This window comes from Myxococcus sp. MISCRS1, from assembly GCF_026626605.1.
Lineage (GTDB): Bacteria > Myxococcota > Myxococcia > Myxococcales > Myxococcaceae > Myxococcus > Myxococcus fulvus.
On sequence record NZ_JAPNKB010000001.1, the window covers coordinates 5,485,463 to 5,543,133 of the forward strand.

Below are 57,671 nucleotides of genomic sequence, written 5' to 3' on the forward strand. Positions count from 1 at the left end.
GTGATGACGGTGCCGGGGCGCAGCTCCAGGGACGTGAAGCGCAGCCGCTCGCAGAACGAGCCGTTGTGCGATTCCAGGTCCGTGGCCACCACGTGCTCGTCATGCACCTCCAGCCTCAGGTGCTGTCGGGACACGGCCTTGTCCGCCAGGACGATGTCGCACGTGGGCGCCTTGCCCACCACGTGCGTGCCCTGTCGGAGCGGATGCACCTTGCCGGAGTCCGGACCCGAGAGGATCCGGAGCACCATCTTCACCTGACCCGCCCGTCCGCGCGTCAGCGTGGCCGTGGCATCCAGGTTCGCCTCTTCCTCGTCCGGCGGCAGCGACACGAGGGCGGACGCTAGCACGCCCCGGCGGGGGTGCCACCTTCCACGCGTGTCACCGCTTCCGGGGGCGCACCAGCGCGCGCACCGGCCGCGCGGCCTTCTTCTCCTCGGGCAGGGAGGCGAGGAAGCCGTCCACCTCCCCCGCGCGCTCGGGCAGCTCCGCCTGGGTGAACCACCCCTTGGCCCGCGCGGCCTCCTCGCGCGCCTGGGGCACCTGCCCCGTCCGGGCCAGCGCCTTCGCCAGCGCGAAGCCGGACTCCGCCAGCGCGTCCGGGGGCGCGTCCGGGAAGCCCACGGCCTCGCGCAGCGGCTTCACGGCCTCGTCCGCGCGGCCCAGCCCGAGCAGCGCCTGGCCCACGCCGTCCAGGGAGAACTGCAGCTTGTCGTCGCCCGGGGGCAGCACCTTCTGCTTCATCGCGAGCGCGCGCTCATACGTCTTCAGCGCGTCCTCGAAGCGGCGCAGGCCGAGCTGACACATGCCCAGCTCGTCGAGCGCCTCCGCCAGCTTCAGGTTGTCCGCGCCGTAGATGGCCTGGAGGATGTCCGCCGCCGCCTGCGCGTGGGGCAGGGCCTTGTCGTCCTGCCCCTGCTCGCGCAGCGTCATGGACAACAGGCCGTGGCGCCGGGCCACGTCGGGGTGCTGCGGGCCCATGGCGGCGGTGGTCTTCTGGAGCGCGTCCTCCATCAGCCTCAGCGCGAGCGCCGAGTCACCGAGCGAGTTCACCACGTGCGCGAGCAGGAACGTGGTGCGCGCGCGCTTGGGGTGCTCCTCCGGCAGCGCCCTCGCGTAGAGCGCGCGGGCCTCCTCCACGCGCGCCTTGGCCACGTCGTACTGCGCCTGCGTGATGGCCAGGTTGGCTTGATTGACGCGCACGTCGCCCAGCAGCACGGCGTCTCCGCCCATGCGCTCCAGGGTGGCCTCGGCCAGCTCGCCCCAGCGCGCCGCGGGCTCGAAGTGCTCGAGTCCATCCTCCACGAAGAGCAGCTTGTTGAGCGCCGTCACCTTCAGCCGGTCCGCGTGGCCGGCCTCCGCGTCGAACACCGCGCGCGACAGCAGCTTCGCGGCCTCGGCGGACTCGCCCGTCTGCTCCAGCAGCCAGCCGTTCAGGTACCGCGCCTCGGAGCGCAGCGGCAGGTAGCCGGTGGCCTCGACGGGGGCCATCAGCGGTTGGATGGCCTCCAGGGCCTGGGGGTGTCTGCCCGCGTCCATGAGCGCGCGCACGTGGGAGAGCTTCTCCTCCAACACCTCGATGTCCGCGCGGCGCAGCGGGTCCGAGGGCCGTCGCTGCGCCGAGGCCAGCGCCTCCGCGTCCTCGCACTCCCACAGCGAGGGCAGGGCGAGCGCCGCGTCCAGCGACTTCTCCACCATCGCCGCGTCCGCGCTCGACAGCAGCTCCACCGTGGCGCGGAAGTCCTTGCGCCGACGCTCCAGGCACACGAGCTGCCGGTCCAACTGCTCCTCGGGCTTCACGCCCTGCACCTGGGTGGCCTCGCACGCCTGCACGCGCTGCTGCTTCCACGCCTGGGCGTAGTCTTCCAGGGCGTGCGTCACGCGCTCGGCCATCGTCTTCGCGAAGGGGCGGCCCGTGGCCTCGAACGCGGTGGCCAGCTTGTCGCGCGTGGAGGACGACCACGCCTCGTCCATCTGCGCGCCCGCGTCCACGCACGTGCGTGACTGGTGCCACACCGCGCCCGCCGTCAGCGCGAGCGTGGTGCCCAGCGCGCCCGCCGCCGTCGCCCACCGACGGCGCTGCAGCCGGTGGTGCTCCTGGGACAGCGCCTCCAGCAGCGCGGACATCGAGGGGAAGCGCTGGTCGGCCTCCAGCGACAGGCCGCGCAGCACGGCGTCGCGCACCCAGCCGGGCACCTTCGAGTCGCGCGGCGGCTCGCGCACCGCGAGCGGAGGCGGCCGCGTGGAGGAGGTCGCCAGGGCGCCCTGGGGCGTGGCGAGCGACTCGGTGCGCCCGCCGGCCTCGACCATGCTGGAGATGACGTAGGCGCGCACGCTCCCCGGGTCGAAGGGGCGCGCGCCATAGAGCGCGCCGTACAGCGCGGCGCAGAAGCTGAACTGGTCCGTGCGCCCGTCCAGCGTCGCGCCCCGGAACTGCTCCGGGGACATGTAGTTGGGCGTGCCCACCAGCGCGCCATGTCCGGTGAGCGTGGTGTCCAGCATGCGCCGACCGGAGGCGAGCGTCTCGCGGGTCTCCTCGGGGAGCGGGTCCTCCTCGCGCAGCTCGCCGATGGGACGCGCCAGGCCGAAGTCCATCACGTACACGCGGCCCGCGCGGCTGATGAGTACGTTGGCCGGCTTGAAGTCGCGGTGCACCAGCCCCGCCGCGTGCGCGGCCTCCAGGCCCCGGCCCGCGTCCACGTAGCGCGTGAGGATTTCGCGCCACGAGCGCGGCGACTCCTTCAGCCACGACGCCAGCGTGCCGCCGTCCACCAGCTCCATCGCGACGAAGACCTGGTCGCCCCACATGCCCACGTCGAACACCGGGATGACGTGCGGGTGGGAGACGCGCGCCATGGCCTGCGCCTCGCGCAAGAGCCGCGCCCGCGCCTCCTCGGACTCGTCGTGGCGTCCGTCCGGATGCAGCAGCTTGAGCGCCACCTTCCGGTCCAGGTCCGGGTCATAGGCCGCGTACACCACGCCCATGCCGCCCTGGCCCAGTCGGCGCAACAGCACATACCGGCCCACCTGGGAGAACGGCGGCGCCCGGCGGCGCGCCTCGTCCGGCCCCGTGGCGGAATCGTCACCGTGGGAGCTCGAGCCCACATCCCGATCTCCAGTGCCATAGGAGCGCGAGCCCGCACCTCGGGCCCCCGTCCCGTGGGAGCCCGCGCCCGGGCCCTCCGCGCCCAGGGACGCCGTCCCCTCGAGCTTGTCGCCCGTGCCCAGGGACATCGTCCCTTCGGGCTCGCCGCCCGTGCCCAGGGACATCGTCCCTTCGAGCTTATCGCCCGTGCCCAGGGACATCGTCCCCTCGTCCGCGGGGGCCGGGACGAGCGACGCCGTCCCCTCGTCCTCGCCGCCCGTGCCGACGGAGCCCTCGCCCCTGTCGCCTGTGTCGTTCTTGGTCATTCCTGGCGCACCCTTCCCCCGAGTGTACCCAAGCTCCTTGGGACTCCCAGGTTCTCGCCGCCTCGCGTCAGTCGCCTGGCTGCTCCAGGACAGACGCGCCGACCGGGCGCGAGGTGTCCGCCGGGACCTCGTGCCCTCGGGTGAGGTCGGAGCACAGGCCGCGATGTGGGAAGGTCGCACCTGCGCGAAGGTCCCTCCAAGATCCCACGTCGACGGCGCCCAGGTCCTTGTGCCCACGCGAGGGAAGGCGCGAGCCTGGGTGGGCCATGTCCATCCGCAAGGACTACGTCGAGCGTCTCATCGAGCAGTTCGCCGCCGCGCTGGCGCGATTGCTCAAGGCCCGCCACGAGAAGCGCTTCGCCGACGCGGCGGCGCTCATCCGCTCGACGGCGCTCGACACGTTGGGGATGGAGTACGCGGCCCTGCTGATGGTGGACGCCGCGTCCACCGCGCGCCTGCTGGGCGACCCGCTGCGCGTGAAGGTGCTCGCGCGACTGGTGGCCGAGGACGGCGAGCTGCACCTGGAGCAGGGCGACTCCCAGAGGGCCACCGAGCGCTTCGAGTACGCGCTCGCGCTGTATGCCGAGGCGCGCCGCCTGGGCCTCCCCCATGATGCGGAGGACTCCGCCGTCCTCACCCGCCTGCGTGCGTGGTTGGGTCCCGGCGCGAGCGCTTGAAAGACAACACTGTCGCCTGAGTCCGCCCGCACCCGTCAATGAATGACGCGGCGCGGCCCATGACGCCATGCATTGAAGACCCCATGGGATGCCTTTGCGGGAGGCGGTCCTCTTCCCGACAGGTGGAGTGCTGGGGTGCAGGACAGTCGCCCGGCATTCTGGCGGGCGGCCCCGGGGGTGGGTTGCGGTGATGTCTGTGTTCGCGGCTACGATGAAGCGCACGTCCTCGTTGCCATGTCTGGGGTGTGCGCTTGTCGTTCGTCGAGCTTCCCGAGAGCGTCGTTCCGTGTCGAAACCTGGTGGGAGGTGAGTGGCTGCTGCCGCCGGGCGCGACGCTGCTGGATGTCCGCAGCCCCTACACCGGCACCGTCATCGGCCGGGTTCCCCTCACGCCCGCGGACGGTGTCGCGCAGGCGGTGGAGGCCGCGCGTCCCGCCGCCGCGCTGTGGAGGAGCCTCTCCCCGCGCGAGCGCACCCAGCCCCTGTTCCGCTTCCGGAGCCTGCTGGAGCGGGAGCTGGACCGGCTGTCGAACCTCGCCGCGAGCGAGGCGGGCAAGACGGTGGCGGAGGCGCGCGCCGGCGTGCTCAAGGGCCTGGAGGTGTGCGAGTTCGCGCTGTCCCTGCAGAACCTGGACAGCGGCGCGCACCTGGAGGTGAGCCGCGGCGTCACGTGTGAGCTGCGCCGCGAGCCGTTGGGCATCGTCGCGGGCATCACCCCGTTCAACTTCCCGGCGATGGTGCCCATGTGGCTGTTCCCCATCGCGGTGACGCTGGGCAACGCCTTCATCCTCAAGCCGTCGGAGAAGGTGCCCCTCACCGCGTGCGCGCTGGGCGAGCTGATGCGCGAGGCGGGCTATCCCCCCGGCGTCTTCTCCGTCGTGCACGGCGGGCGCGAGACGGTGGACGCGCTGGTGGAGCACCCGGACGTCAAGGCGCTGGCCTTCGTGGGCTCGTCGGCCGTGGCGCGGCAGCTCTACGCGCGCGGCGGTGAGCGCGGCAAGCGCGTGCTCGCGCTGGGCGGCGCGAAGAACCACCTCATCGTCGCGCCGGACGCGGACCCGGACCTCACCGCGCAGGCCGTGGTGGACTCGTTCACCGGCTGCGCGGGCCAGCGCTGCATGGCGGGCAGCGTGCTCCTGGCGGTGGGCGACATCGAGCCCTTGCTCCAGGACATCGCCCGGCGCGCGGCCCGGCTCGAGGTGGGCCCCGGCATGGGCGCCATCATCGACAAGGGCGCGGTGGAGCGGCTGGAGACGGCCATCGCCCGCGCGGCGTCCGAGGGCGCGCGCCTCACGCTGGACGGGCGCGGCAAGCGTCCGGCGGGCGAGCAGTGGGCCGGCGGCAACTGGCTGGGCCCGTCCATCCTGGACCACGTGCGCCCGGACATGGAGGCCGCCAGGCGCGAGCTGTTCGGCCCGGTGCTGTCCATCATCCGCGTGCCCACGCTGTCGGCGGCGCTCGCGGTGGAGAACGCGTCCACCTACGGCAACGCCGCGTCCATCTTCACCACCAGCGGCGCGGTGGCGCAGGCGGCGGTGGAGGGCGTGCGCGCGGGCATGGTGGGCGTCAACGTGGGCGTGCCCGTCCCGCGCGAGCCGTTCTCCTTCGGCGGCACCGGCGAGTCGCGCTTCGGCCACGGCGACATCACCGGCGTCTCCAGCCTCGACTTCTGGACGCAGCTCAAGAAGGTCACCCGCAAGTGGTCGGCTCGCACCGACGGCTCGTGGATGAGCTGAGCGTTCCTCCCGCACGAGCTCCAGTCGCGCCCGCAAGGAGGGCGCTCCCATGGCAGACAAGAAGCCCGTCAACTCCATCCGTCTCACCTCCCATCCGGATGGCGACACGCCCAGCGTGCCCATCCGCTGGGGCGAGGTGGATCCGCTGCGCCGGGGGCCCGTGGTGGCCACGCTCACCGAGCCCGGCCACCGCAACGTCATCGGCACGCACGCGGGCTCCTACGCCGTCTACCGCGCGCTCGCCGTGGCCGCGGGCATGCTGCCGCAGGACCACCGCGCGGACCTGAAGGACACCTCGCCCGCCGCGGAGATTGGGCCGCATCCGTCCTGGAGCAACCCCGACCGCATCGTCTCCCTGGACCCGTGGGGCGCGGTGGCGCCGCAGGCCTTCCGCCCCTTCTACGAGCAGGGCGTCGACTTCCGTCCCACCATCGCCGTCACCCGCGCGCACATCAACCTGCCGGAGCTGCGCGACGCGGTGGAGGCGGGCCGGCTGGTCCCGGACGGGGACCTGCTCACCGCCAACGGCGACATCAAGGTGGTGAAGGCCGCGGTGGACCCGGTGTGGCACCTGCCGGGAATCGCGCGGCGCTTCGGCCTGACGGAGAGCGCGCTGCGCCGCGGCCTCTTCGAGCAGACGGGCGGCATGTTCCCGGAGCTGATTACCCGCCCGGACCTGCACGTCTTCCTGCCGCCCATCGGCGGGCTCACGCTGTATGCCTTCGGTGACATCCGCTCGGTGGCGAACAAGGACATCCCGCTGGCGGTGCGCGTGCATGACGAGTGCAACGGCTCGGACGTGTTCGGCAGCGACATCTGCACCTGCCGGCCGTACCTGGCGCACGGCATCGAGGAGTGCGTGCGCACGTCGCAGGCGGGCGGCGCGGGCATCATCGTCTACCTGCGCAAGGAGGGCCGCGCGCTGGGCGAGGTCACCAAGTTCCTGGTCTACAACGCGCGCAAGCGCCAGGAGGGCGGCGACTCCGCGGCCACGTACTTCCACCGCACCGAGTGCGTGGCGGGCGTGCAGGACATGCGCTTCCAGGAGCTGATGCCGGACGTGCTCCACTGGCTGGGCATCACCCGCATCCACCGCTTCGTGTCGATGAGCGACATGAAGCACGACGCCATTGTCCGCTCGGGCATCGAAATCCTCGAGCGCGTGCCCATCCCCGAGGAGCTCATCCCCGCCGACGCGAAGGTGGAGATGGAGGCGAAGAAGGCGGCGGGCTACTTCACCAAGGGCCCCGTGGCGGACGCGGCGGGACTTGCGCAGGTGAAGGGACGGGGCCTCGATGTCTGAGCGGCCCCTGGCGAGGACGGACGTGTCCCCGGCCGTCGCGTGGCTGCGCACCCCCGCGGCCATCCGCGAGCGCTGCCATCAGCTGCTGGAGCTGGGGCTCGCCGGGAAGCTCACGCACTTCCGCGTGGAGCCCTCGCGGCTGTCGGCCGTGGTGGACACGGTGCTGGCCGTCACGCGCGAGGCATACCCCACGCTGGACATCCCGCTGCACAGCCGCTGGCGTCACTTCGACGCGGGCGGCGTCAAGCGCGTGGAGGAGCTGGAGGCGCGGCTGAAGGGCGTGTCCCCCGAGGAGCGCGCGCGGGCGAAGCTGGACCTGGCCGTGGTGAGCGTGCTGCTGGACGCGGGCAGCGGCCCGAAGTGGCGCTACCGCGAGCAGGGCGGCGGCACGTGGGCGCGCTCGGAAGGCCTGGCGGTGGCCAGCTTCCGCATGTTCATGGACGGCGTCTTCTCCTCGGACCCGGACCGGCCGCTGCGCGCGGACTCGGAGGCGCTGAGCCGGCTGTCGCTCGACGCGCTCGCGCAAGGGCTCCAGGTCACCGGGGCGAACCCGCTGGACGGGCTCGAGGGCCGGCTGCACCTGATGCACGGCCTGGGGCGCGTGCTGCCCAGGCCCGGGACGCTGTTCGACCTGGTGGTGGCGCAGGGGCGCAGCGTGCGCGCCTCGGAGCTGTTGGGGCACGTGCTGGAGCAGCTGGGCCCCATCTGGCCGGGGCGGGTGATGGTGGACGCGGTCAACCTGGGCGACGTGTGGCCGCACTCGGCGCTGGGCCCGGTGGAGGGCGTGGACGCGCTGGTGCCCTTCCACAAGCTGTCCCAGTGGCTGACGTACTCGCTGGTGGAGCCGCTGGAGGAGGCGGGGCTCCGCGTGTTGGAGCTGGACGGGCTCACCGGCCTGCCCGAGTACCGCAACGGCGGCCTCTTCGTGGACCTGGGCGTGCTGGTGCCCCGGGACGCGCGGCTGACCCGCGAGGCCCTGCATCCGAGCGAGGAGCCCATCGTCGAGTGGCGTGCGCTGACGGTGGCGCTGTTGGACCGGGTGGCGGCGCTGGTGCGCGGCCGGCTGGGGATGAGCGCGGAGGAGCTGCCCCTGGGCAAGGTGCTGCAGGGAGGCACGTGGACGGCGGGGCGCAAGGTGGCCGCCGAGGCGCGCCCCGGCGGGGTGCCGCCCATCCGCGTGGACAGCGACGGAACGGTGTTCTGACAACCCGCAGATTCGACGAGGGAGGGACGCAATGGAGTTCCCCAACTGCACCGTGGTGGACCATCCACTGGTGAAGCACAAGCTGACGATGATGCGGCGCACGGAGACGAGCACCGCGACCTTCCGCTCGCTGCTCCAGGAGATTTCGCTGCTCCTGGCGTACGAGGCGCTGCGCGACCTGAAGGTCCGCGACGAGGACATCCAGACGCCCATGGCGCCCATGCGCGCGCCGATGCTGGAGGGCAAGAAGCTGGTGCTCGTCGCCATCATGCGCGCGGGCCAGGGCATCCTCGACGGCATGCTCCAACTGGTGCCCTCCGCGCGCGTGGGCCACATCGGCCTGTACCGCGACCCGGAGACGCTGACGCCGGTGGAGTACTACTACCGCGTGCCCGGGCAGCTGGCGGACCGCGACGTGGTGGTGTGTGACCCGATGCTCGCCACGGGCAACTCCGCGGTGGCGGCGCTCCAGCGCGTCAAGCGCAGCAAGCCCGGCTCCCTGCGCTTCGTGTGCCTGTTGGCCTGTCCGGAGGGCCTGGCCAACCTGCGCGAGCACCACCCGGACGTGCACGTCTACACCGCCGCGGTGGACGAGAAGCTCAACGAGCACGGCTACATCCTCCCGGGCCTGGGCGACGCGGGCGACCGGCTCTTCGGCACCAAGACGTGACGTATGCCAATGCCTGTCATGGATGACCCCGGGTTCTTCTTGAACTCTGGGGCGTCCGTGTCTGGGATTGTCGCGCCCGCGACGTCCCGAATAGCCTCGCATCCCTCCTGGGGGCCGTGAGCCCATCCCGGGCTCCAGCCCGCCTCGGGGGGACGAGGGACACGATGATGCGCGGACGATGCGGCTGGGGCTGGGTGGCGCTGGCATGTCTGGTGGGCGCCTGTGACGTCGAGCAGCGGGTGGACGAAGCGCCGCGGGAGGAGGTCTCGCGAGCGGCCCTGGCCCCGCCGGAGCCGAACCACGCGGACGCGGTGGCCGTCTCGGGCACGTCGTCGTCGGTGCTGAACCCGGGCGCGGCGGTGGGCCCGCCGGACGGCATCGCCGCGACGCTGCCCATGGACACCACGGCGGGGCTGATGCTGGACCTGGGCGAGGGGCAGGAGGCGACGGGGATGCTGACCGTCTACTACCGGGGCCCTCGCGAGGTGTCGTCGCAGTCGACGGTGCTGTTCCTGGCGGTGGACGGCAGCTACCTGTACGGGAGCACGCTGTTCGTGGTGCCGCGGGGTGAGGGCACCTTCGAGTGGACCGTGTGGAACGGGCAGACCATCCCCTATCGCTATGTGCTGCTGCGCGGGGCGGCCGAGGCGCCCATCCTGGTGGACGCGGTGCGGGGCCTGCGCAACCCGGTGTGTGGCGACGGCGTCATCGACGGCTCCGAGGAGCGCTGTGACGACGGCAACCAGAGCTCCGGAGATGGCTGCAGCAGCGTCTGCTGGCCGGAGGCCGGCTATACCTGCTCGGGCGAGCCGAGCGTCTGCGCGGACGTGGACGAGTGCGCCCTGGGCACGGACACCTGCGCGCCGGAGCAGGTCTGCGTCAACACGCCGGGCGGCTTCCAGTGCCAGACGCCCGCGTGCCTGCCGCCGAACCTCCCGTGTGGCTCGGCCTGCGTGGACCCGAGCAGCTCGAGCGAGCACTGCGGCGGCTGCGGGAATGCCTGTGGTGGGGGCGCGGCCTGTCAGGCGGGCGCGTGCGTGGGCACGTCGCTCCTGCAGATTTCAGCGACCTGGAGCCGGCCCGGAGACGCGGACCTGTATGTCCGCACGCCGGGCGACAAGCTCATCCACTACAACAACCGCGGACCGGACGCGCAGACCGAGTACGGCGAGCTGGACCGGGACGAGGTGACGGGCACCGGCCCGGAGAGCGTCTTCTGGGCGAATGGCCGGATTCCGCCCGTGGGCGGCTACCGCGTCTGTCTGATGGCGGTGGGCTTCTCTCCCCAGCCGAGCCCCTCGAATCCCGTGGGCTACACCGTCCGCGTCCGACGCGCGGGCAGGCCGGAGGTCGTCTACACCGGCGCGCTCACGCAGCTGCCCTCCACCTGGGGCTGCGACTGGGGCGACCCCGCGGTGGCGTCCTTCGGCATCCCCTGAGGCTGTCGCCCCGCGGGGGCGCCGGGCCGGGCATGGTGAGTGTTGGCCATGTCCCAGCCCGGGCTTCGCTCGAGCAGGGCGCGCAGGCGTTGTCGGCGCACCCCTCCGCGAACGAGGTGGAGGATGGGACCACCGTCGTCGTGCGCAACCCGGACGCCGCCCTGGGCGCCCCCGCCGGCCTCGTCCGAGTGCACCGAGGACAGCGAGGCCCGCATCCGGGACCTTCACCTGGTCTGCCTCGCCGTGACGTGAGGTGCCTGGGCTCGCCCGAGGACCACCGGGCGGTCCCTCGCCGAGTCAGGGGACACGGTGTCTGGGTGGAGAAGGTTGCCCTGGGCAACGATGTCTGGCTCCGCTCCCTGTCAGGGGCCAGGATGCGTGCCCGCGCAGGGGCCGACATTCGAGGCGGAGGTATCGAGGATGCGAACGACGTTCATTCCCCGGGGCCTGTCCATGCGGCTGGGGTGGGTGTTGGCGACGGCGGTGGTGGTGGGTTCGGCGGGGCCGGCCCGGGCCGAGAGCGAGCCGTGTGACTGCGTCACCGAGCGACAGAGCGTGGTGTCGGAGAAGCCGTGCCTCATCATCTCCACCTACGCCACGTGCGGCACCAGCCGGGTCCGCAACGCGTGTGACGAGCCCGTGACGCTGGTGGGCTGGCCGCTGGCGGGCTGCGAGGGCGCGACGGTGTGCGACGAGGAGCTCCTGCCGAACGAGGAGGCCTCCTTCTACTTCGCCAACGACCAGCGCGCGGACCCGCTCCAGAAGGGGCAGGTCGAGGAGCGCTTCGAGGAGGAGCACTACGTCGTCTCCGTGGACGGCCAGGAGCACGACGTCGTGGTCTCCGCGAACGTGGCCTGTGTGTCGCGGGACACGCCGTCGGGCGGCTGTTCCTCCACGTCCACGGGCGGAGGGCTGCTGCTCGGAGGCGTGCTGGCCCTCCTGGGCGCGGTGCTCCGCCGGCGCCGCGTCGCGCGCTGAGCCGGTTTCGTGTCTGTCTTTGATTGAGGTGAGAGGTCCACCTGGGTGGGGTCTCCGGGTGGACCCGTGGGTCTGGCGCGAACCCCATCATCGTGTTTCGAGAAACATGTGTCTGCCGTGTTCTTGAAAAGAGAGACATGGCGGGTGTTCGTGTCTCGGAACGTGACGTGGGGGCGAGGGGTGTGTCGACTGTCTTTCGCCAGGGCGAAGTGTGGCGACTGGCATGTCCGCTCGCGCACGGCGCGGGGGGCTGCTCGCGGAAAATCGCCGCAAGAAAAAGCCGTCGTGCGTTTCTTGGAGTGAGACGGAAGTCCCCACCGTCATCTCCCTGCACGCGGGCTTTTCCGTCCAGCCAGACGAGCGGAATGGAGCAGAACATGAAGGTCAATCGTGGTGTCTCGGCGTCGCGCTGGTTGAGCGCGGTGTTCGCATTCGTCGTGGGTGGTTGTGGCGTCGCGCTCGAGGAGGACGCGTTCCCGACGGAGGATGTGGTGACGCGGGAGCAGGCCCTGGCCCCGAACTACGCGAACGCGGTGGTCCAGAGTGGCGTCACGCTGGTGGCCAATCCGCAGAACGCGGTGGGGGCGCCGGATGGGCAGACGGCGAACTTCCTGAGCCTGTTGGGCGGCGCGCTGACGCTGGACATGGGGCAGGGTGAGGAGGGCACGGGGCCCTTGCGCATCTACTACCGGGGGTTGTCGCTGGGGGTGGTGGTGCAGGTGGAGTTCCGGCGCGCGGACATGAGCCTCATCGCCACGGGGCAGGCGCAGCTGCTCGACGTGGGCGTGGGGACGCACTCCGCGCTGGTGCCGTACCTCCAGCCTGCTGCCTACCGTTACGTGACGCTGCGTGGCGCGTTGCTGTCGCTGTACCAGGTGGACGCGGTGGAGGCGACGGGGGGCGCGACGGGCGGGATGTGTGGGGACGGGATGGTGGGGACGGGCGAGCAGTGTGATGACGGAGGCCGGGTGGCGGGCGATGGCTGTGGCGCCACGTGCCAGGTGGAGCCGGGCTACACGTGTCAGGGCCAGCCGAGCGTGTGTCACGACGTGAACGAGTGCACCAACGGCACGGCGCAGTGCTCGCCGAACGCGTACTGCACGAACACGCCGGGCAGCTACACGTGTACGTGCCGGCCGGGCTACACGGGCAATGGCTTCACGTGTGTGGACATCGACGAGTGCGCGCTGGGGACGGACAACTGTGGGCCGGGTGAGCAGTGTGTGAACACGCCGGGGGGCTTCCAGTGCAATCCGCCGAGCTGTCCGTCGCCCAGGGTCCAGTGCGGCCAGGTGTGCACGGACTTGTCCTCGGACCCGAACAACTGCGGCTGCTGCGGCAACGTCTGTGGGGCGGGGAAGACGTGCTCGTCGGGGGTGTGCGTGGGGGGTGGCGGTGGAGGGGAGCCGCTGCGGTTCACGGCGACGTGGGGGCGGGACGGCGACGCGGACCTGGTGGTGAGGACGCCGACGGGGAAGATTGTCTCGTATGGGAACCCGGGGCCTGGGCCGAGCACGGACCAGGGGCGGTTCGAGGGGGACGTGGCGAGCGGGATGGGGCCGGAGAACGTGGCCTGGTACGAGGGGACGATGCCGCCGGCGGGGACGTACGACGTGTGCCTGAAGGCGGCGAACTTCCACCCGGCGGCGAGTGAGGCGACGCCGGTGCACTACTCGGTGACGGTGAAGCGGGCCGGGCAGGCGGACCAGGTCTTCACGGGGGCGCTGAAGCGCCAGGACGTCGGCGACGAGTGCCACCCGAAGCACCATGCCTACGTCGGGTCCATCGTGGTCGCGGGCTCGCACTGAGCGGGTGACACACTCCGGCGCGTGGGCACGGTGCCTGCGCGCTGGAGGGGCTCAGGGGGTGTACTCGAAGCCCTCGTAGTCGAAGGCGCGGGAGATGGCGTTCAGGTCGGCCTCCGTGCCTCCACACTCCGTCACCACGGCGCGCCACCGCGTGGACACGGTGGTCTTCATCTGGGTGATGAGTCGGCTCGCTTCGTCACGGGACAGATGGGGCGGGAAGGGATTCAGAAATCGTCGTCCAGCCGGCTGGATGCACGAGCCCGCGTGGGCTGGCGAGCGGCTTCGAGTGTCTTGCCTTCCTCGTCCCGGTCAGGGGATGCGAGATTCACGAACTCACGCTCGAGCCCCAGGGCCCACAACACCACGAAGTAGGCGCTGATAGCGGTGGTGGGGCTGCCCTCTTCGAGGCGCTTGAGAGTGCCGAGTGCGAGCCCCGTCTTCTTCGCGAGGTCTGCTTGCTTCATGCCTCGACGAAGCCGGGCGCGCCTGATGTTCGCTCCCAGGGCGATCACCGAACGGGCCACGGCGAAAGGCATCGTCTCCTGGGTCAGATTCTGGCGAGGCATGATTTTGGGCCGCTGATTTCAGTTCGGGTGGAACCAGTCTAGGAGCTTTCGGCGCGGGTTTTCATCAATCTATTGGGTATAAGCCGGGTTTGTGGCCAATAGATTGGCTTCGTCAGCGCGCCTGCCCGCTGAGCGGCACAAAGCCGAAACGCTGGGACGGACGAACTCTGTCTCTTGCGAGGCGAGGACTTCTGATGAGTCGCACCTTCCTCCAGGGGGGATGTTCAGCGTGAGACCCGTGGACGGCCCGCAGCGCGGCGAGATGAGGCCGCGCTGCCGGATTGATGGGATTGCCGTCCGAGGCGCGCCTAGGACCGCCAGGCCCGTTCTCTCCGGACGGGCCTGACGGGAGTCGATGCACATGCGCGCGAATCGTGGCCTGTGGATGTGTTTGTTGTCGGCGGTCCTCCTCTCGACGTCCGCGCGAGCGCAGCTCGTGCAGCTCACGTGTCCGGGAACGGAGGCGACGCACTACGAGCCGGGCGTCACGCAGACGCCCCGGACGGTGGCCTTCACGGGGCAATCCACGCTGGGCCCGTGCGTGGGACTCCCGCTGGGCGTCATCTCCGCGAGCATCCAGGTGGTGGGCTCGGGGGTGCTGAGCTGTTCGCTGGGGTCGTCGACCTTCTCGATGCGCATCGACTGGAATGATGGAACGTGGAGCACGGCCGAAGGCACGTCACTCATCAACGCCCGGCCCGCGGGAGAGATGGTCATCGTGCTCACCGGCAAGGTGACGGCAGGGCGCTTCCTGGATGCGACGGTGGTACGCACGCTGACGCTGCTCCAGACGGACCTGGCGGCCTGCTGGACCCCCGAGGGCGTCACGGATGTCGCGGGCGTGGTGACGCTCACTGTCTCCAAGCTGCTCTGACGAGGCGCGGGCGACACTCGCCGAGTCGGAACGGACTTCCTCTCATCCTCCAAGAGAGACACCGGATGAAACACCGCGTCGAGCCGGCGTGTGAGGGGGATTCCGTGGGCCTGGACTAAGCTGTCGGGCGTGCCTGCGCCTGTCTTGTTGTTGGTCCCCTTGCTGTTCGCCACCGCGCCCACCCACGTCGAGCTCGTGTTCGGCGGGGATGTGATTCCGCATGGGGAGGTGAAGACGGTGGCGCGGCTGCACGCGCGCAACGGCGCCGAGCCTCCCGAGGGTGGGCCCGCGCCGTCGCTGAACAACGACGGCTGGGACCACGTCTTCGGCCCCATCGCGGACGTGCTGCGCACCGCGGACATCGGCGTCTTGAACCTGGAGACGCCCGTCACGGACAACAAGAAGGCGGTGACGCGCGAGCTGCTCTTCAACGCGCCGTCCTCCATGGCCCGCGCCATGGCGCGCGCGGGCGTGAAGGTGGTGTCCACGGGGAACAACCACGCCAGGGACCAGCTCCCCACGGGCCTGGTGGAGACGCTGCGGCACCTGGATGCGGTGGGCCTGCGTCACACGGGGACGGGCGCGACGAGGGACGCCGCGTGGGAGCCTGTCTTCATGGACGTGCGAGGCATGAAGGTGGGCTTCCTGTCCTTCACGCGCTGGCTCAACGGCTTCAGCAACCCGAAGGAGGCCGAGGCGCCGCACGTGGCCTTCGTGCCCTACCCGCAGCACCGCTTCCACCGGGGCCTGACGACGGACGAGGTGACGCAGAAGGTGCGCGAGCTCTCGGCGCGCTGTGACGCGCTCATCGTCCTGGTGCATTGGGGCGTCGAGTACGCGGACAGCCCGCACCCGGACGACCGCAAGCTGGGGCAGGCGCTGCTGGACGCGGGGGCGCTGGCCGTCGTGGGGCATCATCCCCATGTGCTCCAGCCGCTGGAGGGCTACACCACCGCGGACGGACGGCGAGGGCTCATCGCGTTCTCGCTCGGCAACCTGGTGGCGAACCAGGACCGCTTCTATCTCCACGCGCCCAAGCCGAAGAAGGGCGTGGCGGGCGACAAGCGAGACTCCATGCTGCTGCGAGTCTCCCTGACGCGTCCGAGCCCCAAGGCGCCGGTGGTGCTGGGCGACGTCGCCGTGCTGCCGGTGTGGATTGAGAACAACGCCGTGGGCCGCAAGCGCAAGGAGACGCGCAACATCCAGCCGGTGCTCATCGACCGGGAGCTGGAGGCGGTGACCGAGCGCCTGGCGACGCTGGCCGCGCGGCCCGCACCGCAGGACCAGGAGACGAAGGAGGAGCGCGCGGAGCTGGAGCGTCGGCTGGACGGCTCCCGTCACCGCCGGGAGCGAATCCTCCGAATGCTGCCCGAGGGCTTCGCCGTCGCCTCCCCCGCGCTGCGCCAGCGCGCCACCGCGTACGTCCCACCGGCGTACGTGCCGCCCGTGTATGCGCCCACCGTGGTGGCGGAGCCCGCGGGCCCCTGAGTCGCGACGCGGTGCATCAGCGTTGCGTCAGTCACGGCATGGCGCCGACTGGCTTGAAGTCAGGGTGGGAGGTGTCGCTAAGTGGGGGTTTCCACCTGAAGGGAGTCCCCCATGTCCCGTCCGCGTCTGCTGCGATGGTGTACCACCTTGGTCATGGCATCCGCGTTGTCCTGCGTGCCCGTCGAGGAGGGCGAGAGCCCCCAGGCGCTCGCCGAGGTTGAAACAGAGAAGACGGCGAGGCTGGCAGGCGTGCCGGGCTTCGCGGAGCTGCACCACCACATGTTCGCCGAGGAGGCGTTTGGTGGCGGTTGGTTCCACGGCACGGTGACGGACGCGCTCACGCGGTGTGACGGAGGGTGGCCGGAGAGCGACCACGCGCGGGTGCGGATGGACTTGAGCCATCTGCTGAACCTGTGTCCGAACTCGAGCAACATCGACCTGCGCGGAGTGCCGGTGTTGTCGCAGCTGTTCGGCATCGCGGGCGCGGTGGGCTCGGAGTTCCTGGGGAAGATTGAGGGCACGCAGGGCGACACGGGCCTGCACGACGGGCGGCGCAATCCGAACAGCGAGTGGCCGCGCTGGGACACGATTGCGCACCAGCAGTCGTGGGAGGGGTGGCTGCGCCAGGCGCACCAGGGCGGCATGTCGCTGGTGGTGGTGTCGGCGGTGAGCAACGGCTTCCTGTGTGACGCGCTGCCGCCGCAGAACCGCACTCGGGCGTGTGACGAGATGACGGACGTGGAGGTGCAGCTGCAGAAGGCGCGCGACTTCGCGGCGACGCGGGACTGGGTGGACCTGGCGCTGACGCCGGCGGACGCTCGGCGCATCATCGGCGAGGGGAAGCTGGCGATGGTGCTGTCCATCGAGACGAGCAAGCTGTTCGGCGCGAAGGACTGGCGGGCGGAGCTGGAGCGCTTCCATGGGTTGGGGGTGCGCACGTTGCAGCCGGTGCACCAGCTGGACAACCGGTTCGGCGGGGCGGCGCCGCACAACGCCATCTTCCAGGCGGCGCAGTTTTTGGAGAACTGTCACATCGACTCGGACTGTGGGCTGACGGTGGGCGGGAAGACGTTGGGGTTCGACGTGGATGGGAACTGCAAGAACACGAAGGGCCTGACGGGGGAGGGGCGGGCGCTGGTGCAGGCGATGATGGACAAGGGGATGCTCATCGACCTGGCGCACCTGTCGGAGAAGGGCATCCAGGATGCGTACTCGGTGGCGGAGACGAACAAGTACTACCCGCTGTACGTGAGCCACGGACACTTCCGCGAGGTGATGAACGGGAAGCTGGCGGAGAACGAGAAGACGACGCCGGCGTGGGTGGTGCAGATGTTGCGGCGCACGGGCGGCATGTTCGGCTTGCGCACGGCGCATGACGAGACGCGGACGTATACGAAGTCCGGCGTGGAGAACAACTGCCAGGGGTCGACGCGCTCGTTCGCGCAGGCGTACGAGTTCGGCCGGCAGGGGTTGAAGGTTCCGATGGCCTTCGGCGCGGACTTCAACGGGTTCATCCAGCAGACGCGGCCGCGGTTTGGAGAGAACGGGGCGTGCTCGGCGGGGTTCGAGGCGGAGGCGGACGCGCAGGCGCGTCAGCAGGAGCTGCAGGGGCCTGGGCGGCTGGGGACGGCGTTCGACGAGGCGGGGCTGGCGCACGTGGGGTTGTTGCCGGACATGGTGAAGGACCTGAGGAACCTGGGGGTGAACACGGCGGGGCTGACGGGCTCGTCGGAGACGTTCATCCGGATGTGGGAGCGGGCGTCGTTGCCGCGGGTGGGGATGGCGGACCCGGCGAACGACATCGACACGTCGGGGGTGGCGGCGTGGGTGAAGCCGGAGGACCGGGAGGCGGCGTATCCGACGGTGTGTGGGAAGCACTACGCGCCGGACAGCAAGGACATGAACGAGCAGTGCCGGTTCGACGACGAGTGCCTGACGGAGCAGTGCTCGTCGGTGGTGTGCAGCCTCATCAAGGGCCGGTGCGTGTGCAACGGGGATGAGGATTGTGGCGGGGTGGGGTACTGCCAGAAGGACACGCCGGGGAATCCGGCGGACAACGACTGTGTGCCGAAGAAGGCGGACTGGGCGTCGTGCAGTCGGGATGGACAGTGCCAGTCGGGGGCGTGTGGCGGGTGTGCGAACGCGGTGGGGTGGTGCTTCACGCCGGACTCGAAGGGGTACGGGGAGACGTGCAAGTCGGATAGGGAGTGCAGGACGGACCGTTGCAGCGCGGACTGTTACCTGAATCCGACGGGCAGTTGCCTGTGCGACAGCGACTCGCACTGTGGTGCGACCCAGTACTGTGGCTGGGGGTTGAACTCGGGCAAGTGCCAGAACAAGAAGGGCCGAGGGGCGGCCTGCGGGTCCGGCCGCGAGTGCCTGTCGGGCACGTGTCGGTGGTCCTTCACGTGTAAGTAGGCGAGAGCCTTGGGGATGCTGGGGGCCGAGGGGCCCCTGGTGTCCCTGGGTGCGGGGATGTGGCGCTCGGAACCTTGGAATGCTGGGTGGAGGGGGAGCCAGGACGGCAGGGTGGGACTTTTGCCGGGAGGCTGACGGCAAGGGGGCGTGGAGTACGAGGAGAGCGCCAGGGGGCGGAGGGGTGCGGTAGAGTGCGGCCCCATGCGTCGCATAGCCCTATTCCTGTTCCCGTTGCTGCTCCTCGCGTGCTCCAAAGACAAGGAGCAGGCGAACGTCGCCATCGACATCAATTACGACTCGAACTTCAAGACGGGCTGCATCGTCATGGAAGCCGTCGATGCCGCGAACGCGGACAATGTTCTGACGAACTCCTTTGACGGAGAGAAGCTCGCGAACCAGTCGCCTCCGCTGAAGTTGGCGGTGCTCCTACGGGAGGGATGGGGGACGGATGTTCGGGTCACTGTCCGCGCGCACGAGCAGTCCTGCGGCGGCAAGCAGGTGGATGAGCAGAGCCTGATGGTTGACCTCTCGGGGACGGGGGCGAAGCCGAAGAGGACGGTGGAGCTCGAAACCCCGGACGCGGATGGCGATGGGTTTGTCGCTGTCTCGAGCGAGGCGGGGAAGGGCGGCACGGACTGCGATGATGGGGATGCGATGCGCAACCCGTCGAAGCAGGAGGTCTGTGACGACAAGGACAACAACTGCGCTGGCGGAGTCGACGAGGGGCTGGCCCTGGTTGCGATGTTCCGTGACTTGGACGGAGATGGGGTGGGTGGGGAGGCGATTCAGCACTGTGTCCCAGTAGCCGGCGTCCGTGGATACGCGACGGTTGGCGGGGATTGCAAGGACGACAACGCGAACATCGCTCCTGGCAAGACTGAGGTCTGCGACAACGAAGACAACAACTGTGACGGGGTCACGGACGAGGGTTTCGACAAGAACTGGTATCTGGACGACGACGGGGACGGCGTGCCGCGAGCAGGTGCTACCGTTCAATGTGGCTCGCCTGGTGCGAAGTACAAGCAATATCCTTCGGGACCTCCGTTCGACTGCAAAGACGATGACATCAGCATCGCACCGGGTAAGCCGGAGCTTTGTGATAACAAGGATAACAACTGCGATGGCGATACGGACGAGATCTTCACTACGAAGGACGATGCCTGCAACAACCTGAGTTGCACGGGGATTTTCGTCTGCAATGCCGCCCAGAATGGCGTCGAGTGCAATGCGCAGGCTCCGCGGATGTTCTATCCGGACAAGGATAGTGATCTGGATGGAGATCAAGGCGCAATGGTAGATGAGGTCTGTGTGGGAGAGACGCCCCAGCCGGGCTGGGTGGAGAACCTTCACACCGACTGTGATGATGTGGACCCTGCGACGCGCTCAGGGCGCGCAGAGGTGTGCGATGGCATCGACAATAACTGCAACGGGCAGATAGATGAGGGTTTGTCGTGCGGGGGCACACTGAAGCATGTGGAGAACTATCACGTTCGCTTCGGGTCTGATGACCACGACTGGCGCACGGTAGCGGCGCATCCGAGTGGCTATCCCGTGTGGATCGCAGGCCGGGGTGGCAAGCTGGCGTTGAAGAAGAACGCCACTTCGAAGTTCGAGAGCTTCAGCTTTGGTGACGCGACGACACAGCCAGGGGATGGTAGCCCGCCCGCCAATCCAAACAATTGTGGTAACCACGATTGGGCAGCTTCTTGGGTGGATGCCTCAGGGAATGTCTGGGTGGGCGGAGAAGGAGGGTGGCTCGCTGTTCATTCGGGGACCAGTGGATTCACGTGCGCTCCCGGGACCACTCCAGGCGGAGCGAACATCACTGGATTGGTGGGCTTCCCGACGTCGAATGGAGGCTCAGTGCTCTACATCACGGATACCACGGGCCGGCTGTATCGGTATTCACCCGGGGCTACCACGCCGTTCGTGGAGTTGGATGACAATGTCAACTACTACGGATTGCACGGACTGCAGGAGGAGTTTCTGCTCGCGGTGGGTGGCAGCACGGGAAGTGGCAGTGGGCAGAGGTTCCGTGGCTATGCGGTGACGCCTGGGGGGACTGCGACCGCCACCAGTCATTCGTACCTGCCGGGCAACACAACGGGCAATGCGAGAGCTGTGTGGATGGGGGCTACGAACAAGGCCTGCGCGGTGGGAGACAACGGGGCTGCATGGCGGTGGGATGGAAACGTGACCTGGAGCCGTGTCGATGCACCTGGGGGCGCGAATCCCCCCTTCACCAGCGTGGTGATGCGCAATGACGCGCAGAGTTCATCGCAGTACCTGTTGGCAGACCAGTGCTACACGGTCGATGGGAGCGCGAACGGCAGGCTGCGTCGGTTGACTCCGTTCGGCTGGGCCAAGGGCCCGGACTTGCCTTCTGTCGAAGCGACCGTCCCCCTGAACGACATCGCCATCACCGCGACTGGCGAGATTTGGATCGCCGGCGAGAACGGCCGAGTCTTCCACTATCCGGAACCGCCGTCGCCGTAAGCCCACGAACTCGGCCACGCTCTGGAATGTCGCCCTGAGCGTGGCTTCTTGCATGGGTTCCCTGGCCAGGATTTGGGGATATTAGGGTCTAGGATAAGGTCCAGGCATGACCAAGTCATGCCTGTGGGGGGAATGCCTGGCGGTCGTTCTGTGTGTGTCCGTGGTTCTTCCAGGGGGCACCGCCAGCGCATCTGCCGAAGTCCAACGCCATCTCGCCGAGGCCAAGCGCCTCTACGAAGACCTCGAATATGAAGTCGCCCTGGAGCGGCTCCAATTTGCCGCCCGGCTGGCACTTGATGAGGGCGAAGTAGTCTCCCTCTCATTGCTGCGCGGCGTCATACGCGCCGACATGGGTAAGTGGGAAGAGGCACGGGCGGACTTTCGCTCGGCGCTGCTGGCCCGTCCCGATGCGCAGCTCCCCCTGAAAGTCTCTCCAAAGGTGTCACTGGAGTTCGAGACGCAGCGCCAGTCGGTGCGTGACGAGCTCGCACGTGGAGGGCAGAACGCCTTGCAACGGCCGGATGGGCGCACAGAGGCTGCAGTCCAGGAGGGACGGGACGCGCGTCCGAGCTTGCTGCCGGATCGCGACACCTCTGGTTCGTCCGATACGCCTGCGTGGGCCGTGAGTGCCACGTCGGAAGAGGATGGGCGTGGACTTCGGGTCGCCGGGCGACGAGTTCCGCTCTTGAGCATGGTGCTGCTAGGCGCTGGGGTAGCGGCGGGTGGAGCAGGGGCAGTGTTCGGGCTGTCCTCTCGCAGCCAGGTCGAGGATGCGCGGTCCGCTCAGGCTTATGCGGACCTGGAGAGGCACCACTCGCGGGCCCAAGGGAGCGCGACGACTGCGAACGTCTTCTTCGGTACGGCGGCCGCTGCCACCGTTGGAGCTCTGGCTACGTGGCTCCTGATGGGCTCGACAGATGAGTCCGTGGCTGATGGAGGTGCGCGATGAGCCGCATCGGGAAATGGTTCATTGCCAGCCTCCTGATGCTGAGTGGTTGTTCCGTACCGAGTCTTGAGGAACTCGCCGGGGAGCGGACCGTCCGTGTCTCGGTCCAATACACGCCGAGTTTCAAGACTGGGTGCATCGTGATGCGGACCCAGGATATGGTGAATGCAGCGAACTTCGAGGAGCAGACTGTTGGAAGAGACCTGCTCTCAACGTCGACGCCTCCACTGGCGCTCAATATTCTCGGCCCATGGGGTTGGGGAAAGAAGCTTCATGTCACCATCACCGCGTTCGAGCAGACCTGCGCGGGCAAGAAGGTGGACCAGGTGGAGCATGTCGTCGACTTGGGAGATGGAAGAAGCAAGACGCCGCTCATCGCGACGCTCGAGACCCCGGACTGGGATGGGGATGGGTTTGTCGCCACTTCAAGCCAGGCTGGCGAAGGTGGCTCGGACTGCGACGATGGGGACGCGATGAAGAACCCCTTGCAGCAGGAGATCTGCGACGACAGGGATAACGACTGTCGTGGTGGGGTCGACGAGGGGTTGCCCCAGGTTGCGATGTTTCGCGACTCGGACGGAGATGGGGTGGGGGGTGAGGCGATTCAGCACTGCGTGCCAGCGGCGGGTGTCCGTGGGTACGTGAGCGTTGGCGGTGACTGTAAGGACGACAACGCGAACGTCGCTCCCGGAAGGGTCGAGGTTTGCGACAACGAAGACAACAACTGCAACGGAGCCACCGACGAGGGGTTCGACAAGAACTGGTATCTGGACGACGACGGGGACGGCGTGCCGCGAGCAGGTGCCACCGTTCAATGTGGCTCGCCTGGAGTGAAGTACAAGCAATATTCTTCGGGGCCTCCGTTCGACTGCAAGGACGATGACGCCAGTGTCGCACCTGGTAATCTCGAACTCTGCGATAACAAGGACAACAACTGCAACGGCGATACGGACGAGACCTTCACCACGAAGGGGAATGTCTGCAACAACCTGAGTTGCTCGGGAACTCTCGTCTGCAATGCCGCCCAGAATGGCGTCGAGTGCAATGCGCAGGCTCCGCGGATGTTCTATCCGGACAAGGATGGAGACTTGGATGGAGAGCAAGGCGTGGCGGCGGACGAGGTCTGCGTGGGCGAGACTCCCCAGCCGGGCTGGGTGGAGAACCTTCACACCGACTGTGATGACGTGGACCCTGCGACCCGCTCAGGGCGCGCAGAGGTATGCGATGGCATCGACAATGACTGCAATGGCCAGGTAGATGACGGTTCTGCGTGCGGAGGCATGTTGAAGGAAGTAGTCAGCTACCATCTCGGGGGCACTGGCCACGATTGGAAGACGGTGGCTGTGCATCCGAGTGGCTACCCGGTGTGGATTGCAGGCCGCAACGGTAAGTTGGTGTTGAAGAAGAGCGCAGCCTCGAAGTTCGAGAGCTTCAGCTTCGGTGATGCGACGACGGTGCCGCCAGATGGTAGTCCTCGTGCCAACGCGAACAACTGTGGGGACCATAATTGGACCGTTTCGTGGGTGGATGCGGCAGGCAATGTCTGGCTAGGCGGGGAGGGTGGTTGGATAGCTGTTCATTCGGGAGCTAGCGGATTCAGTTGTTCTCCTGGGACTACTCCGAATGGCGCGAACATCACAGGACTGGTGGGTTTCCCTTTTGGTGGGGGCTCAGTGCTTTACATCACCGATACCACGGGCCGGCTGTACCGATTTGTCGCAGGCGCCTTGCAGCCATTTGTTGAGCTGGATGATAGTGTTGTCAACTACTATGGGTTGCATGGGTATCAGGAGGAGTTCCTTCTTGCGGTCGGCGGCCTGACGGGAAGCGGTAGTGGGCAGCGGTTCCGTGCCTACGCGGTGGCGCCAGGAGGCTTCGCGACGGTTGCCAGTCATTCTCATTCGGAGAACGTCGTTGGCAATGCAAGAGCAGTGTGGATGGGCTCCCCTACCAAGGCCTGTGCAGTGGGAGACAACGGGGCGGTGTGGCGCTGGGATAGTTCGACGACATGGAACAGGGTGGCTGCTCCTTCCGGAGTGACAGTTCCATTCAGTAGCGTGGTGATGCGCAGTGACCCACAGGGCTCTCCTCAACGCCTCTTATCGGACCAGTGCTACATTGTGGATGCGAGTGCGAATGGCAGGTTGCGCCGCCTGACACCGTACGGCTGGGCCAAGGGCCCGGACTTGCCTTCTGCCGCAGCGACCGTGGCCCTCAACGACCTCGCCATCACGCAGGCCGGCGAAATCTGGGTCGTCGGTGAGGACGGCCGCGTCTTCCACTACCCGGAGCCCTGACCCCCAGGTCCACCGTCCCCGGGTCGCTCAGTGACAGGCCCGGGGACCGTGCTCTCCATCTCCCGCAGCGGAACCCACCGTCCAAACCCCGATCCCCCGTCCTTCCGCCGTCCAATCCGCTGCGCCGGGTAGATCCCCCGGTGGCCCGTCAACACATACGCCACCGTCGACACAATCATCACATGGGGCAGGACCCCTGCCCCCACCAGTTCCACGGCCATGATGGACAGCGCCAGGGGCGTATTCGCCGCCGCGGCGAACAGCGCCGCCATGCCCACGGCCGCCCCCAAATCCACCGGCAACCCCAACATCCGCGCGAGCACGTTCCCCAGGCTCGCCCCGATGAAGAACAGCGGCGTCACCTCTCCGCCCAGGAACCCCGTCCCCAGCGTCACCACCGTGAACGCCAGCTTCCACGCGAATGCGGAGACAGGGAGCCCCGGGTCCTCGAACGCCCGAACGATTCCCGGCACCCCCAACCCCAGATACGCATCCGTCCCCACCCACAGCCACAACATCACCACCGCCGTCCCACCCATCGCCATCCGCAACGGCAACCACGGCACCCGCCGCTCCATCACCGCCTTCATCCGGTGCAACCCCTCCACGAACACCACCGCCACCGCCGCCACCCCCACCGCGAACACCAACCACTTCCCAATCACAGTCACGGAGAGCGGCAACGCCCCAGGCACCGGATACACCGTGTGCTGAATCCCCAGCCCCCGCGTCACCACGTCCCCCACCACCGAGGCCACCAGCGCCGGCAACAGCGCCTCGTACCCGAGCCGCCCCACCACCACGACCTCCAACCCGAACACCGCCCCCGCCACCGGCGTCCCGAACACCGACCCGAATCCCCCCGCAATCCCCGCGGCCAACAGCTCCCGCCGCAAGTCCGCCCCCGCCCGGAACCGGTGCGCCACCCAGTCCGCCAGGCTCCCGCCCATCTGCACCGCCGTCCCCTCCCGCCCCGCGCTCCCGCCGAACAGGTGCGTCAGCACCGTCCCCACCAACACCATCGGCGCCATCCGCAACGGCACCTGCGCATCCCCCGTGTGCACCGTCTCCAACACCAGGTTGTTCCCCCCTCGCACCGGCCCGCCCCACCGCGCATACACCGCCCCCAACACCCACCCCGCCAACGGCAGCGCGTACACCAGCCCCCCGTTCGCCTCCCGAAGCCGCGTCGCCTCCTCCAAGAGCCACAGGAACGCCGCCGACGCCACGCCGCACACCACCCCCACCAGCGCCCCCAGCGCCAACCACTGCCCCAACACCCTCGCTCCCGTCTTCCACCTCACCTGTGCCTTCTCCCGCTGTATTGAAACATCGTGAAACACCGCGTCAAACGTCGCGCCGCGTCAGGAATCAGACACCCCAAGCCCTCGTGGGACAAAGTTTCACGCATTCCTCGAATTCTGACTGAACGCGTTATTCCAGTTTGCGGGTGATTCGCGAATCGACGGCGTGTACGGTTCGGGTTCCCCCTACATCCCCCCGTGGGAAGAGAAGAGAGCGGGCATGTTCTTCCGTCGCAATGGGCTGTCCTTCGCGGTTGCCGTGGCTACCGCAGCGGTGAGTGGTAGCGCCCTGGCGAGCACCATCAACCAGAACACCTCGTGGACCATCGACCGGTCCACGTCCACGACGAAGTATCGCGTCGTGGCGTACGGCGACTCCATCTATGCGGGCTACAACGGTGGCCTGACGGCCGTCGCGCGCCGCGCGGCGCCCGTGGTGCAGGGTGAGTACCTGGCCAAGACGTGGAACGCGGACATCGAGGTCATCCGCCGCACCAAGTCCGGCGCGAAGGCGGACGACATCTACAACAACAAGATTGTCTCCGAGCGCTCGTACATGCAGACGGCCAACACGCGCGCCGTGATGTTCGAGATGTGCGGCAATGACTACCTGCAGGCGCGCAGCGCGTTCTCGGGTCAGTCCGGCACCTGTGACTACAGCGGCCTGGAGGCGGCGCTGGCGGCCTGCACCACGTACACGGAGCGGGCCATGCAGGCCATCAACCAGTACGCGACGTCGGCCAAGGTCAAGATTGTCTCCAACATCTACTACCCCGGCTTCGACGCGGACAACGTGCAGACGTCCTGCCGTGACGCGTCCACGGGCGCCACGGTGAACAAGCAGGTGAAGTTCCTGCCCCTGCTGGCGCGCAGCAACTGGCGCACGTGCAACCTGGCGGCGAAGTACGGCTTCCAGTGCGCGGACTCCTTCGCGGAGATGATGGCCGCGGACTACGACAGCAACGGCGACGGCCAGGTGGACTCGGCCGCCATCCGCTACATCGCGGGTGAGACCGAGGCCGCCTACGTGGCCCGCATCACCGGCGCCCTGCGCTCCACGCTGCGCGACGCGAACACCCACTTCGTCAACGCCAGCACCAGCTACGACTACATCCAGTCGGACAACACCCACCCGACGTACTTCGGCACCACCATCAGCGTGAGCATCTTCTCGGGCTCGGGCTCCGGCACGGGCGCGCCCCAGTTCACCGACACCCAGGTGGTCAACGGCAAGAACCCCGAGTGGAACAAGACCGGCCACGAGCGCATGGGCTGGGAAGGCTCGCGCTTCAACCCCGCGACGCCGTGAGGTCAGCGCCCGCTCCTCGCGGGTGAACCGCTGCATCCCAGGGCCTCCGATGCTCGTCCGAGCGTCGGGGGCCCTCGTCGTTCCAGCCCGGCCCTCACGACAGGAAGCGCAGCGCGGTGAAGGCCATGATGCCGCCGTAGTACACGAGGCGGCAGATCCACTCGACCCCTCGGCGCACGCCGCGCGTCCACGAGGGAAACCACTTCGCCGCCGCCAGCGACAGTCCTTCCGCCACCGCGCGCCAGAAGACGGCGATGAGCAGGAGGCTGAGCGCGATGGGCGCGTAGTAGCGACCGAACGAGCGCAGGTACGCGGAGAGCCCCGACATCTGGTACTCGCCGAACGGACCGCCGAAGGCGATGTACTGGTGCGCCCGGAAGAAGATGCCCGCGGGCACCAGCGGGAACACCACCAGCTTGAGCAGCAGGTGGTACCAGCGCTTCTTCCACAGCTCCCGCCGCGCCCGTCCATAGCGCACCAGCGGATGCGACGCGGCCTCGCCCAGCGAGCCCTCGCGGCGGCCGAGCGCGACGAGCAGCGGCAGCGCGTCCTCGACCTCCAGGCCGTGCCCCAGCGCGCGTCCCGACTTCATGCGCACGACGAGCCCCGGGCCCGGCAGCGGCAGTCTCCACGGGCGCACCGCGTCCACGACCTCGAGCGGAACCTCCAGCCGCGCGCCGTCTCGCAGCGTGAGCGTGAGGCCCGTGGCGCCCACCTCGAGCGTGGCGCGGGCCCGGGCGCGCATCCCCGCGACGAGCACCACCGGGAGCCCACAGCCGAAGGCGAGGCCGAGGAGGAGCGGCTGCGCGGTGAGCGTCTGCGTGCCCTGGAGGATGTCCGACATCAGCCAGGTGGTGAAGACCAGCAGGCAGGTCATCATCACCAGACGCGCCGTCACGGCCACGCCGCGTTGCGCCGTCGTCCAGGCGTGGAGCGTGAAGCGCTCGGGCTCGGCGGTGGGCGTGGGGGAGGGGAGGGCGTCGACGGAGGAGAGGCTCATGGTGCGAGGGGCGCGGGGTCGCCGGGGGGCCGCAAGTGGCCACATTGCCTCGGCGAGAGGCTGTCCGTAGCATACGCAGCGCGGAGGTCTCCCGGCGAGCATGCGGCCGCAGCAACCATCTCCTGAACGCCGTGTCGACCGTGACGGTGTCACCCACGTGGCCGCCTCGCGCCCCTCCTCGGGAGGTGGCGTGGCGAAGTGGCTGGTGGGCGGCGCGCTCGTCTTCACCGTGCTGACCATCGCGGTGAGCCTGTGGTGGAGCTCCTCGGCGGTGGAGGTCGAGGACCCGCCGCCCTTCGTCGAGGCCCCCGCCCCCGTCGCCGAGCCCGCGCCCGTGGTGGCGCGCGCCCCGGTGCCTCGCGCCGCGCCGCGAGCCGTTCCCCAGGTGCCTGTCGCCATGGCCGCGCCCCTCGAAGAAGCGCCGCCGCCCGCGCCGGAGCCCGACATGCCCTCGGAACAGCCCACGGGGCTGCAGCTGTACAAGCGTGGCACCAAGCCCCTCAAGCGCGGGCTCGTCGTGCCGGAGGACTTCGAGCTGCCGCCCGGCTACGTGCGCCACTACCAGTCCACGGACGAGGGTGAGCGCGTCGAGGCCATCCTCATGTTCCATCCGGACCACAAGCCGGTGGACGCGAATGGCCAGCCCATCCCCATTCCGGAGAACCGCGTGGTGCCCGAGGAGCTGGCGCCCCCGGGCATGCCCGTGCGCATGCTGGAGCTGCCGAAGTCCGACGAGTCCAAGGACGCGCCTTGAAGCTCGGCCGTCTGGAGCCCTCGCCCGGAAGACACCTGGCCGACGCGCTGGTCGCCGTCGCGCTCACCACCGTGGCGCTGTGGGCGTTCTCGTCGCTCGTCTCGCCGTGGACCTCGCTGGGCTGGGTGGCCCTGACGTTCTGGCTCGCGGCCGTGGACCGCGCGCGCTCGTCGAAGGAGGCCCTGGCGCTCGGCGCGGGGCTCAGCGTCACGTTCAGCGCCACGGTGTTCCAGTGGTTCCCCGCCGCGCTCCAGGGCTATTCGGGCGCGCCCCTGTGGCTGTGCTGGGGCGCCATGCTGCTGCTGGCGCCCGTGTTCCAGCCCCAGCTCGTGCTCACCGCGCTCGCGCGTCACCTGGCCCGCCGTGCCGTGGGCGAGCGCGCCGCGTGGCTGCCCGCCGTGACGAGCATGCTCGTGTACGTGGGCGTCGAGTGGCTCGCGCCCAAGCTGTTCTCGGACACGCTGGGACAGGGCTTCGTCTACTCGGAGCGACTGCGACAGTTCGGCGATGTGGCGGGCGCGGCGGGGCTCACGCTCGCGCTCCTGGCGGTCAACGAGTGTCTGCTCGGCGCGGTGCGGGTCTTCCGCGCCCGAGGCGTGGCGCGCGCGCTGCGTCCCCTGGGCGCGGCGGTGGTGCTGCTCGTGGGGCTCACGGGCTATGGGGCCCTGCGGCTGGCCCAGGTGCGCGCGGCGACGGACGTGACGCCGGCGCTCGTGGTGGGCGCGGTGCAGGCGAACATCACGAACTACGAGAAGCTCAAGGCGGAGATGGGCGCGTACGAGGTGGTGCGCAGGGTGCTCGACACGCACTACGCGCTGTCGGACGCGCTCCTGCGCGAGGCGCCGCTCGATGTGCTGGTGTGGCCGGAGACGGTGTACCCGACGCCCTTCGGTGTGCCCAAGAGCGAGGCGGGCGCGGAGCTCGACGCGGAGATTGCCGGCTACGTCGCCGCGCGGAACGTGCCGCTCGTGTTCGGCTCGTACGACGTGGAGGACGGCCGCGAGTTCAACGCCGCCATGTTTCTCGCGCCCGTGGCGCATGAAGGCGGTGCGCCCGAGCGCGCGGTGTATCGCAAGTCGAAGCTCTTCCCGTTGACGGAGTGGGTGCCCGAGTCCATCGACTCGCCGAGCCTGCGCGAGTGGCTGCCGTGGACGGGGCGCTGGACGCCGGGCCCGGGGCCTCGGACGCTGCCCCTGCGTCGGCGGGACGGGCGCGTGCTGAAGGTCGCGCCGCTCATCTGCTACGACACTGTCTTCCCCGCCTACGTCGCCGAGCAGGCGCGGCAGGGCGCGGACCTCCTGCTCACGCTGAGCAATGATTCATGGTTCACCGGCACGCCCGGTCCCCGGATGCACCTGACGCACGCCATCTTCCGCAGCATCGAGACGCGCAGGCCGCAGGTGCGCGTGACGAACTCGGGCGTGTCCGCACTCATCGATGCGACGGGGGAGGTGCTCTCCGAAATCGGCGACGCACAGCGGGGCACCCAGGTGATGCGGGTGCCCGCGTCGCCCGGCCTGTCCACGCTGGCGCTCGCCTGGGGACACTGGCTGGGTCCCGTCGCCCTGGTGTGCGCGGTGGCGCTGCTCGGCGGCGCGGTGCTGGGGGCTCGCGGCTCCCGGCGCTGACGGCGGACTCTGCTCGCTTGAGGACACTCGGGGCTGGGGTCCGCGCCGCTGCGTGACACATCCGGGTGCCAGTCCGACGGCTCCCGTTGTCGGCCCGGGGCGTCGTCACTACACGCTCCGCGCGGCGCAACCTCGTCCTCGGAGTCCCCTCGCGATGATTGTCGGTCGGAGCCTGTCCTGGCGCATCATCCTGCGTTACACGGGCATCCCCGTCACCGTGCACGTCCTCTTCGCGTTCGCCATCATCGTGGGCTACCGCGTGTACGACGCGTCCTGGATGGCGGTGCCCGCGCTTCCCGTCACGGTGCTCGCGGCGGCGCTCGGCGTGCTGCTCGCCTTCCGCAACAACTCCGCCTACGACCGCTGGTGGGAGGCGCGCACGCTGTGGGGGGGCGTGGTGAACTGGTCGCGCTCCTTCGCCCGACAGGTGCTCACGCTGCTGCCGCGGCCCGGGAGCACGCAGGATGAGCAGCCCCTCTCCGAACTCGAGCTGGCGGCGGTGCCCTCGCCCCTCTTGCGCAGCGCCGTGGACCGTCCCGCCGCCCTGACCGCCGTATCGGGCGCCCGCGCGAGCGACGGTGCCGTGCGCGACAGGTTCGGTCAGGCGCGCATGCCCACCGACGCCAAGGTCTCCCTGGAGAACATCGCCGTCCTCGACAGCCCGCCCGAGGAGCAGCGGGGTGTCATCACCAAGATGGTGGAGAGCATCACCGAGGACTCTCGCGAGCTCATCTACGCGCAGATGGGTTTCGTGCACGCCTTGCGCTGTCACCTGCGCCGCCAGGACCCGTTGCCCGAAATCGTCCGCTTCTTCCGCCCCTCCGTCATCGAGGCCCTGCGCGAGGAGCAGAACGTCCCCTCCGCCATCATCCTGTGGATGGCCACCCGCCTGCGGCGCATCTACGGCCAGGTGTCGGACCCGCAGAAGGTCGTCTTCCTCCACGTCACGATGGACCGCACGCTGTCCGAGATGACGAACCTGCTGGGCGCCTGCGAGCGCATCAAGAACACGCCGCTGCCCCGGCAGTACGACATCCTCCTGTTCGTGATGACGCGCGCCTACCTTGTCCTGCTGCCGCTCGGCGTGGTCGAGGAGCTGGGCTGGCTCACGCCCATCGTCACCGCCATCATCGCGTTCCTCTTCATCGGCCTGGACGCGGTGGGCCGCGACATCGAGACGCCCTTCGAGGACGACGTCAGCGACACGCCGATGACGGCCCTGAGCCGGACCATCGAAATCAACCTGCGGCAGATGCTGGGCGAGACGGAGCTGCCCCAGCCCGTGCAGCCGCAGAAGGGCCTCTTGTACTGAAACGAGCTGCCCGAATGGGGCCTGTGAGGGCGCAACGTCGCACCCCGGGTCCTCGCGTTGCGGCGGACCCACGCGCGGCGTATACCCGGAGCACCGTGTCCGGACTGTCCCGCATCCTCACGCTCGTGTTGCTCGTCGGCTGGCAGGTCCTGGCCAGCGGCGTCGCGGGCCTGGGGCACTACTGCGAGAAGCAGGTCGCGACCCGCGCCACCAAGTGCCGCTGCCACGAGCACGAGAAGGAAGGCGGCCACAAGGCCTCCTCCTCGCCCGACGGGCCGGCGCTGAGCTGGAACTGCTGCGAGGAGCCGCACTGGGACTTGCCCGCGCCCACCGAGGCGGGTGGCTCCAGTGGCGCGCCCTTCGTCGTGGCGCCCCCCGTGCTGCTCCCGGTCGCCTGGGTGTCTCCTCGTCCGCCGGAGTGGGTGCCCCAGCGCTCGCTCTCCTGGTGGCAGGTGCCTCCCGCCCAGGGACCGCCTGTCTTCCTCCGCGTCCGCACGCTCCTCATCTGAGCGCTCCGGCGCGCGGCGACGTCGTGTCCTCCCTCGGGAGTCACGCGATGGCCGCCTCGTGCCCGGGTTGCGCGCGTCCCGTGTGCCCACGGAAGGCGTGCCGCCCTCGGAGTGTCCCTGAGGAGCCGGGTGCGCGAGTCGTTCGCTCTCTCCGGCATGGCAGTCAGTCGGTCTGAAGAATCCAGAAGAGCGAAGCCATGGACATGATTTGGGAGCTGATGATTGGAACGGTGCTGCTGACGCTGCTCATCGTGGTGATGACACCGGCGATGTGGAGCTCGCGGCTCAGCCTGCGTGAGAAGCAGAAGAAGCCCGAGGGCCAGGGCCGCAAGGACTGAGGCCCGTGAGGAGACACGGCCACCTCCGAGCGTGGCCGTGTCCTCCGTGCGCGTCAGAGCCTGCCGGCCTTGAGCTCGCTGACCAGGTGCGCGCTGGCTCGCACGGCCAGGGCCATCATCGTCAGCGTGGGGTTCTGCGGTCCCTGCGAGGGGAACGCCGAGCCGTCCATCACGAAGAGGTTGGGCACGTCCCAGCTCTGGTTCCACGCGTTGAGGACCGAGGTGCTCGGGCTGGTGCCCATGCGCGCGGTGCCCACCTCGTGGATGGCCATGCCCGGCGTGGAGAGGGTGTCGTTCACCTTCTCCACCGTGAAGCCCGCCTCCTTCATCATCTCCTGGCAGGCGGCCACGGCGTCCGCGCACATGCGCAGCTCGTTGTCCGAGTGACGGCACTCGATGTGCGCCGCGGGAATCCCCCAGCGGTCCTTCACGGTGGGGCTCAGCGTCACGCGGTTGTGCTCGCGCGGCACCATCTCCCCGAAGGGCACGAAGTGGCACGAGTCCCCGAAGGTGAACACCTGCACGCCATAGCCGCGCGAGAAGCCGTCCGCGGGGGAGGTGACGTTGCGGAATTGGGGGATGTACGCCCAGCTCTGCTCGGCGCGCTGCTCGGAGGCGGGCAGGTTCATCTTCGCCTCGATGCCGAGCAGGTACGTGTGGTCCATCAGGTTGCGGCCCAGCTGCCCCGAGGAGTTGGCGAGGCCCTCCGGGAACGCGGCGCTCTTCGAGTGCAGCAGCAGGCGCGTCGTCTCGATGGTCCCCGCGGCGAGCACCACCACGCGGCCGTGGGCCTCGTGCGTCCTGCCCGTGTCGGAGTCGATGTACCGCACGCCGGTGACCTTGTTCGTCTTCGGGTCGTGCAGCACCTGGTCCACCACCGCGTGCGTGCGCAGGGTGAGCCGGCCCGTCTTGAGCGCGGCGGGGATGGTGACGGGGGCGCCCGCGGTGCGGCGCACGACGACGCGGCGCTCGGGCCAGCGGCGCTCCACGCGCTCCTTCAGGCGCTGCTCGGCCGGGTTCATCGCGATGGACGCGGCGAAGATGGAGTCGGGCAGGGTGTCCAGCCCGTCCGTGTTGCCGTGGAGGCCCATCCACCGCTCCACCGTCTCGTAGTGCGGCGCCAGGTCCGCCAGCGTCAGCGGCCAGTCCGGGCCCTGGCCGTCGCGCCCGCCGGCTTTGAAGTTGAAGTCCGACAGCCGGTAGAACTGCCGGCCGTGCGCCTTCACCGAGGTGCGTCCGCCCACCTGCCGCGCGCGAATCCACGTGAAGGGCGCGTCCTTCGGCGTGGTGTACGGGTTGTCGACGTCATCCACGAAGGCGTGCGGATGGAAGGGCCACGCGAAGGTGGTGGACTGCACCGACTGGCGCTGCTTGCGCGCGCTGTCCGTCTCCGCCTGGTAGCGGAAGAGCTTCTGGCGGACCCGGTGCATCACCCACAGCAGCTTGTCCGCCTGGTTGCTGCGCCCCGCCTCCAGCACCAGGACGTTCAGCCCCGCCTCGGTGAGCTGCTTGGCCGCCCAGCCACCACACGCGCCGGAGCCCACCACCACCGCATCGAAAGTCTTCTTGGACGTGCTCACAGCGACCCGGCGAGTGCAAAGGGGATGCGCGGCGTGACTCACCGCGAGTTGATTCGGCGCAGTGTAAGCTGTCGCGCGCGAGCTTGACCATTGGACGCCCGCCTGTGTCGCGAGTGACTCGCGTGGGGCTCGGGCGAGCAGCCGGGGGATGCCCGGGGAAGGTGTTGCATGAAGTGGCGGCGAGTCGTGGCGGCGGTGGTGGCGTTGGGGGTGCTCGCGACCCTGGCGCTCTTCGGTCGGGCGCTGCGGCACTCGGAGGCGTACTTCCACTATCCCCGGGTGGCGCCGGAGCGCCCCGCCGACTTCGCGGATGCGCAGGACGTGCGCCTGTTCACCTCGGACGGGCTGGAATTGCGCGGGTGGTACGTGCCCTCGAGGAACCGCGCCGCGGTGGTGATGACGCACGGCCTTTCACAGACACGCGCGGACGTGCTGCCGGAGGCGCGCATCCTGCGGGACGCGGGCTACGGCGTGCTCCTGTTCGACCTGCGCGCGCATGGCGCAAGTCAGGGCGAGACGTCCACGTGGGGGGATTTGGAGCGGCGGGATGTGCGGGCCGCGCTGGAGTTCGTGCGGGCCCGGCCCGACGTGGACCCGGGGAAGGTGGGCGCGCTGGGGTTCTCGATTGGCTCCGCCGCGGTGGCGGAGGTGGCCGCGAAGGACACGGACGTGCGCGCGGTGGTGCTGCTGTCCCCGTTCAACACGCTGTGGCTCGCGGCCGCGTATGACTTCCGGCGCTTCGGTGCCATCACCCAGACGGGCGCGCTGGTGCCGTTCTGGCGGCGCGGCATCCAGCTGGAAGAGGTGCGCACCATCGACGCGGTGGACCACATCCGGCCCAGGCCCCTGTTCATCGTGATGGGGACGGAGGAGTCCGGTCAGCCACTCGCGGATGAGCTGTTCGCCCACGTGCGCGAGTACGCGCGGACGTGGCGCATCCAGGGCGCGGGGCATGGCGGCTTCGCCACCGTGGAGCCGACGGAATATCCCCGCCGGCTGCGCGCCTTCTTCGACGCGGCGCTGCTCGCAGGCGGGGAGGGGAGCGCGGCGAATCCCGCGCCTTGAGCCGACGGGCCCGGAGGTGAATCACCTACCGCCGAGCCCGCGACCCCAGCACTTCAGGGCGCCTTGGGCGCCGCTTCCTTCTCGCGGGCCTCGAGCTGCTCCAGGCTCTTCAGGAAGGCGCGGCCCTTGGTCTCGTCCGTCATGTAGACGAAGGCGGCCATGCCCTTGAGCTGCTCGAGGGACTCACCCTCGCGGCCGGGCTTGCCCTTCTGTCGGTTGTGGATGGCCGCGCGCAGCCGGCGCACGACATCGCGCGGCACGCGGGCGGAGGCCACGCCGTCACGGACCCTGTTCACCACCAAGCCCGTCACCTGCTGACGCGTGCCCTTGCGGCTCACCCGCGTCTTCTCCGGGTGCACGCGGAAGCCCTCGGACTCCACCACGTCCTTCACGCGCGCGAGCAGCACGGCCACCGGCGCACCCTGCGCGCGACGCGCCTTGGGCTGCTTCGTCTTCGTCCACGAGAACGTCAGGTCGTCCGCGTAGCGCGTGTAGACGAAGCCCAGCTTCTTCGACAGCGCGGACAGGCGCTTGTCGAGCTTGAGGCACAGGGCGTTGGTGATGCCCGGAGACGTAGGCGCACCCTGCGGCAGCGAGCGCGGACCCTTGGCCACGTAGAGCGTCTTGCCGCGGAACTGCACCGCCTCGCGCGGGGCCTCCGTGGACATCAGCGCCAGCAGCGTGGACGTGTTCTCCGGCAGGCCGCCCTTGCGCAACAGGCCCTTCACCCGGCGCCACGTGACGGAGGGGAAGAAGTCCTTCAGGTCCACCTTCACCACGACATCCGCGCTGTGGTGCGCGAGCGCGTTGGTGAGGATGGAGCGCCCCGCGACGAAGCCGTGCGCCGCGCCGTGCACGGGCAGTCGCTCCACCACGTTGGACAGCACCCAGCGCTGCGCTTCCTTCAGCTCCGGCTTGGGGGACGTAATCGTCCGCGTCCCGCCGTCGCGCTTGGGGATGCCCCAGCTGATGTAGTGCGAGCCGGTGTCCACCTCGCGGTGGAACGCGAACCAGCGCAGCTTGGAGACGCTCAGCCCCAGCGCCTTGGCCAGCGCCTCCGCGGAGCCCAGCTCGGGAAGCCCGTTCGCGCGAGCACGCTCCTCACGGTGCGCGATGTCGAACTTGTCGGAGCCGCCTTCCTCCTCCCAGTGGACCCCGGCGCCCAGGTGTCCCACGTGGGTGGCCTTCCAGGCCTCGTGGGCCTGGCGCCCCAGCGCGCGACGCTCGGCCGCCTCGGCCTTCTTCTTCTCCTTCCAGGCCGTCTTCTCCTTTTCCGAGGCGCTGGAGAAGTCGAGCTCGCCCACGGCGAGGCCGCGAGAGACCAGCTGGGCCTGCGCCCATTCCTCGGCGCCGCCAGCCTCGACGATGGCCTTCCAGCGGGTGAGCAGTGCCTCGTGCGCGGCGCGACGGGCCTCGCGTTGGGCGAGCGTGTTGGCGGACGGGGCCTGGGGCGCTGGCGTCGCGACGGCTTGCGGCGCGGCAGCGGGGACGAACGACTCCAGCCTGGCGGTCATGTCAGCACCTTCGAGGGGGCGCGGCGGCTTCGGACGAAGCGGCTGTCATTCGCGAGCAGTCGAGGGAGGCCAGGAAAGCACCACCATCTCACCTGGGGCACGGTAGCCTCACCGGCTCTCCCCTCCCATGCACTACGGCCGGGGTGGGCAAACGGCGGTCGCGTCGTTGGCTCCGCTGCCCACCCCGGCCGTAGTGCATGGGAGGGAGAGAGCCAAGAACAGGCTACCTTGCGGAGAGTGTCCTGCATTCAAACCGGAGCGGCGCAACGCCGCTCCCGCGCTCGAGGCGCTCAGGCTGATGCACTCCAGACCTCTCTCGGCTGCTCGCGCGTGAAGCGCGCTTCATCGTGTCTTCCGTCGCACCTTCCCTGTCGGCCGCCTTTGAAGGCGACCGAGCCGTGGTTGAGGGTTTACACCAATGACGAGGCCGCGTCGATGTAGCCGTCGGCCGAAAGCTTCTCCAGGCGCGTGAAATACGCGGTGCGCGCCTCCACGTCCGTGTCGAACCAGAGCCGCTGGTGACGCGCTTCGCCGGTGCGAAGGCCCCACTCCACGGCGACCACCTGGCCATCCAGGGAAACGCGGTACACCATCTCCTGTCCGCTCTCCGCGTCGCGGCGCACGTACGAGCGCGTCTCGGCGCGGATGTGCTTGCGGCCCTCGGGGGTCTGCCGGAGCGCCTCCTCCTCGGCGCGGCGGCGCGCGTAGACCAGGCGCAGCGCGAGCTGGTGCTCGCACGGACCCTCGCGCATGCCGGAGCGGCGGAAGTGCGGACACCCGCAGGACGCGTCCTTCACGCGGCCTTCCAAATCCAGCGTGAAGCTGGGGAAGAAGCTGCGCACGGCCTCGCGGTCCACCACCTCGCCGTGGATGCGCGTGCCCTCGCCCACCATGTCATGCACCTTGGTGAGCTTGACCTCGCCGGCACCCGGGCCGCCGTCGCCGAGCAGGCGGTGGGCGCGGGCCTCGCGCTCGCTGCCGAAGCGGATGACGGACTCGTCCACGGGCGTGGCCATCAGCTCGCGCGGACGGTACTTGCCCTGGGCCACGTCGAAGAGGACGCGGCCGCGCAGGCACTCGAGCTGCAACGCGGCGCGCACCTGTTCCTTCGTCGCGCCACCGGCGGCGGCGACCAGGGGCTCGAAGGTCTGCGGGCCGTCGGCGCGCAGCTTCCCGCGCAGCTTCTCGGCCAGACCCTCCGGCACCGCGCGGGGCATGAGCACGTCGAAGGCCGCGGCGGAGGACCAGCCACTCTCCGTCCAGCCGGTGAGGCCCATGGTCAGCGTGGCCTGGCCCATGTCGATGACCCAGAACACCGGCAGGCCCGGACCCATGAGCTGCAGGCGCACCGACTTCGCATGCGGCAACAGGCGCGCGAGCGCGACCAGCCGCTGGCGGCCGAACGTGCGCACCACCGCGGGCGCGGTGCCGGTGTACTTGCCGCCGTGGCACTCGAGCACCAGCTCCCACGGCTCCAGCACCAGTCGGGGCGGAGCGCCGGGGACCAGCTCGAAGCGCAGCGCGCGCGGGGCCTTCTTCGCCTTGCGGGTGCGCAGCGCGAAGAGGAGGTTGTACAGGTCGATGGGCGCCAGCTCGCACGTATTGGCGGGCAGCGTCGCGGCGGACTGCACCTGGAGGAAGCCGCGCAGCCACGCGTGCGGCACCTGCACGTTGCGCGGCTCACGGGCCTGCTTGGCGGGCAGCGCGACGTGGGCCTCCAGCGACACGGGCAGGTAGGTGCGCAGCCGGTCCATGCGCGAGAGCAGGTCCGACGGGACGTCCAGGAAGGTGGAGCCGTGCGCGGCCTCACGGCCCTCGAAGAGGCTGTTGTCCAGGGACAGGCGCGCGTAGGCGCTCTCGTCGCGGGAGAACACCTCCAGCGAGACGCTGTCCGGGTCCACGGTGAGCACCGGGTCCAGCACGGCGTCCTGCTTCTGCTCACCGTCGAGCGCGTTGTCGAGGAAGGCCTTCTGGGCCTCCCAGATCTGCGCGCTCGCCCGCTTCCCCTTCTTCATGAGGTACGCGAGGTACGCGGTGCGGTCCTTGCCCCGGTAGCGCAAGTCGCTCGCGAGGATGCCGAACGTGGCGGTGAGCGCGTCGCGGAACAGGGACGCGTCCTTGAGGCGGCCTCGCACGCCGACGGTGCCGCGCGAGCCCTCCAGGGCCAGGAGCACGCGCGAGGCGTCCGCGTGGGACTCCACGTCGCTCGCGGTGGCGTAGCGAAGCTCGACGGGGTGACGGGTGGCGGTCGTCACGACGGGTTCCCTTCCTTCCGGTGGTTCTTCGCGCGCTCGGCGGCGCGACGTGCACGTTTGTGGGCGCGCCAGGCGGCCTTGCGCAGCTCCACGGACTGAGACTTGTCGAAGGCGGCCGTGTGCAGCAGCTTCGCCGCCTCGTCACGGCCCAGCCGGCCCATGCCGGCCCAGGCTTCCTGCTTCACCTCGGGCTTCGCGCTCTGCGCCAACGCGGCCAGCGGCGCGAGGTTCCCCTGACCCAGCAGCGAAGGCTCGGCCAGGCGACGGCCCTCGGACGTGGCCAGGGCCTCGGCGGGGACCTTCGCGCCCGTGGGCCCCAGGGCCACCGGGTCGAACGGCTTCACCTCCAGCGCCCAGGCCGCGGCCTTCTCGGGGGCCAGTCGCGCCAGTGCATCCGCGGCCGCCGAGCGCACCTGGGCATCCGGGTCCGTCAGCACGCCCTTGAGCACGTCCGCGGAGGCGGCGCGCTCCTTGTCGTTGGACAGCACGGGCGCCGAGGTGTCCTGGCCCTGGAGCTTCAGCGTGGCGCCGGCCGTGCCCAGGCGGGACAGCACGCAAGCCGCCTCCTGACGCACGGTCGCGGGAGCGCCATACTCACCGGCCTTGAGGATGTCGCGCGCGGAGTCGGCGAGCCCCGCCGTGCCCAGCCGCGAGCCGGCCCACAGGAGGCGCTCCCACGCGGAGGCGAGCGCGTTCTTCTTCGGGCCGGGAGGCGTGGCCGCCCAGTCCTTCGCGGTGCGCCGCTCGGAGGTGACCAGCGCGCGGGACAGCGCCGCCAGGTCCACCTGTCCGGAGGAGCGCGCCTCGCCGGTCCACGTGCCAATCAGCAGGGCCGCCTCCTGGCGGGCCTCCGCCTTGTCGTGCTCCAGCAGCGTCACCGTCTCGGGCACCGGCAGCGCGCCGCGCCGCGCGAGTCCCCGACGCAGGCTCAGCCGCAGCTCCTCGTTGGTCAGCGTGGCGAGCCGGGGCACCAGCAGCGCCGGGTCGCCCTCGCGGGACAGGTACGTGACGGCCGGCTCGGAGATGTCCTGGTAGCGGCTGGCCACGGCGAGGAACTCGACGCGGGTGCGCTCCTTCGGGAACAGCTCGTCCAGCGCCTTGCGCGCCTCCTTGCGCAAGAGCTCCGTGGAGTCGTCCAGGAGGGTGGCGAGCGTGGTCTCCGCCTCCACGTCCTTGAGCTTGCCCAGCTCCTGCGCCGCCGTGATTCGCACGAGCAGGTGGGTGTCCGTATCGAGCAGCAGCGCCTCGACCTTCACCCGGGCGCGCTCGCCGCCGATGGCGCGAAGGCCCTTCACGCCCGCCTGCTGGAGCGAATGGTCGGAGCCCTCGACGGCGGCGGCCTCCACCTTCTCCTCGACGCGGCGGCGCTCCTCGCCGTCCGGCAGCCGGCCCGCGAGACGACCCAGGCCCTCCACCGCCGCCCACATCATGCTCGGCTCGGTGGGCGCCTCGGGCGTGCCACCGGCGGCCACCGTCTCCAGCTCGCTCAGCGCCCGCGCGTCACCCAGCGTGCCCAGGGCGAGCAGGGCGCGCTCGCGCTGCCCGTCCTCACCGGCGCGCGAGTACAGCAGCAGGGGGCGCAGCGCGCTCACGCCGCGCAGGTGCGCGACACCCTCGGCGGCGGGCAGCATCAGCTCGCGAGCCCCACCGCGCAGCACGTCCTCGAGCGGGCCCACGGGGGCGGCGTGCTCGATGACGCGCTTGGAGTACAGCGACACGGCCTCGGCGCGCACCGTGACGTCCCGGTCGTTGAAGAGGCTCACCAGGACCTCGGACTGGCCGGCCTCGGCGCCGTGCTCCAGCTGGCGCAGGGCCACCTGCCGCACCGCCACGTCCAGGCTCTTCACCGCCTGCCGCAGGAAGCGCAGCGCCAGCGTCGCGTCGCGCTTCTTCACGTCCGCGCCCGCCACCTGCATCGCCGCGGGGACACACGCGACGCGCACCGCGCTGGTGTCGTCCTCCAGCACGCGGCGAGCGAGCACGTCCAGCGCCTCGGGGCGGCGCGTCTGTCCCAGCGCGTCCACCAGCCGCAGCCGCTCGTGCGGGTCCGTGGACACATTCAGCCGCGCGGCCAGGGCGCTCACGGCGGAGGGCGTGGCCAGTCGGGCGAGCGCCTCCACCGCGCGCCTGGCGACGGCGGGCGTCTCCGAGCGCAGGAACGAGGCGAGCACCTCCACCGCGCGCTCGTCGCCGCGCCACGCGAGCAGCTCGGACGCGCGCAGGCGCAGGTCCTCGTGCTCGCTGGACATGGCCCGACCCAGCGCCTCGGTGACGCGCGAATCGTTGGCGCCGGCCAGCCGCTCAATCACACCCACGCGCAGGTCCGCGTGCTCGCTGCCCAGCGCGGCCAGCAGCGGCTCCAGGCTGCCGGGAGGGCTGAGCTTCTCGAGCAGCTCGAACGCGTAGCGGCGCACGTCCGACAGCGGCGAGTTGAGCGCGGCGGTGATGCGCGGCTTCGCGGCGTCCCCACGCTCGGCCAGCTCGTCCAGCGCGATGCGCGCCACGTCCGGCGACAGCGAGGCCAGGGCCAGCGAGAGCGGCTCGTCGCTGCCCGCGGGGAACAGCTCCTTGAGGCCGGTGAGCGCGGCCTTGCGCACCAGCTGGTGCGGGTCCTCCAGGGCGCGCAGCAGCGCTGCCACGGCGGCGGGCGTGCCCGCGTAGCCCTCCTGGGTGAGCTTCACCACGCGGTCCACGGCGTCGCGACGGACGCGGTGACCCTCGTCGTCACCCGCGGACACCTGACGCAGCAGACCCACGTACGCGCCGAAGGCCAGGCGGCGCAGGTGCTGACGCTCGGCGTTCGTGGCCGCCTCGGGCGAGGAGGTCTCCGGCGTGCCGGGCTTCGTGGCGGAGAACAGCCGGCGCAGCCAGCTCTTCGCGGGCGTGGCCTGCACGGGCGACACGTTGGGCGCCGTCTCCGGCTTCCACGGGGCGTCCAGCGAGCTCGGCCGGGCGACCTTCAAGGCCTCGCGGAAGTAGTCGAGCGGCTTGTTGCGCAGCAGCAGCACCTGGGCTGCCGCGTAGCGCTGCTCGGGCTGGCCGCTGGAGAGGGCCTCGGCAAGCCCGACCATGCGCCTGGCGCGGTCCTCCTCGGAGGGCCAGTCCTTCATGTCGCCGACCTTGTCGGGCTTCGGCGGCAGCAGCCCCTCGACCAGGTTCGCGCGGTACGCGTCCGTCTCCGTGCGCAGCTCCAGCGCGCGGGCCGCGGCGTAGCGCACCTCGGGACGTCCGCTGGACAGCGCGCTGGCGAGCAGGTCGGGCGGCTCACCGCGACGGGTGGCGCGCAGGTCCCGGGCGAGGACGATGGCGAACACCATCTCCTGCACCTCGCGAGCGCGGTCCTCCAATCCGTGCAGCAGGCCGCCGTCGCCCTCGGAGCCCAGGGCCGCGAAGGAGAGGATGGCGCCCAGCCGGATGGGCAGGTGGTCATGGCGCAGGTTGCCGGTGAGCACCGGCAGCGCACGCGCATCACCCAGGCGCGACAGGCCGTCCGCGCCCCACGAGCGCACCGCCACGTTGGCGTGGCTGAGCGCGTCCAGCAGGTAGCCCTCGTCGCCCCGACGGCTGGCGGTGGCGAGGCCGCGCGCGCCCTGCTCCTGCAAATCCCCCAGCTCGCTCGTCAGCAGCGTGGTGGCGAACCAGGACAGGAGCCGGCGCGAGCCCAGCGTCGCGAGCGCGCGTGCGCCGCGGATGCGCAGCGGGATGAGGAACGCGGGCGGGTACTGCCGCTCCAGTTCCTTGTCCATCAGGTTGCGCATCGGCTCGATGATGTCCTCGGCGCCACGGGGCGCGAGCAGCTCGGACGCGCGCACGCGCACCGGCAGCGAGGCGGAGGACAGGCCCGCGAGCAGCGGCCCGTTCTCGCTCGGAATCAGCTTGTCGAGCGCCTCCAGCGCGGCGACGGCGACGTCCAGCTCCTCGTCCTGCACGCGCTTGAGCAGCGGCGAGCGCAGGGGCTCGGCGGGCGCGTGCACGGAGCCCTTCGCGGCCAGCACGCGCAGGGCGGGGTGCGTCGACGCGAGCGCGGCCAGGTGCGGCTCGGGCTTCTCCTTGCCCACCAGCTTCACCCACGCCTCGTACGCGGCGGTGGCGACGCCCACGTCGCGGTCCTCCACCGACTTCTTCAGCCGCTCCTGCGCCCAGCCCTCGGCGCCGCGCTGCGCGAGCACCTCCACCGCGCGGCCACGCAGGTCCGGGAAGCGGCCCGCGAGCGCGCGGTCCAGCGCCTTCTCCGGCACCTTCTCGTTCCACGCCCACAGCGTGCGGAAGGCCTCGCTCCGGACCTTGGCGGACTCGTCCTCCAGCGCGTCACCGAGCAGCGGCTCCGCACCCTGCGCCGTGGCGCCCAGCTTCACCAGCCGGTCCAGGCCGCGCACGCGCACGTCCTCGTGACCGGAGCGCAGGGCCGCCTCGGCGGAGGCCAGCGGCGCCTCCGCGTCCAGCGCCACCACGGCGTCGAGCGAGGCCGCGCGCACGTCCGCGTTCTCGTCGTCCAGCATCCACACCAGTCGCTCGCGGGCGCGAGCGTCCTGGAGCGCCTGGAGGGCGGCGGCGGCCTGACGGCGGATGGCGGGGTCCGGCTCACGGGAGAGCTGCAACAGCGCGCCCAGCGCCCGGGCATCCCCCAGCTGCGCGAGGCCCCGAGCACCCCGGACGGCGGTGTCCGGCGTGCGGCAGGCCATGGCGGCCAGGAGCGGCTCCAGGTCGCTCTCCGTCAGCGAGGCCCCCACGGCGCCCTGCGCGGGCATCGCGTCGCGAGCGGCCTGCACGTCCGCGTCCGTCAGCGCGGCCGTCTGTCCCTGCCGCGAGCGCTGCGCGAGCCGGCGCGCCACGTCCTTGGTGGAGCGCGCGAAGTCCTCGTCGCGGCTCTCCAGCGCGTGCGCCAGGGCGCGGCGCTCCAGCACGCGGATGGTGAAGGCCACCCGGCGCACGTCCGCGTCGGCGTCATCCAGCGCGCGGGCGACCAGCGGCTGCAGCTGGGCGTGACCCAACAGGCCCGCTCCGGCGATGCGCACCAGCACCTCCACGCGCAGGCGCGGCTGGCCCCGCTCGAAGGCGGCGCGCAGGGGCTCGGTGTCGGCGGGCGCGGAGACCTCGGACAGCGCGTCCAGCGCGGCCAGGCCCACGGTGGCGTCCGACTCACCGAGCTTGCTGGCGATGAGCGCGGGGACCAGCGGGGACGCACGGCCTAGCTTCGCCAGGCGCTTGAGGCCCGCCACGCGCATGTCCACGAAGCGCGACTCCAGCGCGGCGCGGGGCGCCGCCAGCGGCGACTCCGTCTCCAGCGCGTCCAGGGCCTTGAGGGCCTCCTCGCGCACCTGGGGATGGTCGTCGTCCAGGCTCTCGCGCAGCTTCGGACGGGCGGCGACGCGGCCCTTCTCGCCCAGCTCGCGGGCGGCGAGCCGGCGCACCTCCGCCTCCTTGTCCGTGGAGAGCACCTGGAGCACGAAGTCGAGCGCCTCCGTCTCCTCCAGCGCCACGGCCTCGCGCACGGCGGCCTCGCGCTTGGGGCGCCCCGCCTTCAGCGACTCCGTCAGCACGTCGAGCCCGTGCCGCGACACGGCCTGCCCGTTGGCCGGCTTGCCGTCCGTCTCGATGCCGAAGCGGAAGACGCGCCGGTCCTCGCCCGCCGTGAAGACGGCGCCCAGCGAGGTGCGCGCCTCGCGCGGATTCGCGGGCGCCACGAACACCAGCGCGTTCACCGGCTTGCTGCCGCAGTCCAGCGTGCGCGGCTTGCGGCGCTCATCCAGCCGCCACACCTTCACCTTGCCGTCGCTGCCCGCGGACCAGACGCGGTCTCCGGGCTCCTCGTCGTCCTGCGCGGCGGGCGTGGGCGGGAACACCAGCGCGAGCACCGCTCCGGCGTGACCGGAGTCCTTGTCGCCGCGCACCTCGAACTCCACCGCGCCCACCAGGTACCAGAAGCGCACCTTGCCGTCGTCGCCACCGGAGGCGAGCCGGCCGTCGCGCGGCGTGAAGGCCAGCGCGCGCACCGCGCCCTCGTGGCCCGCCATGTCCCGGCGCTCACCGGTGGCCTGGGTGAACGAGCGCACCACGCCGTCATCACCGCCGCACGCGACGAACGTCCCGGACGGGTCCACCGCCACCGCGCGCAGGGGCTGCGGCGACGCCTTCCACTCGTGCACCTTGCGCGCGCCGTCCCACTCCCACCCGCGCACCACGCCGTCCGCGCCCGCGCTGAACAGCACCTTGCCGTCGGGGCTGGAGGCCAGCGCGGTGACGCCGCCCGGGTGCGCGTCGGTGAGGCGCGTCTGCACCTGCCCGTCGGAGGCGGTGCCCAGGCACAGGGTGCCGTCGGACAGGGCCGCGGCGAAGCGCTCGCCCGACAGGGCCAGGGCGCTCACGGCGGAGGGAAGCTCACTGCTCCACAGCACCTTGTTGGAGGCCAGCTCGTACGCGGTGAGGCGGCTGGGCGCGGACGCGCGGGCGCCGCCGAGCAGCAGCACGCGGGGGTTCGCCGCGAGCGCGCGGAGCTTTTCGATGTTGCCGATGGCGAGAACGGACATGAAGTTCTTTCCGGGGCGCCCGTCGGGCACCCGTGACGCTGGGAATGCCGACGCTCAGAAGCCCCCGAGCTGCGCGCTCGGATGCGCGGTGCGCAACTGGACCAGGGACGCCAGGCAGCTCTGCCACTCACCCTTCGCCATGGAGCCGGTGAACTCCCCGAGCACCGGCGCGATGACCCGGGCGAAGCTCTCGTCCTCCAGGCCCAGATCCCGCACCAGCTCGATGACCCGGCGCTTGGCGACGCTGGCCGACAGGCGCTTCTGCACCTCGCCCTCGCGCGCCTCCTTGGCGCGGCCCGGGGGCAGGCCGAAGAGCATCTTGCGCAGGAACTCGCGCAGGGCCGGCACGTCCGCGAACGGCGCGCCGCCCCCCGTGGCGGGGGCCTCCTTCGCGCCCGCGGGCTTCCACCCCTCCGGCAGGTGCGTGGGGCGGTGCTTCTCCCAGAGCAGGCGCACCGCGAACAGGCCCACCTCGCGGTCCGCGCTCTGCATCAGCCACGTCAGCCGCTCGGCTCCGCCCAGCCTGGCGTAGTGCCGGCGGATGAGCTCCACCGCCACCTCGCGCGTGCTGCGCTTGGTGCTCTCCGTGAGGGAGAAGACCTTCACCGGGTCCAGCTCCTCGGGGTGCAGCACGTAGCGGGCGTCCGCGCCCTCCTCACCCGCGCGCAGGAGCGCGTCGTAGGCCAGGTTGCGGATCTCCTTCGCCTCGGCGTCCGCCAGCTCGTACACCCGCGTGTGCCAGCCCCACGCGCGCAGCTCCGCGCGGGTGACCGCGAGCGCGAAGCGGCGCACGTCGTCGCGCGCGTCGAACAGCGCGGGCCACAGCTTCTCCGGCGTGTACGCCTTGCGAGGCGCCTTCGGCTTGATTTCGTAGGACTTCGACTCCGGCTGCTCCGGCCCGATGAGGGGGTGGTGGCAGCGCAGGTACGTCTGGGCGAACGCGCGCACAGGCACCGGCTGCTTGGCCCCCAGCGCCAGCTCGAACAGGCGCTCCAGGCCCGCCGCCGCGTCCCCCGTGTCGCTGAAGTCCGCGGGCACCACGTACTCGAGCAGGTAGCGGTGCGCGAAGTCGTGCAGCGTCGGGTCCGCGCGCCGCGCCAGCGCCAGCAGCCAGGGCACCGTGAGCTGCCGCGCGGTGAACAGCTTGCGGTTGCCCAGGAGCGCCAGCGCCACGTGCCGGTGCTTCGCGCTGAAGACCAGGCCCTTCACCTTCTCCACGTCCAGCCCCGGCAGGCTGTCCGCGCGCTGCAGCCAAGTGGCCACCTGCGAGCCGATGCGCGGGTGCGCCGCCTTGTCCAGGAGCCACTCCGGACCGATGGCCGCCGGCGCGTACGACGACAGCGCCTTCACCACCAGCCCCTCCACCGGGTACGGCTTCTTCGTCAGCCGCGGGTCCTCCAACAGCTCCTTCCAGAACGCCACCGGCATCTCCCCGGCCGCGTACTTGGACTGCACGTACCCCTTGGCCCAGTTGAGCTGCTCGGACGTGCCCAGGTACATGTCCCGCAGGAAGCCCGACGTCAGCTCCGCCCGGTCGAACGACTGCTCCAGCGACTTCGCCGCGAACGCCGCCGTGGCCTTGTAGGGCAACAGCCGCCCCAGCAGCCCCATCCCCAGCTCGCGCGGGTTGCGCTTCTCCAGCAAGGCGACCGCGAAGGCCTTCGCGTCGTCATCGCCCTGGGCCACCAGCTCCACCAGCCGCTCGGTGGACAGGTCCTGCGCGTGCGCCCGGGCGTACTCGATGGCGTAGGTGCGCGCCTTGTCGCTGGAGGACATCAGCAGCGCGAGGACCGCGTCATGCAGGCCCAGCTCGCGCAGCTTGCTCTGGTGGAACTCGGGGGAGCCCTGCAGCGTCTCCACCAGGAAGTCGTGGGCGCTGGCCAGCGGGCGGCGCGCCAGCCGGTCCAGCCACGCGGGCGTCACCTTGCGCAGGCTCTCCGGGAAGTCCTTGCGCAGGCCCTGGATGGCGAAGCGCGCGGCGGGGTCCGACATGCACGTGTCGAGCAGCCGCATCAGCGCGTCCGGCGAGCGCTTCCACGCCTCCGTGAAGGCGCGGTGCTTCACCATGTCGCCCGGCGGCTGGATGCCGAAGGAGCCGCCCGTGTATTTGCCGGTGCCGTGCGCCCAGATGTGGTGGGCCACCCAGACCGAGTACCAGGACGTGTCCTCCTGGTAGTGGCGCAGCACCTCCACGGCGAACTGCGGGTACAGCTCCGGGACGGCGGCGCCCAGGTGACGCAGGTAGCGCCACGCGCGGCGGCGCAGGTACTGGAGCGTCCCGCCGGAGACCTCGTGCTTGTAGGACTGCCGGCGCTCCACGTCGAAGCGCCACGCGAGCACGCCGAACAGCTCCGCGTCGTGGTCGGCCTCGGCCAGCTTGTAGATGCGCTTGAGCCCGCCCCACAGGCCGAACTTCAGGTCCGCGGTGGCCGCCAGCTTGAGCAGCACCGCCCGCGACGCGTGGGTGTTCTTGCGGTACAGCGACACCAGCAGGTCCGCCAGCGCCAGCCGCGCGGGCTGGGGCACGTCCTTCTGGGCCAGGAAGCGCTGCCACGCGTCCGCGGAGGCCTCACGCCGTGAGTCGCTGTCGTAGCGGGCCTGCGCCTGGGCGAGCGAGCGCAGCAGCTTCTCGAAGGTGAAGGCGTCCTTCGGCGGGGCCTTGCCTTCCTCCGGCTCCGGCTCCTCCTGCTCCAGGAGGGCAAGCACGGCATCGGCCAGGTCCGGTGACTCCGCCTGGGCCAACCGCTCGAGGTCTGCTGCGTTCAGCGCGTCGCTCGTCGACATGGGCCAGGGGACTTAGCACAGGCCGCCACTGCTGGCAGTGTGTGCACGCCCGCGTCCGGGTCTTCTCGCTTTCGGATGTTCCGCGAGTCGAAGGAAGCCCTCAATCCACGATGTCCACGCCGGTGCCGAACAGCGAGCGATTCTTGCGGTTGTCGAAGTAGGTCAGGTCCACCAGCAGCGCGGCGGCCAGCACCAGTTGACGCAGCCGGCCGTCGGCGCACGAGGGCTGGAACTCCAGGCTGAAGTTGTCCGCGTCGCTGAAGGTCTCCTGCAGCAGGCCGCTCCACTTCTTGCGGATGACGGCCACCTGCTCGCCGCGCTGGAGGATGCGGAACGTCCACGGCTTCCAGAAGGGTCCCTCCACCGTGGCCAGCACCGCGCCGGTGGGCGACACGATGTCGAAGCCCCGGCCGAACAAGCGGAAGCGCTGGACGATGTCCCCCATGGGGCGGCCGTCCCACGCCGTCACCTCCGCGCGGGCGAAGAAGAGGTGCCAGGGCAGCTCCACCGCCATCGCCAGCGTGCCGCCCACCGTCATGCACTCCAGCCGGGCGCGGTAGAAGGGCCAGAAGTTCCGCGCCAGCCGCGACATCCAGCCCTCGCCCGTCTCGCCCACGTACACGGTGCCCCGGCCATCCTCGCCACAGACCTCGTACTTGTTCTTCCCCTCCCAGCCGATGAGGATCTCCAGCGTCTCGCGGAACTGGCGCATGCGCAGCGTGGCCGACGTCAGCACGGCCTCCAGCGACAGCCGCAGCTCCAGGCTCATGTAGCGCGGGTCTCCCGGAGCCCCCTTGCCCGCGAGCGCCTGCGCGGGCTCCTCGGGAGGGGTGGACGGCGCGTCCCGGGGCTCGGAGCGTGCCTTTCGCGCGCCCCAGTCCAGCTCCAGCTCCGAGTCGGTGCCCCACCCTGGCTTGTCACCCATGGAAGCAGGGCTTAAGCGGCATCCCGCGCGGACGCAAACGCCTCACTCGGACTCCGAATCCTCCGCCACCTCGATGGGCTCCAGGGGGTGCCAGGTGGGCTGGACGTCGAGCGTGACGGCGCCGCTCGCGGGCAGGTCCACCTCGCCCCGATGCACCTGCTCCCGGCGCGTGTCGAAGTTCAGGCTGCTGAAGAAGAACGTGTAGTGCCCGGCGGGCAGCTCCTCGAACGTGGTGTCGGTGTGGGGCCAGGACTGGACCGCCAGCCTCCGGCCCAACTGCTCCAGCTCCAGCAGGGACTTGGGCAACGGCACGTCGCCGGGGAACAGGTAGGTGTTCAGGATGGCCACGCGCTCGGTCATCATCATCGTCCCCCGCGCGGGGAGGTTGAGCTTCAGCGTCGTCGTGCCCGCCATCTCCTGGAAGTGGAGCACCTTGCGCTCGCTCGGGCCCAGGCGCACGCGCTGGGGGAGGAAGCGCACGGAGTCGCCCTGGAAGCTCATGTCCTCCCCGGGCGCGACGGCGTACTCGCCGGGCGGCAGGCCCGAGACGCGGAACGTCCCGTTGCCCCGGTCCACGTCCAGGGCGTCCTCGGGGGAGAGCAGGTTCACCACCTGGACGTGGGTGTCCACGGGGCGGCCCTCGCGGTCCTTCACGGTGCCCTCCAGGCGCGCGCCGGAGGACATGCGCAGCTCCAGCGGCGCGCTGCTGTCGCCCACCTGCTCGCTGAGCGGCAGGTAGTCCGGATGGGTGAGCGTCAACACGAGCGGCCCGGGCTCGAGGGGTGGGAGCTCGAAGGAGCCATCCGCGCGGGTGATGGCCGACGCGAGCGAGGGCCGCTCCTCGTCCAGGTCCTCCGAATCCTCGTCCCGGCGCGCCCCGGCGCCAGGCGACTTCACGTCCACCTCCACGCCCACCACCGGCGCGGAGGTCCGCGCGTCCAGCACGCGGCCGCGCAGCCGACGTCCGGCCTTGAGCACCACGTCGCCCAGGTCCAGGTCCTGGCCCCGGGGGACCTCCACCTGGCGCACCACGCGCGTGAGCCCCGGGGCATCGAGGGTCAGCCAGGTGGTGCCCGGCTGCTCCAGGGACACCTGGAAGGCGCCGTTGGCGTCACGGTAGGGCACGTCGTCGATGTTGAAGCGGGTGACGGGTGTGCCGTCCTCTCGCACCAGGCGCCCGCGGACTCCGCCCACGTAGCGCACCACCAGCCTCAGGTCCGTCACGCCCGCCTGCGCCTGCACGCCCGAGATGCGCCGGGGGTCGTCGACGTCTGTCGCCTCGTCCGCGCCGCGCAGCGTGTAGCCCGCCATCGTCAGGTCCACGCGGTAGCGCCCCGGCGACAGGTGCTCGAGCGTGAAGCGCCCGTGCTCGTTGGACTGGGCCTGCGCGGGAGGGGGCAGGGGCGCGTGGTGTCCGAACCGTCGCCGGCCCGAGTCAGGCTCGGTCAGCGGATAGGCGAAGACGCTCGCGCCGGGCTGGGGCGTGCCGGCCTCGTTCACGACGAGCCCGGAGATGGACAGGCCTCCGTCCATCCGCACCGTCACCGTCTTCGTCTCGGTGGCCGTCAGCGTCACGTCGACGGTGGCCTCCCCCACGCCGCTGTGCTCGAGCGAGGCGCGCAGGACGAACCGGCCCGCTGGCGCGCCCTCCAGTCGGAAGGCGCCCTGCGCGTCGCTGCGCACCCAGATGGGCACGGGCTCCTCCTGGCCCGCGGGCGTCAGCGTGATGGCCACGTTCGGAATCGGGGTGTCCTTCAGGTCCACCACGGCGCCCACCACGCGCGCGCCCGGCTGCATCACGACGCGGACGTCCTGGGCGGGCGCCTCCACTTCCAGGGTGGTCGCGAGGAACCCCTGCGCATCGGGCGTGAGCCGGTGGAGGCCGGGCGAGGGGAGGTTGAGCACGAAGCGCCCCGCGTCATCCGTCAGCGCGTCGATGACCGGCCCATCCGCGAAGGGCGCGTCCGGGTCTCCATGCTCCAGGTCATGGGGCTTGCCGTCGCGTCGGCCCTTGGGCTGACGCAGCCACTTCATGGCGGAGAGGGTGATGTCCGGCAGCGGTGTGCCCGCCGGGTCGACCACGATGCCCTCGATGACGAAGGCCCGCTCCATCGTGAGCTCCACGGGGGGCGTGCGATGCGTGACCTCCACCTCGGTGGTCTCGGTGGGAAGGAAGCCCTTGGCCGACACCGTGAAGTGGTGGGTGCCCAGCGTCGCCTCTTCCAGCTCGAAGCGCCCGTCGGCTCCCGTGACGGCTTCCGTGTCGGTGTAGACGGTGCCGCGTGAGTTGGCGAGCACCGTGGCGCCCTCGATGGGCTGGCCCGCGGTGTCGCGCACCACGCCCGTCACCCGCACGAGCGTGCCCAGGCGCACCGTCACCTCCGCCTCGGTCTGCTCCTCGTCGAGGGTCGTCTCCGCCTGGCCCTGGTGTTGTCCGTGACGGGCCTTCAGCACGTAGTCGCCCGGAGGCAATCCCTCCAGCACGAAGCGCCCGCGCGCGTCTGTCTCGGCGGTGACGCGGGTGTCGACGACCTCCACCTGGACGTTGGCGACGGGCTGCTCGTCGAGGAGCACCTGGCCCACGATGTTGCGGGGCCGGTGGAGCACGATGTCCTCCGCCTCCAGCTCATCGGGCGAAGTCGCCCGCATGCACGGGCCGACCCGCTGGTCGTCGTCCACCTGGAGTCCGTAGGTGCTCGCGGGCAGCGGGCCCAGCGTGAAGCGGCCGTCGCCGTTGCTGGTCGTCTGGAAGAAGCGCGAGTGTGCGGTGTGGAAGAGCGTCAGCTTCGAGCCCGCCACGGGGCGCAGGGCCTCGTCCACGACGCGGCCGGCGAAGACGACGCTCGGCTCGAGCACCAACTCCACGTCCTCCGTCCCTGTAGTCACCTCCGTCGCCAACGCGGCGCCCTCCGCGCCCACGGCCCACAGCGCGACGGTGCCCTCGGGAAGGTTCCGCACCTCGAAGGCGCCCTCCGCGTCCGTGGTGACGCGCGCCACCACGGGCGTGTCGCCGCGGCCCGCCTGGATGAGGTCGCGCAGGGTGGCGAGCATGCCCGGGTCCTCGCACTCCGCCGCGGAGAGCGGGGTGTCGACGTCGGTTCCACAGGGGCGCAGCGAGAGCGACTCGCCGGGGAGGGCGCGCGAGACGGAGAGCTCCACGCCTGGGGCGGGGCTCTTGTCGGCGGCGAGCACGCGGCCGCGCAGGTTCAGCGTCCCGTGCACCTGGGCCAGCGGCGCGCTGAAGGAGGGGGTGATGGAGGCCGGCGAGGTGGCGGGCTCGGGGGGCGACTCCTGGACGAGGACGAAGGCCGCGCCCAGGGCGAGCACCGCGAGCGTGAGCGCCAGCACCAAGGGCCTTCGCATGGTTCCCTCCCCGTCGGAGGCCCACGGTAGCAGGGCTTCCGGCAGGAAGTCGCCAGGGGCTCAGGCGCGGGTGGAGAGCGCTTCCAGGCGGGCCTTCTCGGCGACGATGAGGTCGCGGACGTGGTCACGCAGCGCGGCGACGTCCTGGAAGCCCGAGGGGTCCACCGGAGGCATCACCTGCACGTGGCAGTGCGCGGAGGTCTCCAGCACCAGGCCGTGCTTGGGCAGGGTGCGCGCGGTGCCGGTGAGGACGATGGGGATGATGGGGCACTGCGTCTTGAGGGCGAGCGCGAAGGCGCCGTCCTTGAAGGGCTTGAGCTGGCCGTCCTCGGAGCGCGTGCCCTCGGGGAACATGAGGATGGGGACGCCGCGCGCGAGCCACGCCTCGGACTGGGCCAGCATCTTCAGGATGCTCGCCTTGTCGCCACGCACCAGCGGCACGTAGCGGTTGAGGTGCATGTTCCAGCCAATGAGGGGCAGCTTGAAGTTGGCGGCCTTGGAGACCCACTTGAAGGGGCGGTACAGGCCGAAGAGCACCAGGATGTCGCCGAGCGACTCGTGGTTGGACACGAGCACCGCGGCGCCCTTCCACGGCAGGTGCTCGCGGCCGTCCACCTTCAGGTGCCACAGCGGATTCACGTAGAAGTAGAGCTGCGCCCAGAAGCACGAATACAGGTGCAGCACGAGCCCGTTCCGGTCGAAGGGCGTGGTGAGCGCCCACACCACGACGGCCCCGAGGAAGAGCAACAGGCTGGAGATTCCGAGGAACGTCCAGAAGACGATGGAGAACAGGAGTCGAATGGCGCGCAGTGTGCCACAGGCTCGCGAGGGGGAAAGCAGGGAGTTGGGCGCACCCGTCACCCCGCTCTGCGCGCGGTGGAGGCGTCGTGGGCGTCGAGCACGAGCAGGCGCGCGCCCTCGGCCTCGAACAGGGTGCGCAGCCAGGGGTGGCAGGTGAAGGCAATGACCTGTTGTTGCTCGGCGAGCCGGGCGAGCAGGTGGATGGCGCCTCGGGCCCGCGTGGGGTCGAAGTTCACCAGGATGTCATCCACGATGAGCGGCAGCGCCCCCCGGGTCTCCCCGAAGTCGCGGACCACGGCGAGCCGGAAGGCGAGGTAGAGCTGCTCACGGGTGCCGCGCGAGAGCTGGGCGGCGGACCAGTCGCGCTGACCGTCGCTGACGCGCAGCTCGCGCTCGTCACCGGCGGGGATGAACACGCGGCGGTAGCGGCCCTCGGTGAGCAGGGCGAAGTGCTCGGAGGCGAGCTGTACGACGCGGGGCTGCTGCTCCTCCTCGAAGCGATGGCGGGCGCGGTTGAGCAGGGCGAGGGCCAGCTTGTCCTCGGCGTAGCGGGTGGCGAGCTCGGCGACCTTGGCGCGGAGGGTCTCCTCCTGGATGCGCAGGCGTGAGAGCAGGTCGTCGTTCTCCCACTGGTTGAGCTGGTTCTGCGTGGCGCCCTGCTCGGTGAGGACGTCCTTGAGCTTCGACTGTGCCTCCGAGTGACGCGAGCGCACCTGTTCCAGCGTGACGCGCAGCCCGTCCGCGCCGCCGAGGGAGCGGAGGGCCTCGCGGACCTGCGCGTCGGAGAGCCCGGTGCGCGCCTCGATGCGCTGGGCCAGCTCGCGGGTCTGCCGGACGAGCCCGGCGTGGCGGCGGGCCTGCACGGCCCGACGACGGAAGGTCTCCTCGTCACCACCGCCACCTTCGTGGAGCAGGGCGGCGAGGGCTGCGTCCTCGGCCTGACGGAGCGTATCGAGGCGCGCCTTCTCCTCGCGCAGCTCGCGACGACGCTCGTCCACGGCGCGCCGCTCGGTCTCGCGTTCACGGTCCGCGTCGAGGGCCGAGTTCACGCTCGCGACGAGTGCCTCCGTGGTCCTGGAGGAGAGGAGGTCCTCGTCGTGGAACGAAGCACCGTCGAGCGTCGGAGGGATGCGAGCCGCGCGGAGGCCCGTCGTGCTGGACGCCGTGAGGGTCACGGGCGACGAGGCCTCGGTCGACGCATCGCGGTTCGGCGAGCCCGAAGCGTTTCGCAAGGACGTGTGTGAGTCCGCCGTCCTGGTGAAGTGAAGGGCGCCTTCGTGGGTCGGAGTTCCGTCTGGCGACGCCGGACCCGTCAGCGCGTGGGTGCGCTCCGTGCCGCTCGCGGCGAGTGCCACGGGCGTATTCAGGGACAAGGACCCGGTCGGCGCCTCGAGGCCCGACGAGACGGACCCCGCCTGGGTGCGCCCGGACGCGTTCGTGAACAGTCCCCTCGTCAGCTCATGGAGCCGCGTCACCACCGCCGCGCAGGTGTCCTCATCCGCGTTGACGGCGGCCTCCTCGGCGCTCACGTCCTGCCAGCGCTGTCGGAGCGCGGAGGCCTCCCGCCACAGCGTCAGCGCCGCGGGCGCGGGCAATCCCGAGGGGAACTTCCGTGACGCCAGGCACACCGCGAGCTCGGCGTTCAGCGTCGCGAGCCGCCCCTCATGTCCACGCAGTGTCTCGCCCGCCTGTCGCTCATCACGTGAGGCCACATCCTGGCTGGCACGCAGCACGTCCCGCTCGCGCAGCAGCACCTCGCGCCGTCCCGCCTTCTCCAGCAGATCCGCCAGCATGCCCTCGCGCACGGTGATGTCCGCGAGCGTCGCCAGCGGCGCGAGCCCCGCTTCCATCGACGCCGTGAGCAGCTCCCGATGCAGCACCTCCTCGCGAGCCGCCAGTCCCGCGAGCGTCGCGCGGAGCCGCTCCTCCGTCTGCTGTCGCTCCCGCAGCCGCGCCGCCTGCGCCGCGCGCTCCACATCGCGAGCCGACTCCACGCGCCGCCGAGCCAGCTCCACCAATCCCGTGAGCAGCAGCCCACCCGCGAGGCACATCGCCCCCGCCGCCGTGCCACCCATCAACCACGCGCCCACGGCCAGCGCCACCACGATGGCCGCGGCCGTCGGCACCCACCACACCGGAATCACCGCGACGTTCGGCGCCCCAGGCCCCACGCCGGAATTGCGTGAGCCCTCGAGTTGTCTGCGGGTCTCCTCCTTCTTCTCCCCGAGCCGCTCCAGCTCACCGCGCACATCGCGCATCCGACGCGAGCCCGCCTGCTGTTGCCGCACATGCGAGGGCCGCACATCCGGCAGCTCCGCGAGCTCCGACTCCAACCGCGCGAGCACCCCATCCAACCGCTCCCGCTCGGAGCGAGCCCGCCCCCAGGCGGCGAACGACTCCCGCCGTCCCGTCTCCTCCGCCTCCAGTCGCGTCGACAGCGACTCCAGCCCCGCGCGAGCCCCCGCGCTCAAGTCGAGCCCCATCAACCCCACGCCATCGACGCCGAGCCCCAGCTCCTCCAGCGACATCTCCACCTGACGCCGCTTCACCCGCAGCGCCGCACGCCGGGCCGGCAGCGCGCGAATCCGCTCCGAGTGCTCCGCATACGAAGCCAGCGCCGAGCGCAGCGCCTCCTCCCGTCCATGCACCGGCGAAGGCGTGGACAGCCGCGTCAACTCCGCCTCGGTGGACGACAGCTTCTCCGCGAGCCGGGCCACCTCACCGCGATAGCTGCGACTGCGCTGGAGCGCATCCTCCAGCCGCGCCTCGCCACCCTCGGGGAAGGTCTCCAGGGACGGCAGGCCCTCCAGCTCCGCCCGGGCCTCCGCCAGCGCCGTGACTTCACTCAGCGCCGAGGACAGGCGCTCCAGCCGCTCCAGCTCACGCCCGTCCTCCAGGACCCGAGTCTCCAGCCCGAGCAGCTCCCCGCCCAGCGCCTCCAATCGCTCGCGCTTCGCGAAGTAGAGCGCGGGCCGGTTCCCCTGCTCGCGAAGCTGCTCCTGGACCTCCTCCAGCTCACGGAGCTTCACGTTCAGCTCGGGGTTCGTCCCGCTCGGCTTGTAGAGCCGCTCGGCGCTCTTGCTCAGCGCGGACATCGCCTCCGGCAGTCGCCGGGCCCCGCGCATGCTCGCGGCCACCAGCGCATCGGAGGCACCCCGAGCCTCCGTGAGCTGCTCGAAGCCCGCGAGCTCCTCCAGCCGGAAGGCGAAGACATCGAAGTACAGCTCCCGCGTGACATGTCCCCGCGCGTCCTTCAGGCGCTCCTCGGACACCGGCTCGCCATCGGCCCCGAGCACCGTCAGGCTCTCGGCCTTCCGTCCGCGAGGCGTCGCCATGCGCCGCACCGTCAACGGCCCCGTCGCCGTGAGGAGCCGCAGTTCACCGCCGAAGGGCGTGTCCTCCTCCGAGGGCGCATACCGCTCCGGATGCCCGCGCTTCTCGAAGCCGAACAGCATGGCGCGAAGGAAGGCGAGCAGCGTGCTCTTGCCGGCCTCGTTGGGCCCGTACATCAGGTGCAGCCCGGGGCCCAGCTCCAGCGACAGCTCGGAGAAGTGCCCGAAGCGTCGCACCCGCAGCGAGTCGATGCGCAAGCCTGGCTTCATGCCCCGTCCTCCTCGTGCAGCGCCTCGACGCCCAGCAGGCTCGCGCGGGACACCCACTCCTTGCGAGGCGTCTCCAGCACCTCCACGCCCAGGCGCTTCAGCTTCTGTCCCAGGCTGCCGAGCGCCTCCTCCTCCCACAGGCGCGTCAACGCCCCCGGGTCCTCCTCCAGCGCGCGAGCCTCCTCCAACAGCGTCCGAGCGAAGCCGCCCTCCGCCGTGAGCGCATCCCAGTCCAGCTCGGGACGGCTCGAATCCCGCAGCGACTCCAGCAGCACCGGGGGATGGCCCGCCGCCAGCTTCGCGCGAAGCCCCTCCTCCAACTGCGAGAGCGCCCCCGGGCGAGCCAGCTCCCGGTGCAGCGGCCCGCGTCCCGTGAGCACCACGCGCACCGCGTGCCCGTCCAGCTCCTGGGCACAGGCCGCGTCCACGGCCTCGCTCAGCGTGCCCATCAACCCATCCAGCGTGGCCACGCCCGTGAGCGGCACCTCCACCCGATGCCAGCGCACCGTGTCCACGGGCACGAAGCGCCGCCGCGTCCCGCCGTCCTCCACCTCCACCAGCACGCAGCCGCGCTCACCGGTCTCCAGCACGTGCCGGCCCTGCGGATTGCCCGGGTACACCGCGAGCCCGCCGCCGGGGAGCGTCAGCTCGCCGCGCGTGTGCACGTGTCCCAGCGCCCAGTAGTCCAGCCCGCGCGAGCCCAGCCCCGCGGGAGTGCAGGGGGCGTAGTTCGCATGGCCCTCGGCGCCGCCCAGGTTCGCGTGCAGCAGGCCCACGCTGAAGCCCTCGCCGG

At 70.6% G+C, this 57,671-nt stretch carries 35 protein-coding genes (2 of these 35 running past the window's edge); 20 read left to right on the top strand and 15 right to left on the bottom strand.

From position 1 onward, the window contains the following. On the bottom strand, positions 1 to 347 hold the beginning of the coding sequence (locus OWM54_RS21775; protein ID WP_370640388.1) for a sigma 54-interacting transcriptional regulator. The gene continues 1,012 nt to the left of window position 1, outside the view; 347 of the gene's 1,359 nt are visible here — the first part of the coding sequence; it begins with the start codon at positions 345 to 347; its stop codon lies off the left edge, out of view. A 31-nt stretch (positions 348 to 378) separates the two neighbouring features. Beyond that, a complete protein-coding gene (locus OWM54_RS21780) occupies positions 379 to 3,408 on the bottom strand; it encodes a serine/threonine-protein kinase (RefSeq protein ID WP_267698707.1) in 3,030 nt (1,009 codons plus the stop codon). Positions 3,409 to 3,674: 266 nt separating this feature from the next. Here OWM54_RS21780 and OWM54_RS21785 point away from each other — a divergent pair, with 266 nt between their 5' ends. The 8 genes from OWM54_RS21785 (at position 3,675) to OWM54_RS21820 (ending at position 13,223) form a co-directional block, all read left to right on the top strand. Further along, complete coding sequence (locus tag OWM54_RS21785; protein ID WP_223749391.1) at positions 3,675 to 4,085, top strand: hypothetical protein; 411 nt, start codon at positions 3,675 to 3,677, stop codon at positions 4,083 to 4,085. A 251-nt stretch (positions 4,086 to 4,336) separates the two neighbouring features. Beyond that, positions 4,337 to 5,821 (top strand): CoA-acylating methylmalonate-semialdehyde dehydrogenase, encoded by a 1,485-nt coding sequence (gene mmsA, locus OWM54_RS21790; protein WP_267698708.1) that lies wholly within the window; start codon positions 4,337 to 4,339, stop codon positions 5,819 to 5,821. A 49-nt stretch (positions 5,822 to 5,870) separates the two neighbouring features. Beyond that, complete coding sequence (locus tag OWM54_RS21795) at positions 5,871 to 7,124, top strand: GTP cyclohydrolase II (protein WP_223749389.1); 1,254 nt, start codon at positions 5,871 to 5,873, stop codon at positions 7,122 to 7,124. Then, the gene (locus OWM54_RS21800; RefSeq protein ID WP_267698709.1) at positions 7,117 to 8,328 is read left to right on the top strand and encodes a URC4/urg3 family protein; all 1,212 of its coding nucleotides are present in this window, start codon (positions 7,117 to 7,119) and stop codon (positions 8,326 to 8,328) included. Before OWM54_RS21795 ends, OWM54_RS21800 begins: the two co-directional genes overlap by 8 nt. Positions 8,329 to 8,359: 31 nt before the next feature. Beyond that, positions 8,360 to 8,998 (top strand): uracil phosphoribosyltransferase, encoded by a 639-nt coding sequence (gene upp / locus OWM54_RS21805; RefSeq protein WP_141329226.1) that lies wholly within the window; start codon positions 8,360 to 8,362, stop codon positions 8,996 to 8,998. Positions 8,999 to 9,162: 164 nt separating this feature from the next. After that, positions 9,163 to 10,437, top strand: a complete 1,275-nt coding sequence (locus OWM54_RS21810) for a DUF4215 domain-containing protein (protein WP_267698710.1) — start codon at positions 9,163 to 9,165, stop codon at positions 10,435 to 10,437. Positions 10,438 to 10,857: 420 nt separating this feature from the next. Next, positions 10,858 to 11,415 (top strand): MXAN_0125 family MYXO-CTERM protein, encoded by a 558-nt coding sequence (locus OWM54_RS21815; RefSeq protein WP_223784279.1) that lies wholly within the window; start codon positions 10,858 to 10,860, stop codon positions 11,413 to 11,415. 377 nt (positions 11,416 to 11,792) lie between these two features. Further along, a complete protein-coding gene (locus OWM54_RS21820; protein WP_267698711.1) occupies positions 11,793 to 13,223 on the top strand; it encodes an EGF domain-containing protein in 1,431 nt (476 codons plus the stop codon). Between the two features lie 224 nt (positions 13,224 to 13,447). Here OWM54_RS21820 and OWM54_RS21825 read toward each other — a convergent pair whose 3' ends face one another. Then, a complete protein-coding gene (locus OWM54_RS21825; RefSeq protein WP_223749385.1) occupies positions 13,448 to 13,759 on the bottom strand; it encodes a helix-turn-helix domain-containing protein in 312 nt (103 codons plus the stop codon). A gap of 391 nt (positions 13,760 to 14,150) precedes the next feature. Between OWM54_RS21825 and OWM54_RS21830 the strand changes: the two genes are divergently transcribed. The 5 genes from OWM54_RS21830 to OWM54_RS21850 all read left to right on the top strand — a co-directional run bounded on the left by OWM54_RS21830 (position 14,151) and on the right by OWM54_RS21850 (position 24,308). Next, positions 14,151 to 14,663 (top strand): hypothetical protein, encoded by a 513-nt coding sequence (locus OWM54_RS21830; protein ID WP_267698712.1) that lies wholly within the window; start codon positions 14,151 to 14,153, stop codon positions 14,661 to 14,663. 129 nt (positions 14,664 to 14,792) lie between these two features. Beyond that, the gene (locus OWM54_RS21835) at positions 14,793 to 16,151 is read left to right on the top strand and encodes a CapA family protein (protein WP_267698713.1); all 1,359 of its coding nucleotides are present in this window, start codon (positions 14,793 to 14,795) and stop codon (positions 16,149 to 16,151) included. Positions 16,152 to 16,304: 153 nt separating this feature from the next. Beyond that, positions 16,305 to 18,569 carry a membrane dipeptidase gene (locus OWM54_RS21840; protein ID WP_267698714.1) on the top strand — a complete coding sequence of 755 codons (2,265 nt, stop codon included), beginning with the start codon at positions 16,305 to 16,307 and terminating at the stop codon, positions 18,567 to 18,569. 201 nt (positions 18,570 to 18,770) lie between these two features. Beyond that, the gene (locus OWM54_RS21845; RefSeq protein WP_267698715.1) at positions 18,771 to 21,065 is read left to right on the top strand and encodes a putative metal-binding motif-containing protein; all 2,295 of its coding nucleotides are present in this window, start codon (positions 18,771 to 18,773) and stop codon (positions 21,063 to 21,065) included. 945 nt (positions 21,066 to 22,010) lie between these two features. After that, a complete protein-coding gene (locus OWM54_RS21850) occupies positions 22,011 to 24,308 on the top strand; it encodes a putative metal-binding motif-containing protein (protein WP_267698717.1) in 2,298 nt (765 codons plus the stop codon). Here the strand turns inward: OWM54_RS21850 and OWM54_RS21855 are convergent. After that, positions 24,293 to 25,612, bottom strand: a complete 1,320-nt coding sequence (locus OWM54_RS21855; RefSeq protein WP_267698718.1) for a chloride channel protein — start codon at positions 25,610 to 25,612, stop codon at positions 24,293 to 24,295. The two genes, OWM54_RS21850 and OWM54_RS21855, sit on opposite strands and share 16 nt — an antisense overlap. 220 nt (positions 25,613 to 25,832) lie before the next feature. Here OWM54_RS21855 and OWM54_RS21860 point away from each other — a divergent pair, with 220 nt between their 5' ends. Next, positions 25,833 to 26,921, top strand: coding sequence for an SGNH/GDSL hydrolase family protein (locus OWM54_RS21860; protein ID WP_267698719.1), 1,089 nt, complete (start codon positions 25,833 to 25,835; stop codon positions 26,919 to 26,921). A gap of 94 nt (positions 26,922 to 27,015) precedes the next feature. Here the strand turns inward: OWM54_RS21860 and OWM54_RS21865 are convergent, their stop codons facing one another. Beyond that, entirely contained in the window at positions 27,016 to 27,921 is a 906-nt protein-coding gene (locus tag OWM54_RS21865; protein ID WP_267698720.1) for a hypothetical protein, read from the bottom strand. A 190-nt stretch (positions 27,922 to 28,111) separates the two neighbouring features. Here OWM54_RS21865 and OWM54_RS21870 point away from each other — a divergent pair, with 190 nt between their 5' ends. From OWM54_RS21870 to OWM54_RS21890, 5 genes are all read left to right on the top strand, one after another. Continuing rightward, the gene (locus OWM54_RS21870; RefSeq protein ID WP_267698721.1) at positions 28,112 to 28,675 is read left to right on the top strand and encodes a hypothetical protein; all 564 of its coding nucleotides are present in this window, start codon (positions 28,112 to 28,114) and stop codon (positions 28,673 to 28,675) included. Beyond that, on the top strand, positions 28,672 to 30,303 hold the full coding sequence (gene lnt / locus OWM54_RS21875; protein WP_267698722.1) for an apolipoprotein N-acyltransferase: 1,632 nt from the start codon (positions 28,672 to 28,674) through the stop codon (positions 30,301 to 30,303). The genes OWM54_RS21870 and lnt overlap by 4 nt, the downstream gene beginning before the upstream one ends. A gap of 154 nt (positions 30,304 to 30,457) precedes the next feature. Continuing rightward, the gene (locus OWM54_RS21880) at positions 30,458 to 31,615 is read left to right on the top strand and encodes a bestrophin family protein (RefSeq protein ID WP_267698723.1); all 1,158 of its coding nucleotides are present in this window, start codon (positions 30,458 to 30,460) and stop codon (positions 31,613 to 31,615) included. A gap of 95 nt (positions 31,616 to 31,710) precedes the next feature. Beyond that, complete coding sequence (locus OWM54_RS21885) at positions 31,711 to 32,124, top strand: hypothetical protein (protein ID WP_143097513.1); 414 nt, start codon at positions 31,711 to 31,713, stop codon at positions 32,122 to 32,124. A gap of 197 nt (positions 32,125 to 32,321) precedes the next feature. Then, complete coding sequence (locus OWM54_RS21890) at positions 32,322 to 32,462, top strand: hypothetical protein (RefSeq protein ID WP_267698724.1); 141 nt, start codon at positions 32,322 to 32,324, stop codon at positions 32,460 to 32,462. Positions 32,463 to 32,515: 53 nt separating this feature from the next. Here the strand turns inward: OWM54_RS21890 and OWM54_RS21895 are convergent, their stop codons facing one another. Continuing rightward, a complete protein-coding gene (locus OWM54_RS21895; RefSeq protein ID WP_267698725.1) occupies positions 32,516 to 34,042 on the bottom strand; it encodes a GMC family oxidoreductase in 1,527 nt (508 codons plus the stop codon). 168 nt (positions 34,043 to 34,210) lie between these two features. Between OWM54_RS21895 and OWM54_RS21900 the strand changes: the two genes are divergently transcribed. Then, positions 34,211 to 35,107: an alpha/beta hydrolase gene (locus OWM54_RS21900; RefSeq protein WP_223749370.1), complete on the top strand. Its 897-nt coding sequence runs from the start codon at positions 34,211 to 34,213 to the stop codon at positions 35,105 to 35,107. Between the two features lie 53 nt (positions 35,108 to 35,160). Here OWM54_RS21900 and OWM54_RS21905 read toward each other — a convergent pair whose 3' ends face one another. From OWM54_RS21905 to OWM54_RS21945, 9 genes are all read right to left on the bottom strand, one after another. After that, a complete protein-coding gene (locus OWM54_RS21905; RefSeq protein ID WP_223784287.1) occupies positions 35,161 to 36,621 on the bottom strand; it encodes a reverse transcriptase family protein in 1,461 nt (486 codons plus the stop codon). 410 nt (positions 36,622 to 37,031) lie between these two features. Continuing rightward, complete coding sequence (locus OWM54_RS21910) at positions 37,032 to 38,876, bottom strand: GNAT family N-acetyltransferase (RefSeq protein WP_223749368.1); 1,845 nt, start codon at positions 38,874 to 38,876, stop codon at positions 37,032 to 37,034. After that, positions 38,873 to 45,403 carry a HEAT repeat domain-containing protein gene (locus OWM54_RS21915; protein WP_267698726.1) on the bottom strand — a complete coding sequence of 2,177 codons (6,531 nt, stop codon included), beginning with the start codon at positions 45,401 to 45,403 and terminating at the stop codon, positions 38,873 to 38,875. The genes OWM54_RS21910 and OWM54_RS21915 overlap by 4 nt, the downstream gene beginning before the upstream one ends. A gap of 54 nt (positions 45,404 to 45,457) precedes the next feature. Continuing rightward, a complete protein-coding gene (locus OWM54_RS21920; RefSeq protein WP_267698727.1) occupies positions 45,458 to 48,187 on the bottom strand; it encodes a hypothetical protein in 2,730 nt (909 codons plus the stop codon). 100 nt (positions 48,188 to 48,287) lie between these two features. Further along, the gene (locus tag OWM54_RS21925; RefSeq protein WP_267698728.1) at positions 48,288 to 49,112 is read right to left on the bottom strand and encodes a phospholipid scramblase-related protein; all 825 of its coding nucleotides are present in this window, start codon (positions 49,110 to 49,112) and stop codon (positions 48,288 to 48,290) included. 42 nt (positions 49,113 to 49,154) lie between these two features. Continuing rightward, positions 49,155 to 52,475: a carboxypeptidase regulatory-like domain-containing protein gene (locus OWM54_RS21930; RefSeq protein WP_267698729.1), complete on the bottom strand. Its 3,321-nt coding sequence runs from the start codon at positions 52,473 to 52,475 to the stop codon at positions 49,155 to 49,157. Positions 52,476 to 52,535: 60 nt separating this feature from the next. After that, positions 52,536 to 53,222 carry a lysophospholipid acyltransferase family protein gene (locus OWM54_RS21935; protein WP_223749521.1) on the bottom strand — a complete coding sequence of 229 codons (687 nt, stop codon included), beginning with the start codon at positions 53,220 to 53,222 and terminating at the stop codon, positions 52,536 to 52,538. Positions 53,223 to 53,332: 110 nt separating this feature from the next. Continuing rightward, positions 53,333 to 56,878 carry an AAA family ATPase gene (locus tag OWM54_RS21940; protein ID WP_267698730.1) on the bottom strand — a complete coding sequence of 1,182 codons (3,546 nt, stop codon included), beginning with the start codon at positions 56,876 to 56,878 and terminating at the stop codon, positions 53,333 to 53,335. Beyond that, positions 56,875 to 57,671: the 3' portion of a metallophosphoesterase family protein gene (locus tag OWM54_RS21945; protein WP_141324701.1), read on the bottom strand. It continues 457 nt past the right edge of the window; only the last 797 of its 1,254 coding nucleotides appear in the window; its start codon lies beyond the right edge, outside the window; its stop codon occupies positions 56,875 to 56,877. The genes OWM54_RS21940 and OWM54_RS21945 overlap by 4 nt, the downstream gene beginning before the upstream one ends.

Coding starts and splice junctions, on each gene's coding strand:
- OWM54_RS21815 (WP_223784279.1), top strand. CDS start 10,858: ATGCGAACGACGTTCATTCCCCGGGGCCTGTCCATGCGGCTGGGGTGG.
- OWM54_RS21845 (WP_267698715.1), top strand. CDS start 18,771: ATGCGTCGCATAGCCCTATTCCTGTTCCCGTTGCTGCTCCTCGCGTGC.
- OWM54_RS21900 (WP_223749370.1), top strand. CDS start 34,211: ATGAAGTGGCGGCGAGTCGTGGCGGCGGTGGTGGCGTTGGGGGTGCTC.
- OWM54_RS21780 (WP_267698707.1), bottom strand. CDS start 3,408: ATGACCAAGAACGACACAGGCGACAGGGGCGAGGGCTCCGTCGGCACG.
- OWM54_RS21820 (WP_267698711.1), top strand. CDS start 11,793: ATGAAGGTCAATCGTGGTGTCTCGGCGTCGCGCTGGTTGAGCGCGGTG.
- OWM54_RS21840 (WP_267698714.1), top strand. CDS start 16,305: ATGGCATCCGCGTTGTCCTGCGTGCCCGTCGAGGAGGGCGAGAGCCCC.
- OWM54_RS21915 (WP_267698726.1), bottom strand. CDS start 45,403: ATGTCCGTTCTCGCCATCGGCAACATCGAAAAGCTCCGCGCGCTCGCG.
- OWM54_RS21880 (WP_267698723.1), top strand. CDS start 30,458: ATGATTGTCGGTCGGAGCCTGTCCTGGCGCATCATCCTGCGTTACACG.
- OWM54_RS21930 (WP_267698729.1), bottom strand. CDS start 52,475: ATGCGAAGGCCCTTGGTGCTGGCGCTCACGCTCGCGGTGCTCGCCCTG.
- OWM54_RS21800 (WP_267698709.1), top strand. CDS start 7,117: ATGTCTGAGCGGCCCCTGGCGAGGACGGACGTGTCCCCGGCCGTCGCG.
- OWM54_RS21905 (WP_223784287.1), bottom strand. CDS start 36,621: ATGACCGCCAGGCTGGAGTCGTTCGTCCCCGCTGCCGCGCCGCAAGCC.
- upp (WP_141329226.1), top strand. CDS start 8,360: ATGGAGTTCCCCAACTGCACCGTGGTGGACCATCCACTGGTGAAGCAC.
- OWM54_RS21850 (WP_267698717.1), top strand. CDS start 22,011: ATGAGCCGCATCGGGAAATGGTTCATTGCCAGCCTCCTGATGCTGAGT.
- OWM54_RS21810 (WP_267698710.1), top strand. CDS start 9,163: ATGATGCGCGGACGATGCGGCTGGGGCTGGGTGGCGCTGGCATGTCTG.
- OWM54_RS21940 (WP_267698730.1), bottom strand. CDS start 56,878: ATGAAGCCAGGCTTGCGCATCGACTCGCTGCGGGTGCGACGCTTCGGG.
- OWM54_RS21825 (WP_223749385.1), bottom strand. CDS start 13,759: ATGCCTTTCGCCGTGGCCCGTTCGGTGATCGCCCTGGGAGCGAACATC.
- OWM54_RS21795 (WP_223749389.1), top strand. CDS start 5,871: ATGGCAGACAAGAAGCCCGTCAACTCCATCCGTCTCACCTCCCATCCG.
- OWM54_RS21785 (WP_223749391.1), top strand. CDS start 3,675: ATGTCCATCCGCAAGGACTACGTCGAGCGTCTCATCGAGCAGTTCGCC.
- OWM54_RS21925 (WP_267698728.1), bottom strand. CDS start 49,112: ATGGGTGACAAGCCAGGGTGGGGCACCGACTCGGAGCTGGAGCTGGAC.
- OWM54_RS21920 (WP_267698727.1), bottom strand. CDS start 48,187: ATGTCGACGAGCGACGCGCTGAACGCAGCAGACCTCGAGCGGTTGGCC.
- OWM54_RS21830 (WP_267698712.1), top strand. CDS start 14,151: ATGCGCGCGAATCGTGGCCTGTGGATGTGTTTGTTGTCGGCGGTCCTC.
- OWM54_RS21890 (WP_267698724.1), top strand. CDS start 32,322: ATGGACATGATTTGGGAGCTGATGATTGGAACGGTGCTGCTGACGCTG.
- OWM54_RS21860 (WP_267698719.1), top strand. CDS start 25,833: ATGTTCTTCCGTCGCAATGGGCTGTCCTTCGCGGTTGCCGTGGCTACC.
- OWM54_RS21865 (WP_267698720.1), bottom strand. CDS start 27,921: ATGAGCCTCTCCTCCGTCGACGCCCTCCCCTCCCCCACGCCCACCGCC.